The sequence below is a fragment of the Aurantimicrobium minutum genome (assembly GCF_002355535.1).
In the GTDB taxonomy this organism is placed as follows: Bacteria; Actinomycetota; Actinomycetes; order Actinomycetales; family Microbacteriaceae; genus Aurantimicrobium; species Aurantimicrobium minutum.
The window spans coordinates 402,493-459,813 of sequence record NZ_AP017457.1; the positions used below are offsets into that span (position 1 = coordinate 402,493).

The 57,321-nt window shown below is 53.4% G+C and carries 56 protein-coding genes and 2 tRNA genes (2 of these 58 cut by a window edge); 47 read left to right on the forward strand and 11 right to left on the reverse strand.

Annotation, left to right across the window (positions count from 1 at the left end; translation table 11 throughout):
• The 22 genes from AUMI_RS02005 to AUMI_RS02110 all read left to right on the forward strand — a co-directional run.
• Positions 1-439, forward strand: the end of a protein-coding gene (locus AUMI_RS02005) for a UDP-N-acetylmuramoyl-tripeptide--D-alanyl-D-alanine ligase (RefSeq protein WP_096380740.1). It extends 971 nt beyond the left edge of the window; the window shows 439 of its 1,410 coding nt (coding positions 972-1,410); its start codon lies beyond the left edge, outside the window; its stop codon occupies positions 437-439.
• A complete protein-coding gene (gene mraY / locus AUMI_RS02010; RefSeq protein WP_096380742.1) occupies positions 436-1,530 on the forward strand; it encodes a phospho-N-acetylmuramoyl-pentapeptide-transferase in 1,095 nt (364 codons plus the stop codon). Before AUMI_RS02005 ends, mraY begins: the two co-directional genes overlap by 4 nt.
• Before the next feature lie 11 nt (positions 1,531-1,541).
• Positions 1,542-3,041: a UDP-N-acetylmuramoyl-L-alanine--D-glutamate ligase gene (murD, locus tag AUMI_RS02015; RefSeq protein WP_096380745.1), complete on the forward strand. Its 1,500-nt coding sequence runs from the start codon at positions 1,542-1,544 to the stop codon at positions 3,039-3,041.
• Positions 3,019-4,275: an FtsW/RodA/SpoVE family cell cycle protein gene (locus AUMI_RS02020; protein ID WP_096380748.1), complete on the forward strand. Its 1,257-nt coding sequence runs from the start codon at positions 3,019-3,021 to the stop codon at positions 4,273-4,275. Before murD ends, AUMI_RS02020 begins: the two co-directional genes overlap by 23 nt.
• On the forward strand, positions 4,272-5,354 hold the full coding sequence (locus AUMI_RS02025; protein ID WP_096380750.1) for a UDP-N-acetylglucosamine--N-acetylmuramyl-(pentapeptide) pyrophosphoryl-undecaprenol N-acetylglucosamine transferase: 1,083 nt from the start codon (positions 4,272-4,274) through the stop codon (positions 5,352-5,354). Before AUMI_RS02020 ends, AUMI_RS02025 begins: the two co-directional genes overlap by 4 nt.
• Positions 5,355-5,420: 66 nt before the next feature.
• Positions 5,421-6,818, forward strand: coding sequence for a UDP-N-acetylmuramate--L-alanine ligase (gene murC, locus AUMI_RS02030; protein ID WP_096380752.1), 1,398 nt, complete (start codon positions 5,421-5,423; stop codon positions 6,816-6,818).
• A gap of 3 nt (positions 6,819-6,821) precedes the next feature.
• Positions 6,822-7,964 carry a cell division protein FtsQ/DivIB gene (locus tag AUMI_RS02035; protein WP_096380754.1) on the forward strand — a complete coding sequence of 381 codons (1,143 nt, stop codon included), beginning with the start codon at positions 6,822-6,824 and terminating at the stop codon, positions 7,962-7,964.
• Positions 7,965-8,105: 141 nt separating this feature from the next.
• Positions 8,106-9,290 (forward strand): cell division protein FtsZ, encoded by a 1,185-nt coding sequence (ftsZ, locus tag AUMI_RS02040; RefSeq protein WP_096380756.1) that lies wholly within the window; start codon positions 8,106-8,108, stop codon positions 9,288-9,290.
• A complete protein-coding gene (locus tag AUMI_RS02045; protein WP_096380758.1) occupies positions 9,290-10,000 on the forward strand; it encodes a YggS family pyridoxal phosphate-dependent enzyme in 711 nt (236 codons plus the stop codon). The genes ftsZ and AUMI_RS02045 overlap by 1 nt, the downstream gene beginning before the upstream one ends.
• A 39-nt stretch (positions 10,001-10,039) precedes the next feature.
• Positions 10,040-10,492 carry a cell division protein SepF gene (locus AUMI_RS02050; protein WP_096380761.1) on the forward strand — a complete coding sequence of 151 codons (453 nt, stop codon included), beginning with the start codon at positions 10,040-10,042 and terminating at the stop codon, positions 10,490-10,492.
• Positions 10,493-10,524: 32 nt separating this feature from the next.
• Entirely contained in the window at positions 10,525-10,827 is a 303-nt protein-coding gene (locus AUMI_RS02055) for a YggT family protein (protein WP_096380763.1), read from the forward strand.
• A 116-nt stretch (positions 10,828-10,943) separates the two neighbouring features.
• On the forward strand, positions 10,944-11,507 hold the full coding sequence (locus tag AUMI_RS02060) for a DivIVA domain-containing protein (RefSeq protein WP_096380765.1): 564 nt from the start codon (positions 10,944-10,946) through the stop codon (positions 11,505-11,507).
• 2 nt (positions 11,508-11,509) lie between these two features.
• Entirely contained in the window at positions 11,510-12,148 is a 639-nt protein-coding gene (gene lspA, locus AUMI_RS02065; RefSeq protein ID WP_231951802.1) for a signal peptidase II, read from the forward strand.
• Complete coding sequence (locus AUMI_RS02070; protein ID WP_096383399.1) at positions 12,138-13,058, forward strand: RluA family pseudouridine synthase; 921 nt, start codon at positions 12,138-12,140, stop codon at positions 13,056-13,058. The genes lspA and AUMI_RS02070 overlap by 11 nt, the downstream gene beginning before the upstream one ends.
• 109 nt (positions 13,059-13,167) lie before the next feature.
• A complete protein-coding gene (rapZ, locus tag AUMI_RS02075) occupies positions 13,168-14,046 on the forward strand; it encodes an RNase adapter RapZ (RefSeq protein WP_096380769.1) in 879 nt (292 codons plus the stop codon).
• Positions 14,047-14,095: 49 nt separating this feature from the next.
• Positions 14,096-15,070, forward strand: a complete 975-nt coding sequence (gene whiA, locus AUMI_RS02080) for a DNA-binding protein WhiA (protein ID WP_096380772.1) — start codon at positions 14,096-14,098, stop codon at positions 15,068-15,070.
• 95 nt (positions 15,071-15,165) lie between these two features.
• Positions 15,166-15,792, forward strand: a complete 627-nt coding sequence (locus AUMI_RS02085) for a superoxide dismutase (RefSeq protein ID WP_096380773.1) — start codon at positions 15,166-15,168, stop codon at positions 15,790-15,792.
• Between the two features lie 126 nt (positions 15,793-15,918).
• Positions 15,919-16,926, forward strand: a complete 1,008-nt coding sequence (gap, locus tag AUMI_RS02090; protein ID WP_096380776.1) for a type I glyceraldehyde-3-phosphate dehydrogenase — start codon at positions 15,919-15,921, stop codon at positions 16,924-16,926.
• Positions 16,927-16,941: 15 nt separating this feature from the next.
• Entirely contained in the window at positions 16,942-18,153 is a 1,212-nt protein-coding gene (locus AUMI_RS02095; RefSeq protein WP_096380779.1) for a phosphoglycerate kinase, read from the forward strand.
• On the forward strand, positions 18,147-18,932 hold the full coding sequence (tpiA, locus tag AUMI_RS02100) for a triose-phosphate isomerase (protein ID WP_096380781.1): 786 nt from the start codon (positions 18,147-18,149) through the stop codon (positions 18,930-18,932). Before AUMI_RS02095 ends, tpiA begins: the two co-directional genes overlap by 7 nt.
• A gap of 17 nt (positions 18,933-18,949) precedes the next feature.
• On the forward strand, positions 18,950-19,198 hold the full coding sequence (secG, locus tag AUMI_RS02105; protein WP_096380784.1) for a preprotein translocase subunit SecG: 249 nt from the start codon (positions 18,950-18,952) through the stop codon (positions 19,196-19,198).
• A 2-nt stretch (positions 19,199-19,200) separates the two neighbouring features.
• Entirely contained in the window at positions 19,201-19,569 is a 369-nt protein-coding gene (locus AUMI_RS02110) for an RNA polymerase-binding protein RbpA (RefSeq protein ID WP_096380787.1), read from the forward strand.
• 65 nt (positions 19,570-19,634) lie between these two features.
• On the opposite strand, the gene pgl is transcribed toward AUMI_RS02110, so the two are convergent.
• From pgl to tkt, 6 genes are all read right to left on the reverse strand, one after another.
• A complete protein-coding gene (pgl, locus tag AUMI_RS02115; RefSeq protein WP_096380789.1) occupies positions 19,635-20,375 on the reverse strand; it encodes a 6-phosphogluconolactonase in 741 nt (246 codons plus the stop codon).
• Complete coding sequence (locus AUMI_RS02120) at positions 20,372-21,313, reverse strand: glucose-6-phosphate dehydrogenase assembly protein OpcA (protein ID WP_096380792.1); 942 nt, start codon at positions 21,311-21,313, stop codon at positions 20,372-20,374. The genes pgl and AUMI_RS02120 overlap by 4 nt, the downstream gene beginning before the upstream one ends.
• Complete coding sequence (gene zwf / locus AUMI_RS02125; protein WP_096380793.1) at positions 21,310-22,851, reverse strand: glucose-6-phosphate dehydrogenase; 1,542 nt, start codon at positions 22,849-22,851, stop codon at positions 21,310-21,312. The genes AUMI_RS02120 and zwf overlap by 4 nt, the downstream gene beginning before the upstream one ends.
• Positions 22,852-22,861: 10 nt before the next feature.
• Positions 22,862-24,469, reverse strand: coding sequence for a glucose-6-phosphate isomerase (locus AUMI_RS02130; RefSeq protein WP_096380796.1), 1,608 nt, complete (start codon positions 24,467-24,469; stop codon positions 22,862-22,864).
• On the reverse strand, positions 24,470-25,576 hold the full coding sequence (tal, locus tag AUMI_RS02135) for a transaldolase (protein WP_096380798.1): 1,107 nt from the start codon (positions 25,574-25,576) through the stop codon (positions 24,470-24,472).
• A gap of 80 nt (positions 25,577-25,656) precedes the next feature.
• Positions 25,657-27,753: a transketolase gene (gene tkt, locus AUMI_RS02140; RefSeq protein ID WP_096380800.1), complete on the reverse strand. Its 2,097-nt coding sequence runs from the start codon at positions 27,751-27,753 to the stop codon at positions 25,657-25,659.
• Between the two features lie 198 nt (positions 27,754-27,951).
• Here tkt and AUMI_RS02145 point away from each other — a divergent pair, with 198 nt between their 5' ends.
• Positions 27,952-28,872, forward strand: a complete 921-nt coding sequence (locus AUMI_RS02145; protein WP_096380802.1) for a heme o synthase — start codon at positions 27,952-27,954, stop codon at positions 28,870-28,872.
• Here the strand turns inward: AUMI_RS02145 and AUMI_RS02150 are convergent.
• On the reverse strand, positions 28,869-29,771 hold the full coding sequence (locus AUMI_RS02150; RefSeq protein ID WP_096380804.1) for a COX15/CtaA family protein: 903 nt from the start codon (positions 29,769-29,771) through the stop codon (positions 28,869-28,871). The two genes, AUMI_RS02145 and AUMI_RS02150, sit on opposite strands and share 4 nt — an antisense overlap.
• 210 nt (positions 29,772-29,981) lie before the next feature.
• Here AUMI_RS02150 and sufB point away from each other — a divergent pair, with 210 nt between their 5' ends.
• From sufB to AUMI_RS02180, 6 genes are all read left to right on the forward strand, one after another.
• A complete protein-coding gene (gene sufB / locus AUMI_RS02155) occupies positions 29,982-31,400 on the forward strand; it encodes a Fe-S cluster assembly protein SufB (RefSeq protein ID WP_096380806.1) in 1,419 nt (472 codons plus the stop codon).
• Positions 31,401-31,402: 2 nt separating this feature from the next.
• Positions 31,403-32,515: a Fe-S cluster assembly protein SufD gene (gene sufD, locus AUMI_RS02160; RefSeq protein WP_096380808.1), complete on the forward strand. Its 1,113-nt coding sequence runs from the start codon at positions 31,403-31,405 to the stop codon at positions 32,513-32,515.
• 2 nt (positions 32,516-32,517) lie between these two features.
• The gene (locus AUMI_RS02165) at positions 32,518-32,844 is read left to right on the forward strand and encodes a non-heme iron oxygenase ferredoxin subunit (protein WP_096380810.1); all 327 of its coding nucleotides are present in this window, start codon (positions 32,518-32,520) and stop codon (positions 32,842-32,844) included.
• 3 nt (positions 32,845-32,847) lie between these two features.
• A complete protein-coding gene (gene sufC, locus AUMI_RS02170; RefSeq protein ID WP_096380813.1) occupies positions 32,848-33,603 on the forward strand; it encodes a Fe-S cluster assembly ATPase SufC in 756 nt (251 codons plus the stop codon).
• A gap of 2 nt (positions 33,604-33,605) precedes the next feature.
• Positions 33,606-33,935 carry a metal-sulfur cluster assembly factor gene (locus AUMI_RS02175; protein WP_096380815.1) on the forward strand — a complete coding sequence of 110 codons (330 nt, stop codon included), beginning with the start codon at positions 33,606-33,608 and terminating at the stop codon, positions 33,933-33,935.
• A 79-nt stretch (positions 33,936-34,014) separates the two neighbouring features.
• Positions 34,015-35,166, forward strand: coding sequence for a cystathionine gamma-synthase (locus AUMI_RS02180; protein ID WP_096380817.1), 1,152 nt, complete (start codon positions 34,015-34,017; stop codon positions 35,164-35,166).
• A 123-nt stretch (positions 35,167-35,289) separates the two neighbouring features.
• Here the strand turns inward: AUMI_RS02180 and AUMI_RS02185 are convergent, their stop codons facing one another.
• Positions 35,290-35,892 (reverse strand): biotin transporter BioY, encoded by a 603-nt coding sequence (locus AUMI_RS02185; protein WP_096380819.1) that lies wholly within the window; start codon positions 35,890-35,892, stop codon positions 35,290-35,292.
• A gap of 67 nt (positions 35,893-35,959) precedes the next feature.
• Here AUMI_RS02185 and AUMI_RS02190 point away from each other — a divergent pair, with 67 nt between their 5' ends.
• The 14 genes from AUMI_RS02190 to AUMI_RS02255 all read left to right on the forward strand — a co-directional run bounded on the left by AUMI_RS02190 (position 35,960) and on the right by AUMI_RS02255 (position 49,718).
• On the forward strand, positions 35,960-37,558 hold the full coding sequence (locus AUMI_RS02190) for an ABC-F family ATP-binding cassette domain-containing protein (protein ID WP_096380821.1): 1,599 nt from the start codon (positions 35,960-35,962) through the stop codon (positions 37,556-37,558).
• Between the two features lie 62 nt (positions 37,559-37,620).
• Positions 37,621-38,724 carry a collagen-like domain-containing protein gene (locus AUMI_RS02195; protein WP_096380823.1) on the forward strand — a complete coding sequence of 368 codons (1,104 nt, stop codon included), beginning with the start codon at positions 37,621-37,623 and terminating at the stop codon, positions 38,722-38,724.
• A gap of 70 nt (positions 38,725-38,794) precedes the next feature.
• Positions 38,795-39,502 (forward strand): trimeric intracellular cation channel family protein, encoded by a 708-nt coding sequence (locus AUMI_RS02200; RefSeq protein WP_342393814.1) that lies wholly within the window; start codon positions 38,795-38,797, stop codon positions 39,500-39,502.
• Entirely contained in the window at positions 39,502-40,224 is a 723-nt protein-coding gene (gene recO / locus AUMI_RS02205; protein WP_096380825.1) for a DNA repair protein RecO, read from the forward strand. Before AUMI_RS02200 ends, recO begins: the two co-directional genes overlap by 1 nt.
• Positions 40,221-41,024 (forward strand): isoprenyl transferase, encoded by an 804-nt coding sequence (locus AUMI_RS02210; RefSeq protein WP_096380826.1) that lies wholly within the window; start codon positions 40,221-40,223, stop codon positions 41,022-41,024. Before recO ends, AUMI_RS02210 begins: the two co-directional genes overlap by 4 nt.
• A 36-nt stretch (positions 41,025-41,060) precedes the next feature.
• Positions 41,061-42,242, forward strand: a complete 1,182-nt coding sequence (locus AUMI_RS02215) for a glycosyltransferase family protein (protein WP_096380829.1) — start codon at positions 41,061-41,063, stop codon at positions 42,240-42,242.
• Positions 42,239-42,883, forward strand: coding sequence for a DsbA family oxidoreductase (locus AUMI_RS02220; protein ID WP_096380830.1), 645 nt, complete (start codon positions 42,239-42,241; stop codon positions 42,881-42,883). The genes AUMI_RS02215 and AUMI_RS02220 overlap by 4 nt, the downstream gene beginning before the upstream one ends.
• A 59-nt stretch (positions 42,884-42,942) precedes the next feature.
• Positions 42,943-44,127: a tRNA dihydrouridine synthase DusB gene (gene dusB / locus AUMI_RS02225; RefSeq protein WP_096380833.1), complete on the forward strand. Its 1,185-nt coding sequence runs from the start codon at positions 42,943-42,945 to the stop codon at positions 44,125-44,127.
• Entirely contained in the window at positions 44,127-45,434 is a 1,308-nt protein-coding gene (locus AUMI_RS02230) for a deoxyguanosinetriphosphate triphosphohydrolase (protein ID WP_096380834.1), read from the forward strand. Before dusB ends, AUMI_RS02230 begins: the two co-directional genes overlap by 1 nt.
• On the forward strand, positions 45,434-47,353 hold the full coding sequence (gene dnaG, locus AUMI_RS02235) for a DNA primase (RefSeq protein WP_096380837.1): 1,920 nt from the start codon (positions 45,434-45,436) through the stop codon (positions 47,351-47,353). The genes AUMI_RS02230 and dnaG overlap by 1 nt, the downstream gene beginning before the upstream one ends.
• Before the next feature lie 3 nt (positions 47,354-47,356).
• Entirely contained in the window at positions 47,357-48,400 is a 1,044-nt protein-coding gene (locus AUMI_RS02240) for a D-isomer specific 2-hydroxyacid dehydrogenase family protein (RefSeq protein ID WP_096380839.1), read from the forward strand.
• A gap of 68 nt (positions 48,401-48,468) precedes the next feature.
• Positions 48,469-48,541: transfer RNA gene (locus tag AUMI_RS02245), tRNA-Asn, on the forward strand.
• Between the two features lie 86 nt (positions 48,542-48,627).
• Complete coding sequence (locus AUMI_RS02250; RefSeq protein ID WP_096380841.1) at positions 48,628-49,407, forward strand: AzlC family ABC transporter permease; 780 nt, start codon at positions 48,628-48,630, stop codon at positions 49,405-49,407.
• Positions 49,404-49,718 (forward strand): AzlD domain-containing protein, encoded by a 315-nt coding sequence (locus tag AUMI_RS02255; protein ID WP_096380843.1) that lies wholly within the window; start codon positions 49,404-49,406, stop codon positions 49,716-49,718. Before AUMI_RS02250 ends, AUMI_RS02255 begins: the two co-directional genes overlap by 4 nt.
• Here AUMI_RS02255 and def read toward each other — a convergent pair.
• Positions 49,715-50,278 (reverse strand): peptide deformylase, encoded by a 564-nt coding sequence (def, locus tag AUMI_RS02260; RefSeq protein WP_096380844.1) that lies wholly within the window; start codon positions 50,276-50,278, stop codon positions 49,715-49,717. The genes AUMI_RS02255 and def overlap by 4 nt on opposite strands.
• Positions 50,279-50,319: 41 nt before the next feature.
• Between def and AUMI_RS02265 the strand changes: the two genes are divergently transcribed.
• From AUMI_RS02265 to AUMI_RS02275, 3 genes are all read left to right on the forward strand, one after another.
• Positions 50,320-51,357, forward strand: a complete 1,038-nt coding sequence (locus AUMI_RS02265; protein WP_096380847.1) for a DMT family transporter — start codon at positions 50,320-50,322, stop codon at positions 51,355-51,357.
• Positions 51,358-51,364: 7 nt separating this feature from the next.
• A complete protein-coding gene (locus AUMI_RS02270; RefSeq protein ID WP_096380849.1) occupies positions 51,365-52,558 on the forward strand; it encodes a glycosyltransferase in 1,194 nt (397 codons plus the stop codon).
• Between the two features lie 21 nt (positions 52,559-52,579).
• Positions 52,580-52,653 (forward strand) — tRNA-Ile (locus AUMI_RS02275).
• A gap of 43 nt (positions 52,654-52,696) precedes the next feature.
• Here AUMI_RS02275 and katG read toward each other — a convergent pair.
• Together katG and AUMI_RS02285 are read right to left on the reverse strand one after the other, a co-directional pair.
• Entirely contained in the window at positions 52,697-54,874 is a 2,178-nt protein-coding gene (gene katG, locus AUMI_RS02280) for a catalase/peroxidase HPI (RefSeq protein WP_096380851.1), read from the reverse strand.
• Positions 54,875-54,970: 96 nt separating this feature from the next.
• Positions 54,971-57,037 (reverse strand): glycosyl hydrolase family 18 protein, encoded by a 2,067-nt coding sequence (locus tag AUMI_RS02285; protein ID WP_172418230.1) that lies wholly within the window; start codon positions 57,035-57,037, stop codon positions 54,971-54,973.
• Positions 57,038-57,232: 195 nt separating this feature from the next.
• Here AUMI_RS02285 and AUMI_RS02290 point away from each other — a divergent pair, with 195 nt between their 5' ends.
• Positions 57,233-57,321: the beginning of a TetR/AcrR family transcriptional regulator gene (locus AUMI_RS02290; protein ID WP_096380855.1), read on the forward strand. The gene runs 520 nt beyond the window's last position; the window shows 89 of its 609 coding nt (coding positions 1-89); its start codon is at positions 57,233-57,235; its stop codon lies beyond the right edge, outside the window.

The window sequence follows — 57,321 nt, forward strand, 5'->3', positions numbered from 1 at the left end:
ACGTTGGAGAATGCAAGTTCTAGGCAATGATGACGTTGTCATCATTAACGATGCCTATAACGCCAGCCCAGACTCCATGGCAGCAGCGATAAAGACCTTGCGACAGATCGCGACAGATGACAACCGCACCATTGCTGTGCTGGGTGAAATGGCAGAACTTGGCGAGTTTTCCGGCGAAGAGCAGGACAAACTTGCCCTGCTCATTGTTCGTTTAGGCATCGATCAACTCATCGTTGTCGGTGATGGGGCACGCCGACTTCATATTTCTGCCATCAACGAGGGTTCGTGGGATGGTGAGTCGAAGTTCTTCTCAACCCCTGATGAGGCCTACGATTACCTATCGAGCCTGCTTCGCGCAGGAGACATAGTTCTGGTGAAATCGTCTAACTCGGCGAAGCTCCGGTTCTTAGGAGATCGACTAGGAGAGGCCTACGCGTGAGTACCCTACTTCTAGCCGGCGCACTCTCTCTCATCTTCACCCTGCTCATGACGCCGGTGTTCATTCGGTTGTTTCGCAGAATTGGCTGGGGCCAGTTCATTAGCGATGGTGGCCCGGATGCACACCACGCCAAAAAGGGAACCCCCACGATGGGTGGCATTGTCGTCATCGTTGGTGTTCTTGTTTCGTACTTCATAGCAACACCTCTCACCGGTCACAGTGTTGAGCTACCCGCCATTTTGGTTCTGTTTCTCATGACAGGTTTGGGTCTTGTCGGTTTTATTGATGACTTCATCAAAACTCACAAGCGTCGCTCACTTGGTTTGAGCGGCTGGCCTAAAGTGGTGGGCCAAGTTATCGTTGCAGTCATTTTTGCCCTGCTTGCCATTAATTTCCCTGACGAAAATGGCATCACACCAGCATCCATGAGTATCTCTTTTATTCGCGATACCAATCTTGATTTTGCTGCGCTGGGTGCTGGCCTAGGTTTGTTTGCCTTCTTGGTCTGGATCATTTTGATCGTGACCAGCACATCTAATGCTGTGAACCTCACAGATGGTTTGGATGGATTAGCTACCGGAGCTTCCATCTTCACAATTGGTTCCTTCGTCATCATGAACTTCTGGCAGCAAAACCAGTCATGTTTCTCCTCGCGACTTGACCCTCAGGTCGCTTATAAGTGTTACGACGTCCGTGATCCTCTGGACTTGGCCATTGTCGCAGCGGCCATTGTTGGAGGGTTGATCGGATTCCTTTGGTGGAACACCTCTCCCGCACAAATCTTCCTCGGAGACACCGGGTCTATGGCACTGGGTGGCGCATTGGCCGCTTTGGCTATCCTCAGCCAAACCGAACTCCTTTTGGTTATCCTTGCTGGTCTTTTTGTCATTGACACAGGCTCAGTGATTGTCCAAAGGGGATACTTCAAGCTCACCAGGGGAAAGCGCATCTTCTTGATGTCGCCCATCCATCATCACTTTGAGCTCAAGGGCTGGCCTGAAGTTACCGTCGTCGTTCGGTTCTGGATTATTTCAGCTCTGTTTGTGATTACTGGGGTTGGTATGTTCTACCTCGAGTGGTTGACCCAATAAAGCCTTTTGTGATGTCTGAACAACGAGATCTTTCTCAGCTCACAAGCTGGCACGCCAACTGGGCTGGACTGCGCGTGGCTGTTTTGGGCTTGGGTGTGACTGGTTTTTCTGTTGCTGACACACTGTCTGAGCTGGGTGCTCATGTGGTGGTTAGTGCACAACAAGCTGATGAACTTCGCCTGAAAATGCTTGAAGTTATCGGCGGAACGTTTGTCCATGAGCCTGTCGATGGTGCTATTCCAAGTGAGCTCAGTGAGTTTGCTCCCGAGCTTATTGTGGTCTCGCCTGGGTATCATCCAGACCACCCAATTTTGCAGTGGGCCACTGCTCGAAACATCCCTATCTGGGGAGATATCGAATTAGCGTGGCGCGTCAGGGACAAAGTTGGCACTCCGGCACCATGGATTGCGGTTACCGGAACCAACGGAAAAACGACGACCGTCCAACTCACTGCCGCCATGCTGGCCACAGCCGGATATCGCGTTGCTCCCTGCGGCAATATTGGTGTTCCGGTTCTGGATGCCGTCCGGGACCCACAAGGTTTTGACGTCTTCGTTGTTGAGCTTTCCAGTTATCAACTTCACTGGTTGCAAAACGTCCACCCTTATGCCGCTGCAGTATTGAACATCGCTGACGATCATTTAGATTGGCATGGCTCGCTAGAAGCCTATGTTGCTGCTAAAGCTCGCATCTTTGAGGGAACACAGGTTGCCTGTGTTTATAACAAAGCAGACCGTCAGACCGAGCGCATGGTTGAAAACGCAGATGTTCAAGAGGGCGCTCGGGCTATCGGTTTCGATCTCGGAGCACCAGGCCGCAGTGATTTTGGCATCGTGGATGGAATTTTGTGCGACCGAGCATTCTTAGATGAACGACACAACACGGCATTAGAAATCACTACCGTCTCAGAGCTTGAAGAGCGTGGTTTGGGCTCGCCACACATTGTGGCCAACGTCTTAGCTGCCAGTGCCTTAGCAAGGTCTTTCGGCGTCCCTGTTGAAGCTATTTCAGAAGCTCTCAAGAACTTTCGTCTGGATGCTCACCGGATTGAAGTTGTTGCCGTCCAAGACGGCATTACCTGGATTGATGATTCCAAAGCAACTAATCCTCACGCGGCTTCGGCATCGCTGGCGGCAAATAACTCCATTGTCTGGATTGTTGGTGGATTGCTCAAAGGCGTCAATATAGATGAGCTTGTGGCTCAACATGCTGATCGCTTGCGCGGTGCGGTTGTTATTGGGGTTGACCGATCTGAGGTTATCTCAGCATTCGAGCGACACGCGCCCGGGGTGAGCGTTCGCGAGGTGGAGTCAGCGGACACTAGTGATGTCATGGTTACGGCTGTGACCTTAGCCGCAGAACTTGCACAATCGGGTGATGTTGTCCTTTTGGCTCCTGCTGCAGCTTCGATGGACCAATTTACGGATTATGCCGAACGGGGACGAATGTTCGCCGAGGCCGTGAAAGCAAACCTGGGAGGTGAGGCGGATGGCGAATCCGCCTCGCACTAACCCTCAAGGCCGAAGGCCTGCATCTGCTCCTGTTCGACCACGGCAGGCCCCGACGCAGTCTGCGCCTGCGGCCAAAGGCCTGTTGGCCACACGCTTCAACCTAGGTCAACAATTCAGAGCCGAGTCTCCGAACTTTTATTGGCTTGCCGGTGTGACACTGCTGACGGTTCTTATCGGTTTGATCATGGTGCTCTCGGCATCAGCGGTTGATTCGTTCTTGACCGACGGTGGGTTCTTCGTCAGCTTTTTCAAACAAGCTGGTTCAGCAATCATCGCCATACCTTTGATGCTGTTTGTGAGTAGATTCCCTCTGGAGATCTATCGCAAATGGGCCTTGTTAGCTCTTATTGCTTCTGGTGCTCTTCAACTACTTGTGTTCACGCCACTGGGTGTTGAATCTGGTGGTAACCGTAACTGGGTTGATATCGGTATTCAGGTTCAGCCCTCAGAATTCATCAAACTCACCGTTGCGATATGGCTGGGCGTCAATCTTCCAGAAATCATCAACCGAGTGGGACCCTACAGTTTCCGTATCTTCCTCTCGATTTTCCCGGTATATGGCGTTGCATTCTTTGTTTTGCTCGGCGGTGACTTGGGAACCACAATCATCATCTTCGCCATCATCATGGGGTGTATTGCCTTCTCGGGGGTGGCGGATCGGGTAATTGTCCTCCCAACAGTTGCGGTGTCTGCTGTGGTGGCGTTTTACGTTGTCACGAGCCCTAACCGAATGAACCGAATCATGTCCTTTCTGAGTGAGAACTGCACGGATTACACCAATGCCTGCTGGCAGCCCTTGCACGGTAAATGGGCTCTGGCTAACGGCGGAATTTTTGGCGTGGGCCTTGGCCAGTCCAAAGCAAAATGGTCGTGGCTACCTGCGGCAGATAATGACTACATTTTTGCCATCATCGGTGAAGAACTGGGGCTTATTGGTGCTTTGCTCATCATCGTGTTGTTTGTTGTGATGGCAGTGACATTCACACGCATTATTCGCAGTGCGAAAGACCCACTTGTTCGAATCACTACCGGCGGAATTATGATCTGGATTGTTGGCCAGGCATTCGTCAACATTGGTGTTGTTGTGGGACTGCTTCCGGTTCTGGGAGTACCGCTTCCTTTGCTCAGTTCGGGCGGTTCTGCTTTGGTCATGACGTTGCTTGCCATCGGTGTTGTCTTATCGTTTACCCGGGAAGAAAAGCCCATCAAGAAGCCACTGGGCCGCCGCCGATGACCACGTATCTTCTAGCTGGTGGCGGGACTGCAGGGCATGTCAACCCCATGCTCGCTATCGCTGATGCGCTCAGAGCTCGTGAGCCAGAGGCCATCATCATCTGTGTGGGGACGGCAGAGGGCCTAGAAGCACAGCTCGTTCCAGCTCGAGGATATGAACTTATTACGATTCCACGAATCCCTTTTCCACGTGCTCGTCATTTCCTCTCGAGTTCTCGGATATTTCTTGCCGGCTGGCCCAAAGCTGTTGCCACAGTCGTTGAGCTGATTGCCCAGCGCAAGGTTGATGTTGTTATTGGGGTGGGAGGCTATGCCGCCGCTCCTGCGTATGCTGCAGCGAAAAAGACTCACACCCCCTACGTCATTCATGAAGCAAATGCCAAGCCGGGTCTGGCCAACCGTTGGGGTGCCAGGTCCACTCGCTTTGTAGGCGTGACCTTTGAGGGAACTCCACTGCCTCATGCTGTGACGGTGGGGACTCCTTTGCGTAAGGAAATTGAGACGTTAGATATTCCAGCTCAGCGGCAGGCAGCACTCGCTTATTTTGGCTTAGAGCAACACCGTCCTGTGCTGGTTGTCACCAGTGGTTCACTGGGGGCGAGGTCTATCAACACTTCCATTGCCGCCTCTGCTCAGCAGCTCATTGATGCGGGCTATCAGGTGCTCCACATTGTTGGCCAAAACAAGCCTGAGGCTCTGCCACAGATTCCTAGTTATGTCGTTGTGGACTACTGCGATCGAATGGATCTTGCCCTAGCCGCAGCGCAACTTGTGGTTTCTCGGGCCGGTTCTGCAACTGTCTCTGAACTCTCTGCCTTGGGCATACCAGCGGTGTATGTGCCTTATCCCGTTGGCAATGGAGAGCAAAAGTTTAACGCCGCAGGTGTCGTTCGCGCAGGTGGGGGAATTCTCGTTGAGGATGAGAAATTCACTCCAGAGTGGATAACGCAGAACCTTGTGCCCTTGATGCGGGATGAAGCACGTTTAGAGCAGATGGCTGAGGCTTCTGCCCGCGTGGGTTTGCGAGACGGGACTGCACGCATGATCAATCTCATCGATGCCGCCCTGTCATCGGCTTAGGCCCAGCTTTCTGCGTTATAACGGTAGTCAGCGCGTTTTTCGCGTGTGTGATCGAAAGAGTGCCCCGTGATTAAGCCAGACTCCACTGTTGTCGCCCCAGAAGATTTGGGGACCGTGCACATGGTGGGCATCGGTGGTTCTGGGATGAGCGGCATTGCTCGTCTCTTTCTGGCTAACGGCATTATGGTAACTGGCTCTGATGTGAGGGATTCCTCAAATATTCAGGCACTGCGTGAACTAGGGGTTGAGGTCCACATTGGCCACGATGCAGCCAACCTCGGCGATGCACAAACTTTGGTTGTCACTGGCGCGTTGTGGCAAGACAACCCTGAGTATGTTCTGGCGCAAGAACGAGGCCTCACTATCCTGCACCGTTCGCAGGCGCTGGAATGGCTTACTCGCGGATCCAGATTGGTCTCCGTTGCGGGAGCCCACGGAAAAACCACGTCAACGGGAATGATTGTGACCGGTTTGCGTGAGTTAGGCGCAGACCCCAGTTTCGTCAATGGCGGAGTAGTTCAGTCTTATGGTTTGAGCTCTGCCTATGGTGAGGGGGAGCTTTTCGTCATTGAGGCAGACGAGTCGGATGGCTCCTTCTTGCTCTATGACACTGCTGTGGCATTGATTACCAATGTTGATGCAGATCACCTGGATCATTACGGATCTCTTGAAGCTTTTGATCAGGCGTTTGTTGACTTTGCTTCTGCAGCGCGTGAGCTGGTTGTCATCTCGAGCGATGACCCAGGAGCTGTTCGCGTGGGGAGCAAGATTTCAGGCCCTGATGTAATGACCTTCGGAGAGGCCGCTTCGGCCGATGTTCGACTGGCACACATTGATACCACCACCGGTGGCGTGACATTCACTGTTGAGTACTTGGGAACCAAATACACCACTCAGCTCAAGGTTCCAGGTCGCCATAATGCCATCAACGCGGCAGGTGCTTTTGCAACCCTCGTCGGTTTGGGTTTTGACCCTGCGTCTTCTCTGGCCGGAATCTCTGAATTTGGGGGCACCGAACGTCGTTTTGAGCTCCACGGTGTGCGCAGGGGAGTGAGCGTGTATGACGACTATGCTCACCACCACACGGAGGTGAATGCGGTTCTCACAGCTGCGCGAACTGTTGTCGGTGAAGGTCGTGTGATTGCGGTGCATCAACCGCACCTCTATAGCCGCACTCAACATTTTTGTGGAGAGTTTGCCCAGACCCTCGAAGCAGATGCTGACCTCACCGTGGTTCTTGATGTTTACGGGGCGCGTGAAGATCCAGTGCCGGGCGTCACGGGAGCTCTCGTTTCAGAAAAATTCTCAGACCAAAGCAAAGTTGCTTTTATCGCCGATTGGCAGGAAGCAGCTGATCACATTGCCCGCATCGCGCGACCTGGTGACTACGTCATCACGTTGGGGTGTGGTGATGTGTACCGCATCATTCCTCAGATTTTGGCTTCACTCGAAGCTACGAGCTAGCTCATGAAACGGCCACAAGGACCGCCAGGGACACCTCAGTCTCGGCCTCAGCACAGTTCACAAGCTGCACCGCAGCCAGTGAAGCCTCAACCGCCTACCCGTGCACAACAAGGTACTTCGGCACGACCTTCTCGCGCTGAACGCAAGCAGAACAAGGCCGATCTCAAAAAACAAAAAAAGTCTTCAGCTGCCTCGCAATCGCGCAGCGGCACACGAGCTCCTGCCCCAGCAGCTTCAGCGCCAACCGGCAGTCGCGTTCAGGGCACGCTCAGGCCCGTTGGTGCACCTCCGCGGCCGAAATCCAACTCTGCACAATCAGATACCTCCGCCTCACGCCCTACGAAAGCCGCACGCAAACTGACGGCCTCACAGCAAGAAGCGCTCGAGGCTAAGCGAAAGCTCAAGGAAGCTGTTAAGGCTCGCAAAGCTTTTGAACGTGACGAAGTTCGACGCTTTACTGCCCACCTACGTCGTCGACGGATTGTGTGGGCTTCCATCGCTGGTTCTTTCGTCGCCATCTTGATCTTTGTGGGCGTGGGGATGTTTACCCCCATCCTGGCGCTCCAAAATATTGTGGTGGAGGGGGCAACCAGGGTTCCTGCCGATCAAATCATTGCCTCGCTCCAGCCGGAGCTCAACAAGCCACTGCCTTTGGTAGATATGGGTGCCGTGCGCAAGGCGGTCGAGGCGCAACCCCTGGTCAAGAGCTACTCCACAGTTGCTGTGCCACCACACACCCTGGTGGTGAAAGTTGTTGAACGAGCCCCTGTTGGGTACCTGCCCTCGCCTAATGGTTTCATCATGGTCGACCCTGCGGGGGTGGTCATCGAGGAAACCCCTGAGCGCGTTCCTGGCTTGCCACTGTTCACGGTGGAAGGTGACTCCGCGCGATCCAAGGGTTTCGCCGCGGCTATCGATGTGATTAATTCTTTGCCAGCAGGATTAGCTGGCCAGCTTGACGAGGTCATTGCTAACACCACGGATGATGTCACACTCATTTTGACCGGGGGAGCCCGCGTCTTCTGGGGTGGTCCTGAAAACGCGGCGATGAAGAACCGAGTTCTCTCTCAGCTTTTGACGCTGAATCCAGTTGGCTCTGTCAGTGAGTATGACGTTTCCTCACCCAAGACAGCGGTTGTGCGTTAAAACTTTTCTCTTATCTGAGACTCTCTAGGCGTGTCGCACTAGGGAGTGGAGTGCTTCGACCTACTCTCAAATCAAGAAATGCATACTGAGCATAACTTTAAGGTTCGACTTGAACTTTAGGGTTCTAGCGGAGGCCATAACGTGTCAATGAATCAGAATTACCTCGCCGTCATCAAGGTGGTCGGCGTCGGTGGTGGCGGTGTCAACGCAGTAAACCGCATGATTGAGCTTGGCCTCAAGGGTGTTGAATTCATCGCTGTCAACACCGATGCTCAAGCCCTTCTCCTCAGCGAAGCTGACGTCAAACTCGACATTGGTCGAGAACTGACCCGTGGCCTCGGCGCAGGTGCTGACCCCGAAGTTGGCCGCAAAGCCGCCGAAGATCACGCCGAAGAAATTGAGGAAGCACTGGCCGGTGCTGACATGGTTTTCGTCACCGCAGGTGAGGGTGGTGGAACTGGAACAGGTGCTGCTCCAGTTGTCGCCAAGATTGCCAAGTCCATTGGTGCCCTGACCATTGGTGTTGTGACCAAGCCATTCGGTTTCGAAGGTAAGCGTCGCGCGGCTCAGGCAGACACCGGTGTTGCTGCTCTGCGCGCCGAGGTTGACACTCTCATTGTTGTTCCCAACGATCGCCTCCTCGAAATCAGCGACCGCAGCATCTCCGTACAAGAAGCTTTCGCCACAGCAGACCAGGTTTTGCTTGCTGGTGTCCAAGGAATTACAGACCTCATCACCACTCCAGGTCTCATCAACCTCGACTTCGCAGACGTGAAGTCGGTAATGCAGGGCGCTGGATCTGCCCTGATGGGAATCGGCTCCTCACGCGGTGCAGACCGCGCGATCAAGGCAGCCGAGCTGGCCGTAGCCTCACCCCTGCTTGAGGCCAGCATTGAAGGAGCGCGTGGTGTGCTTCTGTCCATTCAGGGTGGATCCAACCTTGGTCTCTTCGAGATCAATGACGCTGCTGCACTGGTCGGCGAAGCCGTACACCCTGAGGCGAACATCATCTTCGGTGCTGTCATTGACGACACCCTCGGTGACGAAGTTCGTGTCACGGTTATCGCCGCTGGTTTTGATGGTGGCGAACCCACCCACAAGCCAATGCCTCGTCGTGCATTCACCTCGACGGACACTGGATCAGTCCTCCCTGCAGGTGAAAGCATCTACGCAGAGACTCCGATTGTTTCCTCAACAACTGGTGTCTTTGCAGATGACGAACTCGCCGCAGTTATGACGACTCCTGCAACAACCAGTCACGTGAGCGTCACCCCTTCCTACGTCGATGAGGATGACGACCTCGACATCCCCGACTTCCTGAAGTAGTGGATACGACGCTTGGCGAACGTGTAGCGCTCGTCAACGAGGGCATTGCTGATGCTGCACGCGCAGCAGGGCGCAATATTTATGACATCACCACGATTGTGGTGACGAAGTTTCATCCTGCGCAGTTAGTGCGCGATCTCTATGACCTTGGTGTGCGCAACGTCGGAGAAAACAGGCACCAAGAAGCTGAAGCTAAAGCGGCTGAACTTGCACATTTGGATCTCACTTGGCACTTTATAGGCCAGCTTCAATCAAACAAAGCACGTGCTGTGCGCAAATATGCTCAGGTTCTCCATTCAGTTGATCGTCCAAGCTTGGTTAATGCTTTGGCGAACGCTGCAATGACTCCTGAAGGACTTCCAGAAAACAATGCCGTTGAGATTTTGGACTGCTTCGTTCAGCTCAACCTCACCCAAGACCCTGGCCGTGGGGGAGTTCAACCCGCAGATGTGGTTGAACTTGCTGAACTGGTTGCAGCTCAACCCAGCCTTAACCTATTGGGAGTAATGGCTGTTGCTCCATTGGACGAAGAACCTCGCGTTGCTTTTGCTCGGGTGAAAGCCGCCTCTGAACGCGTGCAAACGGTTATCCCGCAAGCCAACTTCATCTCAGCAGGGATGTCACATGACTATGCCGCGGCAATTGCCGAAGGTGCGACACACCTTCGCATAGGTTCGGCAATCACCGGGAACAGGCCTGTTGCCGGTTAATCTCAATTAGACGATTTTTTATTACCTGGAGGTAACTCAATGGCCAATCCACTCAAGAAGACCATGGTCTATCTCGGTCTCGCTGATGAGGAGACGACCTACGATGCACCTGCCTACGCTGCAGCACCTCAGGTAGCTCCTGTCTCCGCTGGTCGTGCACAGGTAACCCCCCTTCGCCGTAACACCGCAAAGAACCAGGCAGCTAGCGACATGAATGAAATTGTCACCGTACACCCCAAGCAGTACTCCGATGCCAAGGTCATCGCTGAAAACTTCCGTGAAGGTGTTCCTGTCATCATGAACCTCTCGCAGATGACTGAAACTGATGCTCGTCGTTTGATCGATTTTGCTTCAGGTCTTTCTCAGGGTCTTTACGGCAAGATTGAACGTGTTACCAGCAAGGTATTCCTGCTCTCACCCGCACACGTTGCCGTGTCAGGTGATGCAGCAGCAGAAACTGCTGAAGTAGACACCACTTTCTTCGGCGAATAAGCTCACGCCACCGGCGTGGCTGAGGAGTTGAGATGTCCGTTATTGGTCTCGTTGGATTAGTCCTGTATTACGCCCTCTTGGTGTTTGTTTTTGCCATGTGGGGACGATTGATTCTCGACTTCATTCGAGCCTTCAAGCCAGGATGGCGACCTCCCTCGTTCGTGCTGGTTCTCAGCGGCGTGATTTACACACTCACTGATCCCCCCATGAATCTGGTTCGCCGATGGGTAAAACCTGTGAGCTTTGGAGCGATTGCCCTTGATTTTGGATGGACAGTCGTCATGCTGGCGGCGATTGTTGCGATGTACATCGCCGAGTATCTGATGATTCTCTAGGAAAATCAGGTAATTTTTCTTTCTGATTCCATCGCTGTTAAGTATTTTGATAGCGTTAGTGAGTTATCACCTGAGATAACCATTTTTTGTAGCTCTCACTAAGAGGATGGCACCCCATGGCATTACTGCCAGAAGACGTAGTAAACAAGCGCTTTCAACAGACCAAGTTCCGTGAAGGATATGACCAGGACGAGGTTGACGATTTTCTTGATGAAATCGTCGTTGAATTGCGCCGCTTGGGTGCTGAGAACGAAGACCTACGTTCCAAGCTCGAGGCAGCAGAAGCTCGTCTCGAAGGCGGAGAATCCGCTGCGCCAGCAAAGCCGGTTGCAACCCCTGCCCCCGTTGTTGTCGATGACTCCAGCGCTACAGCAAGCGCTAATGACCTCTTGACCCTTGCTCGTCGTCTGCACGAAGAGCACGTGCGCGAGGGTGTGGAAAAGCGTGACGCACTCATTGCCGAGGGTCATGAGACTGCAACTCGCCTGGTTTCAGAAGCAGAAGCCACCGTCAAGTCGCAACTTTCTGCTCTCGAGGCAGACAAGTCCAAGCTCAAGGGTGAAATCGCAGAGCTTTCCAGCTTCGAAAAGGAATATCGCGAGAAGCTGCGCAGCTACATCTCCAACCAGCTGGTGGAGCTTGATGAGCTCAACACTGCTGGAACCACTCCCAAGAACTAATCGTGGCGGTTAAGCGGCCCGTGTGGGCTGTTCTGACCCTGCTGGGCGTCTGCGCCGTAGTTGTCTACCTTGCGGATCAACTGAGTAAGTTTTGGGTCAAAAACACCCTGCCTGAAGGCGTGAGCAACCCTGTTCTGGGAGATTTCCTTCAGTTTTACTTTGTGAGAAACCCCGGGGCGGCTTTCTCGATTGCGTCGGGCAGTACCTGGATTTTTTCCATCCTTGCCGCCATTGTCACGATTGTCATTATTGTGTTCGCGCGCAAAATTCGCTCTATTGCGTGGGCAGTCGTATTTGGTCTTTTATTGGGTGGCACTCTCGGCAACCTGACTGACCGGCTAACCCAACAAAATGCCGAAGGTGTGGTCGAATTCGGGCACGGCCTCGTTATCGACTTTATTTACACACCCTGGATGATGCCTGCGATTTATAACATCGCAGACATTGCCATCGTTTCCAGCATGTGTTTGCTCGTTATCCTCACTTTCTCTGGAATTCACATTGATGGAACTCGGGATGCTCGGAAAAAGAACACAAACGAGACACCCATAGGTTCAAACCCCACTGTCACATTGCAGGGTGGCCTAACTGGCCAGGGTGGCCTTGGCGACGGCGGAGCAGGTGGAGCTGGTGGAAACTAGGTCCACACCAGTTCCAAACGGGCTTGATGGTGTACGGGTCGATGCAGGTCTTGCCAGACTCTTTGGTTTCTCACGAACTCAAGCGGCAGAAATCGCAGAAGCTGGCGGAGTAGAGCAAAACGGCGTCACTCTGGGTAAATCGGACAAGCTTCGCGCAGAGGCCACTTTGACTGTCTCGTGGGAAGAAAAACGTGGACCTGAAATAGTCCCCATGATGGTTCCTGACTTCTCCATCGTCTATGACGATGACGACATTGTTGTCGTGGATAAGCCTGTCGGAGTTGCCGCACACCCCGCTGCTAGCTGGGATGGACCAACAGTCCTGGGCGCTCTTGCCGCCTCAGGTTTCACCATTTCCACCTCTGGGGCTGCTGAACGAGCAGGAATTGTCCATCGCCTCGATGTCGGTACTTCAGGTTTGATGGTTGTTGCTAAAAGTGAAAAGGCCTACAGCGCGCTCAAACATGCTTTTCATGACCGAGAAGTCAACAAGATCTATCACGCCGTTGTGCAGGGGCATCCAGACCCGTTGGCGGGAACCATCGATGCGCCAATCGGACGCCACCCCCGCTCCGACTGGAAGTTTGCGGTCACCAGTGATGGCAAACATGCAGTGACCCATTACACAACTTTGGAAGCGTTTCCTTTTGCCTCTCTCTTGGAAATCAAACTCGAAACCGGCCGAACCCATCAAATTAGAGTTCACATGGCAGCACAACGGCATCCGTGTGTGGGGGATGCGTTATATGGGGCAGATCCCACTCTCAGCTCACGTTTAGGGCTGAGTAGGCAATGGTTGCATGCCCACAAACTTGGCTTTACTCACCCCTCAACGGGGCAATACGTCGAGTTTGTTTCACCGTATCCCACAGATCTTCAGCATGCGCTTGACATACTGGCAGCAGGCTAACCTTCAACTTCTGCCCCAAGGTTTGAGGCTTCAAAGTTTCCCGGCGTGTCGCTTATGGCTAGTCTGGTACGACACGCCGTAACACGCCCCGTAAATCAAGGAAGTGATCATGCCTGAACTATCCCGCAATAAGCAGGAAGTTCTCATCGTCACCGGAATGTCTGGCGCAGGTCGTTCGACTGTGGCAAATGCCCTTGAAGACCTTGATTGGTACGTCGTCGATAACTTGCCCCCGCAGATGCTCCGCCCCCTGGTTGAACTCGCAGATAAAGCTGGTGAAAACCTTCCTAAGATTGCTGCCGTGGTGGATGTCCGCGGTCGTGATTTCTTCGAAAATCTGCAAGAAATCATTCAGTCCATGCCGGCAGCTACCGTTGTTCGAGTTTTATTCCTGGACGCTACCGATGCGTCTTTGGTCCGTCGTTTTGAGTCTGTGCGTCGGCCACACCCTCTGCAGGGTGATGGCACCATCATTGATGGCATCACAGCTGAGCGTTCCCGGATGACAGCATTGCGTGAGTTCAGCGACATCGTCATAGACACCAGCGATTTAAACATTCACCAGCTCTCCACCCTCATCACTGAACAGTTTGCTCAAGAAGAAACCGCCGGCGTTCGAGTGAATCTGATGAGTTTCGGGTTCAAATACGGAACCCCATCTGATGCTGATCTCATTGCGGATGGCAGATTCTTGCCTAATCCGTTCTGGATTCCTGAGCTACGGGGAAATACCGGCATGGATAAGGACGTCTCGGACTATGTCTTGAGTCAGCCTGGCGCACGCGAGTTCGTTGAAACCTATGCAGCGGCCTTAGCTCCTGTATTGGCGGGCTATCAGCGAGAGAACAAACGCCACGCCACGATCGCTATTGGCTGTACAGGTGGCAAGCACCGTTCGGTCGCGTTGACCGAAGAGCTCGCCAAGCATCTCGAGAAGCTTCCCGGGGTTGTTGTGCGGGTCAAACACCGAGACTTTGGCCGCGAATAGCGGCAATCACCATTACGCGATTTTGAGTAACACAAAGGAATTAGGGGACATGGGCTTAACTGAGAACGTCAAACAAGAACTCATCACTGTGGGCGCTGGGAAGACCAGTGTTCGCACTGCAGAATTGGCGACAATCCTGCGTTTTGCTGGGGGCTTGCACACCATCTCAGGACGAATCGCTGTCGAGGCTGAGTTGGATTCTCAAGAGCTAGCTACACGTGTTCGCAAGGATTTGGCTGAAATTTATGGTGTCCGCTCCGAGGGGCGCCTCACCCCTAGCTCTGGTGGAAAGAATGCACCCAGCTACCTTGTTCGCGTGCTTGATGGGGAAACACTTGCTCGTCAAACAGGTTTGCTCGATGCCCGTCGACGCCCCATTCGTGGTCTTCCAAACAAGCTCACCACAGGCAACTTGGAAGATCTTTCCGCGATTTGGCGTGGAGCTTTCCTTGCGGCCGGATCTCTCACCGACCCAGGTCGTTCCGCTGCACTAGAAATCGTCTGCCCTACGAATGAGTCCGCCATGGCCCTCGTGGGGGCGGCCAACCGTCTTCAGTTTGCTGCCAAAGCTCGTGAAGTCCGCGGAGTGCACCGTGTGGTCATTCGCGAAGATGAGGCAATCTCGTCTGTGCTCACCATCATGGGTGCGACCGAAACAGTCAAGAACTGGGAAGAGTTGCGTCAGCGTCGCGAGGTGCGTGCCACAGCAAACCGCCTCGTCAACTTTGATGACGCGAACCTGCGCCGCTCAGCGCAGGCAGCCGTTGCCGCCTGCGCTCGCGTGGAGCGTGCATTGGAGCTGCTTGGTGAGGATATCCCTGAACACCTCAAATATGCCGGTGAACTTCGCTTGAACTTCCGTGATGCAAGTTTGGATGAGCTAGGTCACCACGCAGACCCACCCATGACAAAGGATGCTGTTGCCGGACGTATTCGTCGACTATTGGCCATGGCTGACAAGCGAGCACAAGAGTTGGGCGTACCCGGAACTGAATCTGCTGTTCCTGAAGATATTGACGCCTAAATTCCCCGAAATAACTTTCCTCATCGGCAATAAAATAGTTGCCGAGACGGTTAACACTAGTAAAACCCCCACCTCACGTTCTAAGGAGAACACCTGTGGCTAACTACACACTGCCCGAACTGGATTACGACTATTCAGCTCTCGCACCACACATCAGTGCAACAATCATGGAGCTGCACCACAGCAAGCATCACAAAGCCTACGTTGACGGCGCAAACACTGCACTAGAAAAGCTTGCAGAAGCTCGTGAGAAGAACGACTTCGCCAACATCAACAAGCTCCAGAAGGACCTCGCATTCCACTTGGGTGGTCACACTAACCACTCCATTTTCTGGAAGAACCTCACCCCAGGTTCTGAAGAGCGCCCCACAGGCGAACTCGCTGCTGCTATTGATGAGTATTTTGGCTCATTCGATGCGTTCAAGGCGCAGTTCAACGCCGTAGCACTTGGCCTCCAGGGCTCAGGCTGGGCATTCTTGGCTTGGGATGCACTGGGCAAAAACCTCATCATTGAGCAGCTGTACGACCAGCAGGGCAACATCGCAGCTGGAACCATTCCTCTGCTGATGCTCGACATGTGGGAGCACGCCTTCTACCTGGATTACAAGAACGTGAAGGGCGACTACGTCACAGCGTTCTGGAACATCATCAACTGGGCAGATGTTTCGGCGCGTTTTGAAGCCGCACGCAAGGGCGCATCCAGCGTCCTGCTATTCTCTTAGTAGTTGACAACGGGCGTCCTCGAAGTATTTAGGGCGCCCGTTTCTACTAATTTTTCCTAGAAATACCCTCCCTCCACCCTCACCACCCTTGGAGCATCACGCTCCCTAACATCACTTGGAGACGAAGTGACTGTCAAAGTTGGAATCAACGGTTTCGGCCGTATCGGACGTAACTATTTCCGTGCTGCACTCGCACAGGGCGCAGACATCGAAATTGTTGCTGTCAACGACCTCACCGACACCAAGGTGCTTGCACACCTGCTGAAGTATGACTCGGTAACTGGTCGCCTGGACGCTGAAGTTTCTCACGACGCCGAGAACATCATCGTCAACGGCAAAAAGATCAAGGTTCTCGCAGAGCGCGACCCCGCAGACCTCGGCTGGGGCAAGCTGGGTGTTGACATCGTCATTGAATCCACTGGTCGCTTCACTGACCGCGCAAACGCGGAAAAGCACATTGCTGCTGGCGCCAAGAAGGTGCTCATCTCCGCACCTCCCACCGGCAATGACATCCCTACCTTTGTGATGGGTGTTAACAACGAGAAGTATGACGCGGCTAACGATCACGTCATTTCGAACGCATCCTGCACCACTAACTGTCTCGCACCTCTCGTGCAGGTATTTGACAAGGAGTTCGGCATCATCACCGGTCTGATGACAACTGTTCACGCGTACACCGCTGACCAGAACCTCCAGGATGGTCCACACTCTGACCTGCGCCGCGCACGCGCTGCAGCAATCAACATCGTTCCTTCCTCCACCGGTGCTGCAAAGACCATCGGTAAGGTTCTGCCCGAGCTCAACGGCAAGCTCGACGGTTTCGCACTTCGCGTACCCGTCCCAACCGGTTCGATCACTGACCTCACCATCCAGGTAGAGAAGCCAGTAACCGAAGATGAGGTCAAGGCTGCATTCAAGGCTGCTGCGGAAGGTCACCTCAAGGGCATACTGAAGTACACCGAGGACGAGATTGTCTCCAGCGATATCGTGACTGACCCTCACTCGTCGATCTTCGACGCTGGTCTGCTGCGTGTTCTGGGTAACCAGGTCAAGATTTCCAGCTGGTACGACAACGAGTGGGGTTACTCCAACCGTCTTGTTGACCTGACTGAGTACGTCGGCGCCAAGCTCTAAAGAAAGTAATTCAATATGGCACTTCGCACCCTCTCTTCACTAGGTTCGCTTGCTGGCAAGCGCGTTTTGGTCCGATGCGACCTCAACGTCCCACTGAAGGATGGCGTGATCACCGACGACGGTCGTATCCGTGCGTCGCTGCCAACATTGAACGCTCTACTCGATCAGGGCGCCCGTGTTGTGGTGATGAGCCACCTCGGGCGTCCTGACGGTTCACCCGAGGCTAAGTACAGCCTCGAACCTGCTGCAATTCGCCTGGGCGAATTGCTCGGCAAGCCCGTGGCTTTTGCCACCGACACCGTCGGGGACTCTGCAAAGGCCACAGTTTCTGCTCTGGCTGATGGCCAGATTGCTGTCCTGGAGAACCTGCGTTTCAACCCAGGGGAGACTTCCAAGGACGAAGCTGAGCGTGGCGCATTCGCTGCTCAGCTTGCCGAGCTCGGTGACGTGCTCGTCTCGGATGGATTCGGTGTAGTACACCGTAAGCAGGCCTCGGTCTATGACCTGGCCAAGCTGGTTCCCAGCGCAGCAGGTCTGCTCATCGAGACCGAACTCGATGTTCTGGACCGCCTGACTGAAAAGCCTGAGCGCCCCTACACAGTCGTTCTCGGCGGTTCTAAGGTTTCAGACAAACTCGGTGTCATTTCTCACCTACTTCCTCGCGTCGACACAATCCTCGTTGGCGGTGGCATGGTCTTCACCTTCCTCGCAGCACAGGGCTACAAGGTCGGTGCCAGCCTGCTCGAGGTTGACCAGCTGGACACTGTCCGCGGTTACATCGCAGATGCCCAAGCACGCGGTGTGAAAATTATTCTTCCCACCGATATTGTGATGGCCAGCAAGTTTGGTGCCGACGCAGAGCACGTTGTTGCTCCAGCAGATGCTCTCGAAGACACCTCCTTCGGTGCAACTGGTATGGGACTCGATATCGGGCCTGAGACCGGTAAAGCATTTGCCGAGCAGATCAAGGCTTCCAAGACAGTGTTCTGGAATGGCCCTGCAGGTGTATTTGAAATTCCCGCCTTCGCCGAAGGCACCCGCGCCATCGCTCAGGCACTGACCGAGGTTGACGGCCTCAGCGTTGTCGGTGGCGGTGACTCAGCAGCAGCTGTGCGCATTCTTGGTTTCGCAGATGACCAGTTCGGTCACATTTCAACCGGTGGTGGAGCTAGCCTCGAATTCCTCGAGGGTAAGCGTCTACCTGGCCTGGAGGTCCTCGGATGGTAAACACTCGTACCCCGCTCATCGCGGGTAACTGGAAGATGAACCTGGATCACCTCCAGGCGATTGCATTCGTTCAGAAGCTGGCATGGACTCTCAAGGACGCCGGACACAAGTACACCGACGTTGAGGTCTCGGTTTTCCCACCGTTCACCGACATTCGTTCGGTGCAGAACCTGGTTGAAGCAGACAAGCTCGACCTCGCATACGGTGCACAGGATGTCTCCATGCACGACTCCGGTGCCTACACCGGCGAGATCCCTGGGGGATTCCTCAAGGCGCTGGGCTGCTCCTACGTCATCATTGGCCACTCTGAGCGTCGCCAGTACCACGGTGAAACTGATGAGATCGTGGGCAACAAGGTCAAGGCTGCTCTCAAGCACGGTGTTGTTCCTGTCCTCTGTGTTGGTGAAACTGAAGCAGAACTCGAAGAGTTCGGCCCCTCTGCTGTTCCTGTCGCACAGCTGAAGAAGGCACTCGAGGGTGTTTCTCAGGATGCTGACATTGTGATTGCTTACGAGCCTGTCTGGGCCATCGGTACTGGCAAGGTTGCAACCGAAGAGCAGGCGGAAGCAGTCTGCGCAGCTATTCGTGTGGCACTCGGTGAAGTTCTCGGTGAAGCTGCAGCGCAGCGCACACGTATTCTTTACGGTGGTTCGGTCAAGGCCAACAACATTGCAGGTTTCATGCGTCAGCCCAACATTGATGGTGCACTCGTCGGTGGTGCAAGCCTTGATGTTGCTGAGTTCTCGAGCATTGCTCGATTCCAGAAGCACGTAATTTAGTCGGGTAGACTTTACACATGCTAATTCTCGAGATTGTTTTGCAGGTACTGCTTGCTATAACCAGCCTGCTCCTCACTCTGCTGATCCTTCTTCACAAGGGTCGCGGTGGAGGTGTCTCAGACATGTTTGGTGGCGGTATGAGCTCAACTCTCGGATCCTCCGGCGTTGCAGAACGCAACCTGAATCGTTTGACCATCATTTTGGGGCTGGTGTGGATTACGTGCATCGTCCTTCTCGGCCTCATTACTAAGTTCCAGGGAGCATAACTATGGCATCTGGCGGTAGTGCAATTCGTGGCTCGCGCGTCGGCGCGGGACCCATGGGCGAACAAGATCACGGTATTCATGCAGAACGTATTGCTATCTCATACTGGGATGCGCTCGGTAACGAGACTGTTCGTTACTTCGCAGCAAATCTTCCCGAGGAAGAAATTCCAGAGATTATTGATTGCCCACAGTCTGGTCTTCCAGCTGGTCGCGACAAGGAAAACCCACCCGAGCTGGCAAAGCTTGAGCCCTACAAGACTCACCTCGCTTATGTGAAGGAACGTCGCACTGAGGAAGAGGCAGAGCAGATTCTTGAAGACGCTCTCCACCAGCTTCGCGTTCGTCGCGGAACGGTGAAGCCCACCAAGTAGTTTCAGATAAAGAACCCCCACTCACATGAGTGGGGGTTCTTTGCATTAATTGAGAACGATTAGGACTATTCCTCTTCGTCAATCAATCGAGAAGCTGCAGCTTCATCAGTGAAGAACACGGTCTCCTCTGTGCCCTCAACGGCGCTCACGGGCGCTTCTGAGGCGCTTTCAGAGGTAAACGCGGCATAGATGGCATCTGCTTTATCAGCACCGGAGGCGACAACCCAGACGTTTTTCGAGTTGTTCAGCGCTGGAAGCGTCAAGCTAATTCGTTCTGCCGGAGGTTTAGGGGAATTGCGCACTGCGATGACAGCGCGGTCATCGACCTCGATACCTTCAAGTCCGGGGAACAAGCTCGCGATGTGAGCATCGGGCCCTACACCTAAGAACGTGATGTCAAACTCAGGAAGCTCAGGCCAGAACTGTGCAAGCTCGTCGTCATAGGCGTCCACTGCTTCATCCAGCGTTAACCCTGCATCAGAAGCAGGCATACGGTGAACATTCTCCGCTGGGATGGGCAAGCGGTGAATCAGAGCAGCTGTTGCTTGGCCCTCGTTGCGGTCGGGGTGGCCTGCAGGGACAAAACGTTCATCCCCCCACCACAGGTGGATTCGTTTCCAATCCAATTTGTGGGTGGGATCAATGTTTTCTAGCAGAGCAATACCGACGGTTCCACCGGTGAGGACGACGTGGACGTTCTCTTGTTGCTGAAGAAGATCTTTAACTGTTTCTTCGAAGATTTCGTCGATGTTGTCTATGAGTTCTTGCTTATCGGCATATGCCTCAAGCGTGGTTTCTTCACTCACGTGGTCACCATTTTGATTTGGGGGAGACCTTCAGTCACAACACGTCCGTAAACCTCATCGGGGTCCAAACGGCGCAGTTCTTCAGCCAAGCAGTCACGCAGGCTACGCAATGGCATAGAGATGTCATGATTGGGCTGATCTGGTTGTTTCAGGCGAGCAGTTGTGGGCTCAACGCGGGTGAGTTCGATGTCACCAGATTTGCGCACCAGGCGAACGCCGTGAATTCCGCGCCAGTTCAATCCAGTGTGAGTGAGGTCACAGGTGACCGGAACTTGAAGTAGGAGTTGCAGCCAGGCTGCAAGCATTTTTGCTGCAGGGAAATCTGGCGTGGACGTGACATGAGCCTCAATGATGGGCTCATACGGTGGCTGGTCCAGCACCGCGGCAAGTTGAGTGCGCCACAGAGTTAGTCGAGTCCAGGCAAAGTCTGCATCACCGGGTGAATAGGTTCTGGACAAATCATTGAGAGCCTGCAGCGGTTCTGATTGAGCGGCAGAGTCGGTGATGCGACACTGTGCAATCTTGCCTAGCGCCGATTCAGAGACTTTCTCTGGTGCTGTTCCAGGCCACCAAGCCACAACAGGAGTGTCAGGGAGGAGAAGACCAGTTACCAAACCTTGTTGGTCAGAACCTACCTTGCCGTATGCGCGGAGCACGATAACTTCGCTGGCACCGGCGTCGCCACCAACGCGAACTTCTGCATCCAAGCGATTCGAAATGGAATGTTCCGGTTCGATTACTGAGAGCACAATGACACGCATGGGGTGCTCACGGGATGCTTCGTTAGCGGCGGCAATGGCAACTTCTTCTTCACCGAGAGTGGTAGAAATCAGGAGAGTGAGAACACGGCCAAGAGCAACCGCACCGCCTTCTTCACGAAGGTTCACGAGTTCTTTGGCAACCTTTGCCGTTGTTGTGTCAGGAAGTTCGAGGATCATGGACGTCTCCAAACACGGCCGTCACGGGCCATCAGTTCATCTGCGGAAGCAGGCCCCCACGTTCCAGGTGCATACTGCTCAGGTTGGCCTTGGGTTGCCCAGAATTCTTCAATGGGGTCAAGAATCTTCCAACTCAATTCCACCTCTTCGTGACGGGGGAATAGTGGCGGTTCTCCCAACAGCACATCCAAAATGAGGCGCTCATATGCTTCAGGACTTGCCTCCGTGAAGGCGTGACCGTAACCAAAGTCCATAGTTACGTCACGGACTTGCATGCCCGCACCTGGGACTTTAGAGCCAAAGCGAATAGTGACACCCTCATCAGGTTGCACTCGAATCACCAAAGCGTTCTGGCCGAGAGCAGAGGTTTGGTGGTCGGCAAACAAGTATTGGGGGGCACGCTTGAACACGACAGCGATTTCTGTCACACGACGACCCAGGCGCTTTCCTGCACGCAGGTAGAAGGGGACACCTGCCCAGCGTCGAGTTCCGATATCGAGCCTCATCGCCGCATAGGTTTCGGTCACGGATTTGGGGTTCATTCCCTCTTCATCGAGGAAGCCGACAACCTCTTCACCACCCTGCCAGCCGCTGGCATACTGACCGCGCGCGGTTGAATGCGCAAGGTTTTCGGGCAAGCGAACAGCAGCAAGAACTTTCTCTTTCTCAGCCCGTAAGTCTTCTGCATTGAAGGAGATAGGTTCTTCCATGGCGGTCAGGGCAAGCAACTGCAAGAGGTGGTTTTGAATGACGTCGCGAGCGGCACCAATACCGTCGTAATAGCCAGCACGACCACCCACGCCAATATCTTCAGCCATGGTGATTTGGACGTGATCGACGTGCTCTGCATTCCACAGTGGCTCAAACAGTTGGTTTGCAAAGCGCAAAGCCAGAATGTTTTGAACTGTTTCCTTACCGAGGTAGTGGTCGATGCGGAAAATAGAATCCGCGGGGAAGACCGATTCCACGACATCATTGAGTTCACGAGCTGTCTTCAGGTCTGAACCAAACGGCTTTTCAATCACGACGCGACGCCACTGGCCCTCAACCTCATCTGCAAGCCCTGCGCGCTTGAGCTGAGAAACAACCTCAGGGAAGGAACGAGGTGGGACGGAGAGATAGAACGCATGGTTTCCCATGGTCCCGCGCTTCTCATCGAGCTCTGCGATGGTTTTTTTTAGACGTTCAAAAGCCTTGTCATCGTTGAATTCACCTTGAACAAAGCGAATACCCTTTGCCAGCTGCTGCCACACGTCTTCACGGAATTCCGTGCGCGCATATTGCTTGACAGAGTCGTGCACTACCTGTGCAAAGTCCTGATCGACCCAGTCGCGACGAGCAAAACCCACCAAAGCAAAACCGGGAGGCAATAATCCTCGGTTTGCGAGGTCATAGACCGCAGGCATGAGCTTCTTGCGCGCTAAGTCCCCAGTAACGCCGAACAGAACAAGACCACAAGGGCCAGCAATGCGGTTGAGTCGGCGGTCTTCGGCAACGCGAAGTGGGTTGTGATCGGCCGTGATGTCAACAGGTGACATGGTTTCCTCTTTAGTTGAAGGCTGCGAACAGGTGTTCGAGTTCAGTGGCGGGGTTCGTCAGTGTGAGAGTGAGTACGGGACGACCATGTTCTGCCAGAACCGCTGCATCACCTGCTGCCTGTGCAGCAATCAATTCTCCAAAGGTAAAGGGGCGCTCAGGAATGACGACATCTCGTGCAGGCTTCTGCAGAATTTGAATGAACACACCAACAGCGGGACCACCCTTGTGGAACTGCCCGGTGGAGTGCAGGAAGCGAGGCCCCCAACCAAAGGTGACAGGACGACCTGCGCGTGCGGCAACTAGATCACGTACACCGTGAACTTCGGGGAAGTTCACGCGGTCAATGTAGGCCTGAATGGAAACATAACCATCACTGGGCAATTGCTTGAGTACAGCGGTAATTGCTTCACGAACAGTTTTAGCATCTCCTAGATCGCCGTGTGCGCGAACCTCGATGCCCTTTTCTGTGAACAGAGGGGCGGTGGGGGCTGGACGGTTATCCAAGAGGGCTCGTGCAGCAACCTTTGCTGACTCCACATCAGGCTGGTCAAAGGGGTTAATGCCCAACAAGCGACCTGCAACAGCGGTTGCATATTCGAAAACAAGGAACATGGCGCCTAAAGTTCCCGAGACCAGGATTTCACCCTCGTGACGGTCGTGCTTGAGCAGGTGGAATTCGTGTGCGTCATCAACTAAACGAAGCACCTGAACATCCTCATAGCCAGCGCTGAGTTCAGGAGAAACAACATCAAGAACAACGGGAAGAATTCCAGTTCCTTCCTTGCCTGTTGATTCAGCGATGAGCTGCTCGGCCCAGTCGGGGAAGCCAACAAGGTGAGTCCCGTCCGTGACCAGAGCAAGTTTGTTTTTCAGGGGAGAAGTTCCCGCAATAGCTGCACCTAAGATCAAACCTGGGTTCTCAGGCTGGTCCACAGCAAGGTCGATGGAGATAGCCTCAGCTTCGTTGAGTAGTTCAGCAATATCCACTCCAGCGAGACCGGAAGGAACAAGACCAAATGCAGTCAGTGCGGAGAATCGTCCACCCACGTTGGGGTCAGCGTTGAAGACACGGTATCCCGCCTCCCGAGCAGACTTATCCAGCGGTGAACCTGGGTCGGTCACAACAATGATGCGCTCGAGTGGGTCAATGCCCACAGCAGCAAAAGCTGCTTCGTAAATTCGCTTCTGGCTATCTGTTTCAACGGTTCCACCAGACTTGCTGGAAATAACCACTGCAGTGGTGTGAAGACGATCAGTAATTGCTGCTTGAATCTGGCCTGGTTCGGTTGAATCCAAAACGGTCAGCTCTGCCTGCATCGTGGCCGTAATGACTTCAGGAGCGAGAGAGGAGCCGCCCATGCCACCCAGGACAATGTGGTTGACACCTTTTTCGCGCAATTCATCGCGTAATGCTTCAATCTCTGCAACGAGAGGGCGAGAGATTGCAACGGATTCCGTCCATCCCAAGCGAATCGCAGATTCAGCTTCAGCTGCAGCACCCCAGAGTGCGGGGTCTTGAGCGGTGATACTCGAAGCAACCATGTCTGAAACGAGCTGAGGGACGTGCTTTTCAACAGCGGCTTCCGCTGCTCCGGATACTTTGATGCGAAAAGACATTTATGCTCCTGCTAGTGCGGTGTTGACTGTCTCGAGGAGTTCGCCCCAGGAGATGATGAATTTTGAAACGCCTTCAGATTCGAGGACATTGGTGACATCCTCGAAGTCAATGCCGACTGTAGCTAGTGCGGCAAAAACAGCCTTCGCATCCGCGTAGTTGGGAGTGATGGTGTCACCGGTGACCACGCCATGGTCGTAGGTGGCATCCAGAGTCTTTTCAGGCATGGTGTTCACGATGCCGGCAGCAACCAGTTCGGTGACATACAAAGTGTCAGGAAGTGCAGGATCCTTCACACCGGTGGAGGCCCAGAGTGGACGCTGAGCATTCGCACCGTCGGCGAGCAGTGAAACTGCCTGAGGAGTATTGAACTGTGCTTCGTAGAGTTCATAAGCCAGGCGAGCATTTGCCAAACCTGCTTTGGACTTGAGTGCAAGGGCTTCTGGAGTGCCAATGGAGTTCAGGCGGTTGTCCACCTCTGTGTCCACGCGGGAAACAAAGAAGGACGCGACAGAGTGAATCTTGGAGAGATCGTGTCCGTTAGCTTTCGCTTTCTCCAGACCGGCAAGGTAGGCCTTGATAACTGCTTCGTAGCGTTCCAGGGAGAAGATCAAAGTTACGTTCACCGAGATACCTGCGCCAATCACGTCAGTGATGGCTTCCAGGCCTGCAAGGGTTGCTGGAATTTTAATCAACGCGTTGGGCTTGTTGACCTTAGCCCACAGACGCTTTGCTTCGTCAACAGTGCCTGGAGCATCGTGAGCAAGTGTGGGAGATACTTCGATAGAAACACGACCATCAACACCGTTGGTTGCATCAAATACCCCCCGGAAGATGTCACAGGCATCTGCAACGTCATCGGTTGTGATCTCAAAGACCGCAGCTTCAGCATCTGCCCCCGCTGAAGCTAGCTGCTTGACTTGAGCTGCATAGCTTTCACCATTAGTGAGGGCGCCAGCAAAAATCGTGGGGTTAGTGGTCACACCCACAACATTCTTTTCAGCAATAAGTGCCTGGAGGTTGCCTGAGGTGATGCGCTCGCGAGAGAGATCATCGAGCCAAATGCTGACGCCGGCTGCGGACAGTTGTGCGGTGGGGGAGTTCGACATGAACCTGGATTCTCCTTGATGGGTGGTCAAATATGAAGTTGTAATAGGGGCCAGAAACGTCGTTCCTGACCCCGTGTGGTTTATTTCTGGGCTGCGAGAGTTTCTTTCGCAGCCTGGACAGCGGCTTCGGTTGTGATGCCGAACTTGGTGAACAAGGTCTTGTAATCTGCGGACGCTCCGAAGTGTTCGATCGAGACGCTACGACCTGTGGAGCCAACAATTTTGTCCCAGGTCAGCGACAGGCCAGCTTCGATGGAGACACGAGCCTTTACCGCTGACGGAAGAACGCTCTCCTGGTAGGCCGCAGTCTGTTCGTAGAACCACTCAAGGCAAGGCACAGACACCACGCGAGCATGGATGCCTTCACTGGCGAGCTGTTCGCGTGCTGCAACAGCGAGCTGAACTTCAGAACCGGTTGCGATGAAGATCACATCTGGCTTGCCGTTTGCTGCGTCAACGAGAATGTATGCGCCCTTCGCGGTTTCACGTGCGTGAGCGAAGGTATCGCCGGTAGCAACGCCCTCTCCGCGGGTGAACACTGGAATGTTCTGACGAGTCAGAGCAATACCTGCAGGCCCGTTGCGACGCTCCAAGATCGTCTTCCAGGCGTAGGCGACTTCGTTCGCATCTGCTGGACGAACCACATCCAACTCAGGAATAGCGCGCAGGGTTGCGAGCTGTTCAATGGGCTGGTGTGTGGGGCCGTCTTCGCCTAGAGCTACGGAGTCGTGAGTCCACACGAAGATGGAAGGCACCTTCATCAGTGCTGCCAGACGCACAGCAGGGCGCATGTAGTCGCTGAAGATGAGGAATGTTCCACCGTAGGCGCGGGTCTTACCGTGCAGGGCGATACCGTTCAGGATTGCGCCCATGGCGTGCTCGCGAATACCGAAGTGAAGGACGCGGCCGTAGTTGTCACCCGTCCACTCATGGGTTGACCACTGTGCTGGAACGAAGGATTTTGCGCCTTCGAGGGTGGTGTTGTTGGACTCGGCGAGATCAGCAGATCCACCCCAGAGCTCAGGGATGACTGGTCCCAGCGCGTTGAGCACCTTGCCGGAAGCAGCACGAGTCGAAACCTCGGTGCCACCTTCAAAGACAGGAAGAGCCGCTTCAACACCATCAGGAAGCTGGCCTGCTTCGAGGCGGTCGAGAAGCTTCTTGTTTTCTGGGTTTGCTGCAGCCCACTCGTCAAAGCTCTTCTGCCATTCAGCACGCTCTGCAGCACCCTTGGCCACAGCCTTGCGGGTGTGCTCGATAACTTCGTCGGCTATCTGGAAGCTCTGTTCGGGGTCGAAACCGAGAACTTCTTTGAGGCCCTTGAGCTCATCTGCGCCCAGTGCAGAACCGTGGATCTTTCCAGTGTTCTGCTTCTTAGGGCTTGGCCAACCAATGATGGTCTTGAGAATGATCAATGAAGGCTTGTCTGTGACTGCCTTGGCTGCCTGGATGGCGTCATTGAGGGCAGCGACGTCTTCAACGTAAACACCGGTTTTCTTCCAGTCCACAGTCTGGACGTGCCAGTCATAGGACTCGTAACGCTTAGCTACGTCCTCGGTGAATGCAATGGTGGTGTCGTCTTCAATCGAGATCTGATTGGAGTCATAGATCGCGATGAGGTTACCTAGCTGTTGGTGACCGGCAAGCGAGGACGCTTCAGCGGTGACACCTTCTTGCAGGTCGCCGTCGCCAGCAATGACATAGACGAAGTGGTCAAAGGGGCTAGTTCCTGGTGCAGCGTTGGGGTCAAATAGACCACGTTCGAAGCGAGAAGCGTAAGCAAAGCCAACAGCAGAAGCGAGGCCTTGTCCTAGTGGACCGGTGGTGATTTCAACACCCTTAGTGTGACCGTATTCAGGGTGGCCAGGGGTTAGTGAACCCCAGGTACGCAAAGCCTTGAGGTCGTCGAGTTCAAGACCGTATCCGTTCAAGTAGAGCTGAACGTACTGAGTGAGAGAAGAGTGTCCCACGGAAAGAATGAAGCGGTCGCGGCCAATCCACTGGTCATCAAGTGGGTCACGACGCATGACCTTGTTCCACAGGAGGTATGCGGCCGGTGCGAGGCTCATGGCGGTTCCGGGGTGACCGTTACCCACCTTCTCGACTGCGTCAGCGGCCAGAACACGCGCGGTGTCAACTGCCTTGTTATCTAAATCGGACCAGTCGAGCTGCGCCATATCTATATCGGCCTTCCATATTCCGTGAGGGAGGTGGGGGAGAAAATTACGATGGCCGGAAAAATAGGCCACACACGCCGAATAACGGCTCCTCTAAGTATAGGCACTGCTGGGCTTACGCCCTCGGGGAACGTGCCAAATGACACAGCGTTACCTCCCGTAGACTTGGACACCAAGGCCCAACTTCTCTGAGGACTCATGAACGCTTCCGAATCTGGCACCACTGCTGTGTCCACGGTCGGCTTTAAGCGCACAGTTGCTGCCTATGTTTCACTGACAAAACCTCGTGTGATGGAACTGCTGTTGGCAGTGACCATTCCCACTATGTTTTTGGCCCAAGAAGGCGTTCCCAACCTGTGGCTGGTACTCGCAGTCCTGATTGGTGGAATGATGAGTGCCGGTTCGGCAGGGTCGTTCAATTGCTACATCGACCGCGATATCGATCGTCTGATGAACCGCACCAAAGGGCGCCCACTCGTCACAGGTGAAATCACGGACCGACAAGCCCTAATTTTTTCGTGGGCTCTCGCAGTTATTTCCACACTGTGGTTCTTGCTCTTTACTAACTTGCTCGCAGCATCGCTATCTGTCTCCGCAATTGCGTTCTATGTCATCGTCTATAGCCTCGTGCTCAAGCGCCGCACTCCACAAAACATTGTCTGGGGTGGTGCAGCTGGTGGATTTCCGGTACTGATTGGCTGGGCAGCAGTGACGGGCTCACTGTCCTGGGCTCCGGTGATTTTGTTCCTCATCATTTTCTTGTGGACACCACCGCACTATTGGCCACTGTCTTGGCGATACCGCGAGGACTACAAAAACGCCAATGTTCCTATGCTCACAGTGGTCCGTGGCCGAGTTACAGTGGGTCTCCAAATCGTGCTCTACGCTTGGGCCACCGTTGCTGCCACGCTTTTACTTGTGCTGGTAGCAGACATGGGCTGGACCTATACCGCTGTTGCTCTCGTGGCGGGTGCATGGTTCATCGTGGAGAGCCACTTGCTTTATTCACGAGCATTGCGTCAGATAGACCCCAAGCCAATGCGCTTGTTCCACTTCTCGAATGGCTACCTGTCGGTGATATTCCTGGCAGTAGCTATCGATGCACTGCTGCCGTTCTAGGCAACCTTTCGTAGCTTCAAGAGCGCATACGTTGTCGCGGCGCTGACCAAGCAAGCCAAGAGCATGTGGATTCCCACCAACAGCGGCGGTAGACCTGTTCGAGACTGAATAATTCCTACAGTGATCTGCACCCCATTGAGGATGATCAGCAGAATCAAGGAATGACGCAGAGCGAATAAACGAGCCCGAGACACCATTACGATCGCCAGCAGTGTCAGGGCAACTGCTGTGTATGCAGGGTAAGAGTGCAAATGCTGCAGGATTTCTCCGTCCAGCCCGTTCCTGCGGGCGTCTGCATCACCTGCGTGCGGGCCAGATCCTGTCGTCAAAATGCCAAAGATGATCGTGATCATTTGGAAAACTGCAACCAGCCACACCACCAGAGGAATCTTTGAGCTCGATGGTTCAACGACCCAGGTGCGAGGGGCATTACCGTGATAAACGCGGTAAACCAACATTGTTGATAGAGCCACCATCACGATGGATACAACAAAGTGCAGCCCTACAACATAGGGGTCGAGTTGGGTGAGAACAGAAATGCCGCCAATGATTGCCTGGGCAGGAATCCCCAAACCGATCACGAGCGCAAGCCAGAAGAGATCGCGGCGATTCTTACGCATCCGAAAAATCAGAGCGAAAGTAATAACGGCAATAATCACCAAGGCAAATGTGAGCAGGCGATTACCGAACTCAATAACTCCGTGAATACCCATTTCTGGAGTGGAGACAAAAGAATCTTCCGTGCACCTTGGCCACGTAGGGCACCCCAAGCCACTTGCGGTCAACCGAACAGCGCCACCGGTGACCACAATGAGTGTTTGTGCAACAAAAGTTGCCCATGCCGCAATACGAACCTTGCGGTCAACGGAAGTGGGGAACCAATTCACGAATTTACTCACGAGGGAATATACCTACTCTTTTTGATGTTGTTCGCTGAAGAAGAACGCATTTACCCTGTCTAATCCAACGAACTAAGGCTAGGCTAAGTTCGTTAGTTGAAATCGTGCGAAAGCCGATAACTCGAGGGCGAGAACAAGCGAGATTGACGCGATGTTTTGCGCCAATGTTTCTGTTCTCTTCCTAAGTCTAGATTCGTCAGAAAGAGAGCCATGTCAGACATCCTGATCGACCGGCCCGAACTTGAGGGCATTGGCCAGTACGAATTCGGTTGGCACGATAAGGACGCTGCCGGTGCCAGCGCTCGCCGAGGCATCAATGAGGACGTTGTCAAAGACATCTCCGGCCTCAAGAACGAGCCAGAGTGGATGCTCAAGACCCGTCTGAAGGCTTACGAAATGTTCGGCCGTAAGCCTATGCCTAACTGGGGCGCTGACCTGTCTGAAATTCACTTCGACAACATCAAGTATTTTGTCCGGTCAACGGAACGTCAGGCTCAGACCTGGGAGGATCTCCCCGACGAAATCAAGGACACCTACGAGAAGCTCGGTATTCCTGAGGCTGAACGTCAGCGTTTGGTTGCCGGTGTAGCAGCACAGTATGAATCTGAAGTGGTCTACCACCAAATCAACGAAGAGCTCGAGCGCCAGGGTGTCATCTTTATGGACACCGATACTGCTCTAAAAGAGCACCCTGAATTCTTCGAAGAATACTTCGGAACGGTCATTCCTGCCGGAGATAACAAATTTGCTGCGCTGAACACTGCTGTGTGGTCAGGTGGTTCTTTCGTTTACGTTCCACCGGGTGTTCACGTGGAGATTCCACTTCAGGCTTACTTCCGTATCAACACGGAGAACATGGGTCAGTTCGAGCGCACGCTCATCATTGCTGATGAAGGAAGCTACGTTCACTACATCGAAGGATGTACTGCACCCATCTACAAGAGTGACTCACTGCACTCCGCAGTTGTGGAGATTGTGGTCAAGAAGAACGCTCGCGTTCGCTACACCACCATTCAGAACTGGTCCAACAACGTGTACAACCTGGTAACCAAGCGTGCCATTGCGCACGAGGGTGCAACCATGGAGTGGATTGACGGCAACATCGGCTCCAAGGTCACCATGAAGTACCCCTCGGTCTACCTCGTGGGTGAGGGTGCTAAGGGTGAGACCCTTTCTGTTGCTTTTGCTGGCCCCGGACAGCACCAAGATGCCGGCGCCAAGATGATTCACATGGCTCCCAACACCCAGAGCTCCATCGTCTCGAAATCAATTGCTCGCGGCGGGGGACGTGCTGGCTACCGTGGTGAAATTCGCATGGACGCTAACGCACACAACTCGGCCAACACCGTTCGTTGTGATGCTCTCCTCGTGGACACCATTTCACGTTCTGACACCTACCCTGCAATTGATATCCGTGTAGATGATGTACAGCTAGGCCACGAAGCAACCGTCTCTAAAGTTAGTGAAGACCAGCTCTTCTACCTGATGAGTCGCGGTATGGCTGAGGACGAGGCAATGGCCATGATCGTTCGTGGATTCATCGAGCCCATCTCTCGTGAACTTCCCATGGAATACGCCCTGGAACTGAACAAGCTGATTGAACTCGGCATGGAAGGCTCGGTGGGCTAGTAATGACCATCCCTGTACAAATCCGTTCCGCGCGCCCAAAATCGACCAACCCAGAGGATTTTGAAACGGTCACCGGACGTGAATTGGATTGGAAATTCTCTCCTGTAGCTAAGCTGCAGGAGCTCATTTCAGGCCCACTCGACGGTTCACGTTTTCCTCATAGTGCTCCAGAGGTTGCTGGTATCGAGGTCTCTTGGATTGCTTCCAGCGATGCTCGTGTGGGAGCTGCTGGTATGCCCGAGGACAAGGCTTCTGCCAACGCCTGGAAGGCTGCCGAAGAAGTTCTGCTCATCTCGGCCACCTCAGAAGAACACAGTGAAATCACCATTACACGTGATGGCCTGGGAACAACACCTCGTGCAGCCCACATCCTGATCACTACAGCTCCTCATGCACAGGCAACCGTCATCCTGCAAAACTCAGGTGATGCTCGTCTAGTTGAAAACCTGGAAGTAGTGCTCGGTGCTGGTTCTCGTCTGAACCTCGTCTCCGTTCAGGAGTGGAACGATGACGCCTTGCACTTGGGTAGCCACTTTGCCTCTATTGGCAAAGATGCAGAGCTCAAGCACACACTTGTCTCCCTCAGCGGTGATGTCATTCGAGTCAATCCTTCCGCAATCTTGGCGGATTCTGGCTCTTCCGTTGTCCTCAACGGTGTCTACTTCGCTGATGCCGGACAGCACATTGAGCAGCAGGTTTATGTCAACCATGATGCGCCTCAGTCCAAGAGCCGTGTCAACTACAAGGGTGCGCTCCAGGGTAAGGGTGCTCGCACCGTGTGGATTGGTGACGTGCTCATTGGTAACAAGGCTGTAGGAACTGACTCTTACGAGCAAAACCGCAACTTGGTTCTGACCGAAGGGACCCGTGCGGATTCGATCCCTAACCTCGAAATCGAAACCGGCGACATTGCTGGCGCCGGTCACGCTTCTGCTACTGGACGTTTCGACGACGAACAGCTTTTCTACCTCCAAGCTCGTGGAATTAGCGAAGCAGATGCCCGCCGCCTGGTGGTTCGTGGATTCTTGAACGAAATAGTTCAACAGCTCGAGGTCCCTGCTTTGGAAGAACGCATTGAGGAATACCTCAATAACAAGCTGGAGGCTGGTGTTTAGCGATGGCTGCTGAGAAAGTTTGTGCCGTATCTGATCTTGTCCAAGATCAGGCAAAGCGCGTTGTCGCCGGGGGAATCCCAATTGCACTGGTCTTGGATTCTGCTGGAGATATTCACGCTATAGGTGATACCTGCACTCACGGAGACATTTCCTTGGCTGAAGGCTTCGTCGAGGACAACACGTTGGAATGTTGGGCTCACGGCTCCAAGTTTGAACTCACCACCGGCAAGCCTCTTACGTTGCCTGCCTACGAACCTGTCCCAGTTTTTGTCGTTGAAGTTATCGACGGCGAAGTATTTATTGACCCCACCGTTACGAAAGAGATCTAAGTCATGTCAACTCTGAAGATCACCGACCTGCACGTCAGCGTGGAGACCGAACAGGGCACCAAGCAGATTTTGCGCGGCGTCAACTTAGAGATCAATTCTGGTGAAACCCACGCCATCATGGGTCCAAACGGTTCGGGCAAATCCACTCTTGCCTACACAATTGCTGGACACCCTAAGTACACCGTGGACAGTGGATCGATCACCCTCGACGGTGAAGACGTTCTCGAGATGAGCGTTGATGAGCGTGCAAAGGCGGGTCTCTTCCTGGCAATGCAATACCCCGTCGAGATTCCAGGCGTCACCGTCACCAACTTCCTACGTACGGCAAAAACCGCTATTGATGGTGAAACACCTGCTCTGCGCACCTGGATTAAGGACGTCCGTGAAGCTATGGCAAACCTTCGCATGGATGCAAGTTTCTCTGAGCGCAACGTCAACGAAGGATTCTCTGGAGGAGAAAAGAAGCGCCACGAAATTCTTCAGCTTGAACTCCTTAAGCCAAAGTTTGCTGTGTTGGATGAGACAGACTCAGGTCTTGACGTTGACGCATTGAAGATCGTTTCTGAAGGAGTAAACCGCGCCAAGGAAAACAACAACCTCGGTGTTCTCCTCATTACGCACTACACCCGCATTCTTCGCTACATCAAGCCACAGTTTGTCCACGTTTTTGTCAACGGTAAGGTTGCCGAAGAAGGTGGCCCTGAGCTGGCAGAACGCCTCGAGAACGAGGGCTACGACCGCTACCTCGAGATTGCGTAACAATGTCCTCTGAACTCTCCGATGAGCGCTATAACCAATGCATTGACGCGCTCAAAGAGGTCATGGACCCTGAACTGGGTATCAACATCGTTGACCTGGGCTTGATTTATGATCTCAAGTGGGATGACGAAAACGATGCACTAATCATTCACATGACTCTCACCAGTGCAGGATGCCCTCTGACTGATGTCATTGAAGAGCAAACGGCTGAAGCACTCGATGGTGTTGTTGAGGCGTTTCGCATCAACTGGGTGTGGATGCCACCATGGGGTCCAGAGAAGATTACTGATGATGGTCGCGACATGATGCGCGCATTGGGTTTCTCTATCTAGACTTCCCTGCTCTATTGCGTCGTAACATTTCTGGGAAGAAATTTTCCACAAGTAATAAAGCCGGCGTAGCCTAAGAAACATGGCACAGGGTTTTAACACCAGATCGATTCACGCAGGACAAACTTCCGACCCCACCACTGGGGCAGTTGTTCCTCCGATTTATTTGTCTTCCACCTTTGAACAGGACGTTCCTGGAACTCCTCTGAACGGTTTTGAATATTCACGCTGTGATAACCCCACGCGCACAGCGCTGCAGCACAATCTTGCCTCGCTGGAAGGCGGATTGCTTGCCTATTCCTTTGCCAGCGGAATGGCAGCAGAAGATGCCTTCTTCAGATCAGTTCTCAAGCCTGGAGACCACATTGTCTTAGGCAATGATGCTTACGGTGGTTCCTATCGTACGATTGCGCAGGTGTATGGGCCTCTCGGCATTGGCCATTCAACTATCGATTTTGCTGACCTTGCCAAGGTTGAAGAGCTCATTGCGTCCACGAAACCCAAAGTTGTGCGGATTGAGACGCCCACTAACCCACTGATGAGCATCGTTGATATTGAGGCTGTTGCCGCAATTTCTCATCGTCATGGTGCACTTGTACTTGTCGATAACACGTTTGCCACTCCAGCTCTGCAGCGTCCATTTGAACTCGGTGCTGATGTCGTGTTGCATTCGACCACCAAGTATCTCGGCGGCCACAGCGATGTTGTTGGTGGCGCCATCGTTCTCAAAGATGCAGATCTTGCTGAGAAAGTAGCCCAGATTCAAAACTGGATGGGAGCTATCTCATCACCTTTTGACGCCTATCTGACAATACGTGGCATCAAAACCCTCGGCATCCGCATGGAGCGCCACTCAGAGAATGCACTCGCCTTGGCTCAACGGTTTGAAGGCCATGCTGCTGTTGAACGCATTCTCTATCCAGGTTTGACCTCTCACCCAGGGCACGAGATAGCGGCTCGGCAAATGTCTGCATTTGGCGGCATGATGTCGATCCAGCTTGCCGGGGGTGAAGCAGCCGCCACAACACTGCTCACTAGGACCAAACTCTTCACTCTTGCTCCATCACTCGGAGGAGTGGAATCTCTGATTGAACACCCTGGGCTGATGACACATCACTCCGTTGAAGGAACTGCACTCGAGGTCCCAGCGAACCTCGTTCGCATCAGTGTAGGCATCGAAGACATCGATGATCTCATCGAAGACCTTGCGCAAGCATTAGATTCTCTGCTGTAATCATCTGGCGTACCCGCGCACAGGCTTACAGGTTGATGTGTTCGTCGCACCCCTGCGACATTTCACCTGTATTTAAAAGCGAAGGCCCCCGACAATGTCGGGGGCCTTCGTTGTGTAAATCGATTACTTGGCGCGGTTGACGAGCTTCCAAGCGAACGGAAGAAGTCCACCAGCGATCAAAGCCTTGAGGATGTCTCCAGGAATGAAGGGGTAGAGACCTGCCTGCAACGTTGCGGAAAGGTCGTTGGGGTATCCCAGCTGACCGAGGGCAACTGAAAGCCAGGGGAGACCAACTGCGTAGATCACAACCGTTCCGGCCAGGAATGCACCGATGGTGCCAAGAACCTTGCGATCCCATTCGCGCTGTGCCAACCAGCCAACGAGCGCAGCAGCAAGGACAAAGCCGATCATGTAACCGCCGGTGGGGCCAAGAACCTTAGCCAGGCCTGCGCCACCCTCTGCGAAGACAGGAAGACCTGCAACGCCGAGGCCGATGTAGAGAAGCATGGAAAGTGCGCCACGTAATGAGCCGAGAGTTGCGCCGACGAACAACACAGCAAAAGTCTGTCCGGTGATGGGAACAGGCCACATCGGGATAACAATCTGTGCGGCACCAGCAGTCAGTGCGGCTCCTGCAGCAATGAAAGCGATGTCGGTTGCGATGCTGCGCGCACCAAGGCGGTCAGCGAGAACAGGGCGTGAAGCAGCAAGAGTGATGTTCGACATAGAAATATACTAGGGGAGTAGAAGCCACTTGGCTTAGATAGAAGTAACAAAGAATCGGGAAAAGCCTGTGCTCAACGTCCAAGACCTTGAGCTGCGCGTAGGTGCCCGAGTGCTCATGTCGGAAGTTTCCTTCCGCGTCTCCAATGGAGACAAGATTGGTTTAGTCGGCCGTAACGGTGCTGGTAAAACCACTTTGACGAAAACACTCGCTGGCGACTTGCAACCAGCTGAGGGAACCATCGAGATTTCAGGTGAGATTGGTTATCTCCCTCAGGACCCTCGCTCCGGCGATCCTGAAGAGCTAGCCCGAACCCGTATTCTCAATGCCCGCGGTTTGGGCTCTTTGGTCCAGGGCATGGCTGAGAACAGTCTCCTGATGGGCGACTCCAACGAAAAAGTTGCCGCGGACGCTATGCGCAAATACGGCGAATTAGCTGACCGTTTTGATGCCTTGGGTGGCTATGCGGCTGAGGCTGAGGCCGCTTCGATTGCCTCCAACCTGCAATTGCCTGACCGCATTCTCGATCAACCTCTCAAGACTCTGTCGGGTGGTCAACGCAGACGCATTGAACTGGCACGAATTTTGTTCTCCGGTGCAGACACGATGCTCTTGGATGAGCCCACCAACCACTTGGATGCTGATTCAGTCGTCTGGCTTCGAGAATTTCTCAAGGGATATCAGGGTGGACTCATAATCATCAGCCACGATGTGGAGCTGGTGGGCGAAACAGTCAATCGAGTGTTCTATCTCGATGCCAATCGCCAGGTCATCGACATTTACAACATGAACTGGAAGAACTACCAAAAGCAGCGTGAGCAAGACGAGCAACGCCGTAAGCGAGAGCGTGCCAACGCAGAACAAAAAGCTTCTACATTGCAAGCACAAGCAGCAAAGATGGGTGCGCGAGCCTCGGGAGCAGTAGCGGCGAAGCAAATGGCTCGTCGAGCTGAAACCCTCCTCGCAGGATTGGATGAGGTTCGTCAAAGCGACAAGGTTGCTAAATTACGTTTCCCCGACCCAGCGCCATGTGGCAAGACCCCACTTATGGCGGAAGACCTTTCGAGGTCCTATGGATCCTTAGAAATCTTCACCGCAGTGGATCTAGCAATTGACCGCGGATCTCGTGTGGTGATCCTCGGTTTCAACGGTGCAGGAAAAACTACACTGCTACGCATCCTGGCCGGGGTGGATAAACCTGACACCGGGCACGTCATTGAAGGTCATGGGCTCAAGGTCGGCTACTACGCCCAGGAGCACGAAACTCTCCGTGTTCAAGACTCAGTCCTGCAAAACATGGTTTCTGCCGCTTCTCACATGACTGAAACCGAATGCCGGAAGGTGCTGGGTTCCTTCCTGTTCACTGGCGATGATGTTCTCAAACCAGCCGGTGTTCTCTCCGGTGGAGAGAAGACTCGCTTGGCTCTGGCCATGCTTGTTGTCTCCAGTGCAAATGTTTTGCTCTTGGATGAGCCCACCAACAACCTGGACCCCGTCTCTCGTGAAGAAATCTTGGGAGCATTAGCCACCTATAAAGGCTCTGTCGTGTTGGTTTCTCACGACCCTGGTGCCGTTGAAGCCTTGAATCCAGAACGTGTGTTGATCCTCCCAGACGGCATCGAAGACCACTGGAACAAGGAATACGCAGACCTCGTGGAGCTGGCCTAAATCCATTTACTCGTGAACTTTTGGTCCATCAGGAGTATCGTGGCCACAGTTCGGGGGTTTTCATGAAACAGAAAAGAACACGGTTAGTACTCATCACGAGTGCACTGCTTTCTGCTGTGTTGTTGACATCCTGCAATAGCCAAACCCCAGAGGTTTCCCCCACATCTACTGATTCGTGTGAACGAGCCGTCACCGCAGGCCTAAGTGCCTATGAATTGTGGATTACCCAGGGGAACACAGGATCACTCCAAGACTTCTTCGACTCACTTGTTGGAGAAAAAGGTGAAGATGGCTATGTCGGGGCAGATGGTGTCAATGGCGAACCAGGAGCTCCGGGAAAGCCCGGAGCAAGTGCCTACCAACTGTGGCTTGATGCCGGTAATTCTGGAACTCCAGAAGATTTTTTGAATTCCATTGCCGGTGCTGATGGCCTCGATGGGCTCAATGGCCTCAGCGCCTATCAACTGTGGTTATCCCTAGGGAACTCGGGAACTACTCAAGACTTCCTTGATTCTTTAGTCGGGGCAACCGGACAGCAAGGAATTCCTGGGGTGTGTACCGCAGGAGATGTGGGTCCACAAGGGCCTGCCGGCCCAGTAGGACCATCAGGTTCGCCTGGTCCCACTGGAGCAACTGGCCCACAAGGTATTCAAGGAATACAGGGTATTCAGGGACCTATTGGCGTAAGCCCAGTGCTGTACTACGGATCTTTCTACGACACGACAGATCAGGCTAATAACCCTGTCAACACGGTGCGCGCAATGCGGTTGAACAACGTCACCCCTGGAGTGGACGGAGTTATCGGAGATGGTGTTTCAGTCGTGAATGGTTCACGCATCACGATTGCTCACACAGGGGTATACAACCTTCAATTTTCTGCACAGCTATACAACGGCTCTGGCGCTGCGACTGTTGATATTTGGTTGGCAAAAAATGGACAACCAGTTGCCCAGACAAATACTCAGGAGTACATCCCTGCCAATAACAGAGTTGTTGCCGCGTGGAACTTTGTTGTGGATGCAACTGCAGGGGATTACTACGAATTCATGTGGTACGCCGGTTCGGATGTCAACACTGTCATTAATTCTGTTGGACCTCGAACAGTTGGTTCCTACACAATCCCAGCCATTCCTGGTTTGATCGTCACCGTTACTCAAGCCCGCTAGAACTGAACTTTCTAGGGATCTTTCGAAGGGCCTGAAGACAGTTTGAATACTTCAGGCGTAGCCTGTAGTTGTGTTGATAGCTGAGCCCCTAGATGTGCCCGGATGGGTGAATGCGCTCGCTATTGGCGTTGGTAGCCTTCAGGGCGCAATCTATGCCTCTGGTTTTCGCGATCGCAGGCTCGACCTCTTCGGTATTGCCGTTATTGGTATCGCTACTGGGCTGGGTGGTGGATTCCTTCGAGATATCCTGCTCAACCGTTTGCCTATCGCACTCACTGAGAACTGGTACATCATTGTTGCTGTCGGTGCGGCGCTGTTGGGGATGTTGCTCGCACGACTGATCCGTCGAGTTGACTGGCTCATTACGGCGTTGGATGCCTTGGCACTTGGTTTGTTTGGCGCATTGGGCACCACAGCTGCACTCGTGTCGGGACTGCCTTTCGTGCCAGCCCTGTTTGTAGGCGTCATTACCGCTGTCGGTGGTGGTTTCATCCGAGACCTGCTTCTAAACATGCCCATTTCTGTCATGCACGTGGGCTCGCTCTATGCCATTGCCGCAGCGGCGGGATCGATTGCTTTGCTCTTGTGTAACGAAGCAAACATCGGTTTAGAAGTGAGTGTTCCACTGAGTGTTGCCGTGACGACAATTCTGAGATTGCTCGCGGTGCGCTTTGGTTGGTCTTTGCCTGAACAGCGCATGTTGAAGTCTTTGCGCAACCCGAAGCTTGTTCGCCCCACCGACTTAACCGGCCCTATCGAAACTCCGCGAGATCTCTAATGCCGGTTTACCGCGACGAGGGCGTGGTGTTGCGCACACACAAACTCGGCGAAGCTGATCGAATAGTGACGCTGCTGACAAAAACGCATGGCAAAGTTCGTGCAGTGGCTAAAGGTGTTCGGAGAACTTCCTCCAAATTTGGTGCCCGCCTGGAGCCTTTTATGGTGGCGGATATCCAGTTTTATCAAGGTCGAAGCCTAGATACTATTCAGCAGGCTGAAACATTAGCCTCCTACGGAGCAGATATCGTGGATGATTATGCTCGCTTTACGGCGGCCAATGTCATGGTCGAAACAGCGGACAAAGTTACTGAGCTTGAAAGCTCCTCACAGCAATATCTCTTGCTCATTGGGGCTTTGCGTTCCTTGTCTCGTCAAGAACACCCCACTGAATTGACCCTTGATTCGTATTTGTTGCGGGCACTGAGCATGGCAGGGTGGGCTCCCAGTTTCGATGGCTGTGCCAAGTGTGCTGCTGAAGGCCCTCATGAAAGTTTCATCGTTCAACTCGGTGGCATGGTTTGCACGCAGTGTGCACCTCCCGGGTCTGCACACATCGTGCCGCAGGTAGTTCTTCTCCTCGATGCTCTCGTGCGTGGCGAGTGGGACGTCGCCGAGGCAGTACCTGTTGAATACTGGAGTAAAGCCAGCGCCCTCGTTTCTGCCTATACCCAGTGGCACTTGGAGCGGACACTTCGATCTTTGGAGCATGTAGCACGATGAGTAAGCCATACACGCACAAAGACGCAGTCGAGTACAGGCCCGTGGATTGGACGGGTATCTATCCTCCTGCGTTCCCGGCGGGGTCCGTCCCGAATCACGTTGCCATTGTGATGGACGGCAATGGTCGCTGGGCAAATCAGCAAGGTCTGACCCGTGTTGAGGGACACAAGGCAGGAGAAGCAGCTCTTCTCGATGTTGTCGCTGGCGCTATCCAAGCAGGGGTGAAGCATCTGAGTGTTTATGCTTTCAGCACAGAAAACTGGAAGAGATCACCAGAAGAAGTGCGCTTTCTCATGGGCTTCAACCGTGATGTTCTGCACCGTCGTCGCGACCAACTCAATGAGTGGGATGTGCGAGTGCGATGGGCTGGGCGTAAACCGAAGTTGTGGCCCTCCGTCATTGAGGAACTTCAGTTTGCTGAAGAACTGACCAAGAAAAACAAAACCCTCACCTTGACCATGTGCGTGAATTACGGTGGTCGAACCGAAATCGCTGATGCGGTGCGTAAAATCTCGGAAGATGTAGCAGCTGGAAAAATCAATCCCTCCAAGGTGACAGAGAAATTCATAGCGAAAAATCTCTACATTCCCGATATGCCAGATGTGGACCTTTTTGTGCGATCCAGCGGGGAACAGCGCACCTCAAACTTCTTACTGTGGCAATCTGCATACGCCGAGATGGTGTTCTTGAACCAGTTATGGCCGGCTTTCTCTCGAACGGATTTGTGGGACGCTATAGAGCAATACATCGGCCGTGATCGACGCTTTGGTGGAGCAGTTGATAAGCCCAGCGCGAAATAGGGCACATTTTCAGTAATCAGCGCCTAAAGTCGAGGCATGAGCCGTCCGATTCGCGTGGTTTTTTTCGTCTTCTACTTTGAAGCATGGGATGCTCTCGATGCTGTGTATCGGGGGATGCTGTCAGATCCTCGCTTTGACCCCATCGTGGTCACAATTCCTCGCAAACTCACCGGATATGACAAGTTCCGCGATGAGAAGAAAATGAGTGCCTACCTTGATGCTCAAGGTATTGTTCACGAACGTTTCAGATTCAAGAAGAGTAAAGAAGGACTTGCCAGGCTCAAGGAGTTAGCTCCTGACTACGTGTTCTTGAACTACCCCTGGCAGCGTAATTACAAGAAGTACTACCAGATTGAACACCTCGTTGAGTTTACGAAGGTCTGTTATGTACCATATTTCTCTACTTCGTTGGTGCAAGAGCCAGGTGAAGCTGGTGTCGCTCCTCATCAATACATTCAGCCCACGCATCAACTCTCACACATGGTGTTCCTGCAGGATGCTGACACCAAAGCTGCTTTTGATAGGGAAGGCCGTCAGAATGCCTTCCTGACTGGAACCCCCAAGATCGATGCCCTTCTCGCTGCGAAAGAAACGGTTGAGCCTGTGTGGCCAATTAATCGTGAGCTACAACCAGCTCAGCAGCCCTTTAGACTGCTGTGGGCTCCACACCATAGTTATGACCATGGATGGCTAAACTTCGGTCACTTCAGTGACGAATTCGAACCTATGCTCGAGTTCGCAAAAACTCACCCAGAAATGGATATTGTTTTCAGGCCTCACCCATTCCTTTTCGGAACGCTCACAGACCGCGACATCATGACTCAGGAAGAGTTAGATCAGTGGCGCTCGAAGTGGGACGCTTTGCCCAACACGTTTACTGATTTAGGTGCACCGATTACAAGCATTCTGCTTGCCTCGGATGCCATGGTCACTGATGGAGTGTCTTTCATTGGGGAATACCCTCTAGTGACGGGAAAACCAGCTATTTTCTGGGAGAAACCCGAGCACTGGGAGTTTTCACCATTGGGCAAGATTGCTGAAGCTACCACTGTGAAAGTCCACAACATGGAACAGGTAGAACTCGCTATTGCTCAGGCACAAGATGGAACCCTGCCCGATCGCTCTGAGCAGATAGCTGCTTTGGTTCACGCCGTGCGCCCTCAACCAGCAACAGCTGCACAAACCATCATTGAACTCGTTGCAAAGGATTTTTCATGACCGACCCCATCAAGGTTGATATTTGGTCTGATGTCCAATGTCCCTGGTGTTACATCGGGAAACGTAAGTTTGAAGCAGGCGCCAAGTTATACGGAAAGCCAGTTGAGGTGGAGTACCACTCCTTCGAGTTAGCACCAGATACACCGGTGGATTACGAGGGTGATCCTGTTCAGTATCTAAGTGAGCGCAAGGGTATTCCGGTTGAGCAAGTGCACCAAATGCTTGAGCGAGTTACCGGAATAGCCGAAAGTGTCGGACTTCACTACAACTATGACGCTGTCCACCAAACCAACACCATCAAAGCTCACGAGGTGTTGCATTACGCCAAAGCACACGGCAAGCAACAGGAAATGAAAGAACGCCTCCTCAAGGCATATTTCATCGATGGTGAGCACGTGGGTAAGAGCGAAAACTTAGCCAAACTAGCTGGCGAGATTGGCTTAGACGAACAGGATGTGTTGCGCAGTTTAGAAACTGAAGAATATCTTCCTTCGGTTAAAGCAGATATGGCGCAAGCTCGGGAATATGGCATCACTGGTGTGCCTTTTTATGTCATTGATGGCAAATATGGAATCTCTGGTGCACAGGATGCAGCAACATTTGCTTCTGCACTGAATGAAGCTGCAGAAAACAGAGCCTAAGTCTTTCAATTGAGCTACTGTCCCTGTGTGCAACATGGGATACTTGTTTCACAGGAGAAATGACGATGACGAGTGTGAAGACAGGTGCCCGGGCGGGCAATTTGAACATTGGGCCTATTCAGGCCGTAGTTCCTGTCGTGCTCGCACCCATGGCTGGCATTACCAACATGGCCTACCGTCGACTGTGCCGAGAGCAGGGCTCTGGAATTTTTGTCTCCGAGATGATCACTTCACGGGCCCTCGTAGAGCGTACGCCTGGATCAATGCACTTGATCCAAACCCACCCCAGTGAAGAAATTCGTTCCATCCAGTTGTATGGAGTGGCGCCAAAAACGGTCCGTGAAGCCGTCACCATGCTTGTGGCTGAAGACCGTGCAGACCACATTGATCTCAATTTTGGTTGTCCAGTCCCGAAAGTCACCCGTAAGGGTGGCGGTTCGGCATTGCCCTGGAAAAAAGACTTATTCCGAGAAATTGTCGAAGAAGCAGTTAAGGCTGCTGGTGAAATTCCACTAACTATCAAGATGCGTAAAGGCATCGATGCTGACCACCTCACGTTCATAGAAGCAGGTAAAGCAGCCGAGGGGGCTGGGGTTGCCGCCATTGCTTTGCACGGGAGAACAGCCTCCGAGTTTTATTCAGGGCATGCTGACTGGAATGCGATTGGCGAACTCAAGCAAGCGGTGACAAGTGTTCCCGTTCTGGGGAACGGAGATATTTGGTCTGCCGAAGACGCTGTTCGCATGATGGATGAAACCGGCTGTGATGGAGTTGTTGTTGGACGTGGCTGCCTTGGGCGTCCTTGGCTTTTCGCTGAATTGGACGCTGCGTTCCGCGAGCGTGCGGGACTCCAAGAACCTGGCAACAGAATTGAACCCACACTGGGTTATGTTGCAACCACTTTGCGCCGTCACCTTGAGCTCTTAATTGAGTTCTTTGATTCAGAAGAGCATGCCTGCCGCGACATCCGCAAACACATGGCCTGGTATTTCAAGGGATACCCGGTTGGGGGAGATGTACGCTCTCAATTGGCTCAAGTTACCAGCTTGCAACACCTCGATGATCTGCTCGGCCAGCTTGATTGGTCCACGCCCTACCCGGGAGCGGATGCTGAAGGTCAACGCGGCCGTCAGGGGACTCCGAAGCGACCTTCTTTGCCAGATAGATGGTTGGAGTCTCAGGAACTCAGCGACGCTGAAAAAGCAGTTGTCGCACATGCTGAAATCGATGCGAGTGGTGGCTAATGTCTGACCACCATGTTGAAACGGCAACCATACCGACCGTGACGGCCGGTTATTCAGAGTTTGATGCTGAACGAATGCTGGAGGAAACCCACTCCTCTCGTCGTTCCGATTTTGCTCGAGATCGTGCGCGTTTGCTGCACTCCAGCGCACTGCGAAGACTTTCAGCTAAGACTCAAGTGCTCAGTCCCACGGCAGGATTAGATTTTGCGAGAAACCGCCTCACTCACTCTCTGGAGGTTGCACAGGTTGGTCGGGAAATTGCTGGCCGTCTTCGACTTGATCCCGACGTTGTCGATACTGCGAGTTTGGCTCACGACATAGGTCACCCACCCTTTGGGCACAACGGTGAAAAAGCGTTGAACTCGTGGAGTTCAGACATTGGGGGCTTTGAGGGAAATGCACAAACTCTGCGGCTGCTGACCCGTCTGGAGCCGAAAGTTTTTGGAACTGATGGACGCAGTTTTGGGCTCAACCTCACCCGCGCAAGTCTGGATGCCAGTACAAAGTACCCGTGGCCTGAACAACAGGCGGTCATTGACCCCACCGGTCGGGCAAAGTTTGGTTTCTATGCCGATGATTTTGATGTCTTTGCGTGGATGCGCGCAGATGCACCGGATAAACAACGCTGCATAGAGGCTCAGGTCATGGACCTTAGCGATGACATAGCCTATTCCGTGCACGACTTTGAGGATGCCATCTTCAACGGATATGTGGATGCGGGAGAGCTGGGTGCTCGCGTCAACCATGATGAACTGGTCGATTCCATGTTTGAGTGGATTGGGGGCGAGTTCTCTCACGATGAGCTCATCGCTGCCTTTGATCGACTCGATAACTTGGATGTGTGGGTGGACACCTGGGATGGTTCACGTATTGCCCAGGCCAAACTGAAAAACCTCACGAGCCAGCTCATTGGACGATTTGCGCATGCAGCTGTTCATGCCACCCGTGAGGCGTATCCTCAGCAGAGCTTGGTGCGTTTTGGTGGAAACGTCATTGTTCCCGATGTGGTGCGTGCAGAGATTGCTGTGCTTAAGGGAATCGTTGCCGCTTTCGTGATGACCACTAATTCACGCCAGCCTGTCTACACCCAACAGCGCGAAGTGCTCACAGATTTGTGCAACACCCTTTATGAGCGTGGGCCAGAATCGATGGACCGTCACTTCGCCGACGACTGGAACGGCACAACGGATGAGGCAGTGCGCCGCCGCATTGTGGTTGACCAGGTTGCGAGCTTGACTGATCAATCAGCTTTCGCTTGGCACAACCGTCTGTGTGGGGGAAACAACTCCGTGACGGTGGTGTCCTAATGGCTGGCCGTATTCGTCAAGCAGATGTCGAAGAACTCAAGCAACGTGTCAACATTGCTGATGTCATCGGTGACTATGTGAGCTTGAAATCCGCTGGTGTGGGTTCCATGAAAGGTCTGTGTCCTTTCCATGATGAACGCTCACCCAGCTTTCATGTGCGCCCCACGGTGGGATACTTTCACTGCTTTGGATGCGGTGAATCAGGTGATGTCTACACATTCGTGCAGAAAATGGACCACCTCAGCTTCACGGAATCCATTGAACGCTTGGCTCAGCGCATCAACTTTGAACTTCACTATGAAGAGGGTTCAGGTAAGTCTCAAGAGACAGGCAACCGAACACGCATCTTGGCAGCCAATACCGCGGCTGCAGAGTTTTATGTTGCTCAGTTGGCCACACCTGGTGCTGCTGCAGGGCGAAAGTTTTTGGGTGAGCGCGGTTTCGATAAAGCTGCCGCGGAACGTTTTGGTATTGGCTTCGCTCCCAAAGCATGGAACGAGCTTCGTGATCACCTCAAGACCAAAGGCTTCACGGAAGAAGAAATGTTGCAAGCGGGGTTGCTCTCGCAAGGAGACAAGGGTGTTTATGACCGCTTTCGCGGTCGAGTGATCTGGCCTATTCGCGATGTCACCGGTCAAACGATTGGTTTTGGCGCGCGCAAACTCTTTGACGATGACCAGGGCCCAAAGTATTTGAATACTCCAGATACCCCTGTCTATCACAAGCAACAGGTGCTTTACGGGCTTGATCTCGCCAAGCGCGATGTCTCTAAGTCGCGCCGTGTTGTCGTGGTGGAAGGTTACACCGACGTGATGGCTGCGCACCTTTCTGGGGTGACCACTGCAGTAGCCACCTGTGGAACGAGTTTCGGCGTGGAACACATTAAACTCATTCGCCGCATCATGGGAGATGATTCAGGTCTGGGTGAAGTGATTTTCACCTTCGACCCCGACGCTGCAGGGCAGAAAGCTGCCATGCGCGCTTTTGCTGAAGAACAACGATTTGCTGCACAAACCTTTGTAGCGGTTGCCCCAGATGGCCTCGACCCCTGCGATCTGCGTCTTGCTCAAGGAGAGCAGGCCGTTCGGGATTTGATGGATTCGAAAATCCCCATGTTCGAGTTTGTAATGAGGCAAATGCTTAGCAACTATAACCTCGACACTGTCGAGGGTCGTGTTGCTGCACTGCGTGAGGCAGCGCCCGTGGTGGCAGATATCAGGGACTCTGCGCTTCGTCCGGGTTACACACGAGAACTTGCACGCTTGACCGGTGTTGACGTGTCAGAGGCGCAGGTTGCTGTCTCTAACGCCGTTAAAGCCTCACGATCAAAAGGTATGCAGACAACCTCAGAGGGCGCACGCACAGGTTATGCCGGAACTCCCACAGCCAGACCTGTTCCAGCTGGTTCTGAGCAACCAGAAGCTTCTGCAGAGAGTGTCCCCGAAGGCCCCCGCGTCTTTGAGCTGAAGAATGATCCGTCAACGCGTCTTGAACGTGAAGCATTGATGGCTCTGATTCAATTCCCCGAATTGGTCGGCAGTGACCTAGCTGCGGATGCAGTCCAATCGGCCATTCTTGACCCCAACTTGGCCACCGTTCGAGACGCAATCGGGGCAAACATCAACGAGCTGGGTGGGGAGACTTGGCTGGATAGGATTCAGAACGATCTTCCTCAGCACTTTAAGCCATTGGTAACTCAGCTTGCTGTGGCGCCACTTCCGCAAAAAAATGAGGACCAAACCCAGACTTATTGTCGTGGTGTGGTTGTCTCCCTCATTGAACGTGACCTGGTTCGTCGCAAATCTGAACTAGTCGGGCGTTTGCAGCGAACTAGCGTTGACCAGGGTGAAATCAGTCGCGAGATTCAACGTGAACTTTTGGAATTAGAAACCAAACGTCGCCAACTGCGTGAGGACTAGTCGATGAAAATTCGTCAGAAAGACTGCGTGTGTGAAATTCCTCAGCATGCTGCTGTCCTCGGTGATGAACGTGCGTCAAATGCAGCTCCACGTGTTGAGTCTGGACCGATTGCTGTGCTTCCTGAATCTCACGATGATTCAACCCGTGGTGGCAGTGAAGTCTTTCGCTCTGCAGTCAGTGACGCCGGGGGAGTTATTACTGAACTGAATGAGAACACTCGGGGTTTGATTTGGCTCTCCTATAAGAAATCTGCCGAGCTGGGAGAAGTTCTTGCTTCTAACCCACAATTGACCTGGGTCCAACTGCCGTGGGCAGGTGTAGATGCTTATGCGGATGTATTAGCGGCCTCTGCCAGACCGGGACTTGTTTTCACGAGTGCAAAGGGTTCCTATGCGCAGCCAGTCGCAGAACACGCACTCGGCATGACCTTGGCCTTGATGCGTCTGTTCCCGCGTAGAGCGCGGGCTCAAAGTTGGGATGCTGTCCCCAAAGGTATCTCGCTCTATCGGAAGAACGTCACCATTATTGGTGCCGGTGGCATCGCCCGTGAACTCATTCGCCTTTTGCAGCCTTTTGATGTTCGGATCACCATAGTTCGTCGTTCTGCAGGCCAAGTTCCAGGTGCATTCAGCACGGTGACGACAGACCGGCTGAAGAAAGTTCTCCCTGAATCTGACGTTGTCATTATTGCCGCTGCACTCACACCCGACACCACACATCTCATAGGAGCGCAAGAGTTGGCGCTGATGAAACCTAGCGCAGTGCTCATCAATATCGCGCGAGGCCCTTTAGTCGACTCGGCAGCTCTGGTAGAAGCGCTGAACCAGGAGCGTATTCTCGGTGCTGCCATGGATGTAACCGAGCCCGAACCCCTGCCAGATGGGCATCCTTTGTGGAGTGCGCGTAACGTGTTGATTACCCCGCATATGGCCGACACTCCAGATATGACGGCACCCTTATTAGCTGATCGAATCTCTACGAACGTTGCCGCTTTCCTTTCTGGAGAGCCATTCGTGGGAGTTGTTGATACTGAGGCTGGTTACTAAATTCTGCATCTCTGGGGCGGTTTTTTGCCTTCTTAGATTTGGGGTAATATAAATACGCCTCACAGCAATCCCCGATAGCTCAATTGGCAGAGCAACGCACTGTTAATGCGTAGGTTCATGGTTCGAGTCCATGTCGGGGAGCTAAGCCCCTGGTCCTCCACGACCAGGGGCTTTTTACTTCTCACAGACCGCATAAGCTGTGGGTGTTGGCAAAAACTGGAGGCACTGTGGCATTTACTGTCGCTGAAAAGCGTGCCTTGAGAACTGGTATTTCTGTCGGCATCGCGGTAGCTACCTATGGAGTCTCTTTTGGGGCGTTGAGCGTCGCGGCGGGCTTAGACATTTGGCAAACCTGTTTCTTGAGTCTTGTTCTGTTTTCTGGTGGGTCACAGTTTGCTGTGATTGGCATTCTTGCAACCGGAGGAGCGAGTTCAGGAATTCCTGCGGTCGCTTCCAGCACTTTCCTTGCCTTACGCAACGGCATTTACTCCATGAGGGTCGCTCCCATTGTGGGAGAGGTGCCACTGTGGAAACGTCTGGCTGCTGCTCAAATCACTATTGATGAATCAACTGCTGTGGCGATAGCTCAAGAGGAGAAAAGCGCGCAGCGTGTGGGATTTTGGGCAACCGGTATAGCTATTTATATCGGCTGGAATCTGGCCACTTTTGCCGGTGCACTTTTAGGTAATTTAGTTGGCGATGTCAGCCGTTTTGGACTCGACGCAGTTGCGGCGGCTGCCTTTGTGGGCTTGTTGTGGCCCCGATTGCAGCAGCTCCAGGCTGCCGCTGTAGCAATGATCTCAGCCGTTTTGGCAGCATTCCTCATCCCGTTGACCCCACCGGGGGTACCGGTACTAGCTGCTGCAGTGGTTGCTGTGGTTTTTGGCTTGACAAACTGGATACATCGAGAAACAGCTGCAGATGCCCAGACAACTCAGCCTGATGACTTGCCAGAACCAGGGGATACGCCTGGCTATCACCCAGATCATGGTCAGGTGAAGCCATGACACTGTGGACAACAGTTATCGCCGCATCAGTACTTTCTTTTGCAGTGAAATACATCGGCTACATCATTCCGCAACGGCTTTTGGAGAAGCCCACTTTCACCAGAATTACAAACCTGTTGACTGTGGCCATGCTGGCAGCACTTGTTGCCGTTCAAACCTTGGGTGCAGGACAAGCAGTCGTGTTCGATGCTCGAGTTCCTGCGGTCATCCTGGCGGCAATCTTGTTTAGTTTCCGGGTGCCCTTCATCATTGTGGTTGCAATTGCCGGAGTGGTGGCTGTCGTGCTGCGTAATCTGGGCTGGATGGCTTAGCCTTCGAGATTATCTACTCCGGGCATCCACGATTTACCAGGTTTACCCCACCCTCGTTTGCGTTCAATTTTGCTCGCTTGCTTATTGAATTCATAGTCCAAACGGTCCACGTATAAATACCCCAATAAGTGGTCGTATTCGTGTTGCATAATCCGCGCAAACCAGCCCTCGCACTCGATTTCAAAAGGAACGCCTGAGAGGTCCCTGGCACGAAGTAGCGCCTTGTCTGCTCGTACTAAAGGGAAACGTTCTCCGGGGAAGGAGAGACAGCCCTCGTCGTCGGCATCAGTCGTGTCGCGGATCTCTACAGGGGAAATGAAGAGCTCGGGGTTGATGGCTACGCCACGACGTGGGGTGCCATCATCCTCTGGGTAGTCATAGACAAACACCTGGAGGCTCACACCCACCTGTGGTGCTGCCAGACCAACTCCAGGGGCAGCATCCATTGTCTCGAACATGTCGGAAACCAGAGTTTCTAGTTCGCTATCAAACACGGTGACTGCTTCAGCAGGTTTGTGCAGCGCAGGATCACCAGAAATCACAATAGGGAGTACGGTCATGCCTTCAGCTTATTTGCAAGAGTCCACGCTAGCGTGGAGGTATGCAGCTCAACGACCTCACTGACCTTGCACAGGTATCGTTTGAGCCGGCTCAACTCATCGGTATTCCTTTCGCCCTCGTGGGTGCCATCCTCATGTCTGTGGGTGCGCAGTTGCAGCACCGGGGCGTCAATAAAGTCGGCGATGGTGAGGACGCAAAGTCTGCGCTCAATCTCAAGCAGCTCGTTGCCCTATTTAAGCGACCCTCGTGGCTTACTGGCACAGTTTTCTTGAGCGCTGCCATTATTTTTCAGCTCATTTCGCTGGGCTTCTCGCCGCTGATTGTGGTTCAACCTATTGGCGCAGTTGCACTTGTAATCACGGCGGTGCTCAACGCCCGCGTGACGAAAACAAAACTGAATACACAATCGATTGTTGCAATTGCACTCTCGGTCGGCGGTATCGGTATTTTCGTTTCCATCGCAGCCTTTACAGCAATCAATGCGCCAATGACCTCGGCCGATTTGGCCGAAATCCTGGTCATATTGATTATTGTCCTCGCTATCTTCGGTGTGCTGTTCCTGATTTACCGCAAGCACCTTTCAGCGTTGTATTACATCGTAGGAGCCGGTGTGCTCTACGGTTTCGTGGCAACCCTTGCCAAGGTTGTCATTACAAGTGTGATTCACGGCGCAACAGACTGGCTGACATGGGCATGCTTGGCTGCCCTGCTTGCAGCGACAGTACTAGGTGCCCTGTTTGTGCAAAATGCTTATCAAACAGGTCCACCCGATTTGGTCATTGCTGGGCTTACAGTGATTGATCCGATTGTTGCTGTTGCCATCGGTATTTTGATTCTCGATGAAGCCTCACAGGCACCTGGTTGGGCCATTGTCAGCTACGTCCTGGCAGGCGTTCTCGCCATCATTGGTGTCTTCCTTCTAGCGAAATATCACCCGGACGCACACGATCCTGTTTCAGCAGCGAGTAAAGAGGCAAAAGCGGGATTCCAGAGCGCAAAAGCGGAGTCTAAAGCGAAGGTCAATGCGGCGGCACACGGCGCTAAAGAAGCTATCAAGAAGGCTAAGTCCGTAGACTAAAGGCACTATGCCGAAACCATTACGCATCCTCATTGGATGTGACACATTCGGCCCAAACGTTAATGGCGCTGCAAAGTTTGCGGAGCGGTTGGCTGCAGGCTTGGTCGAACGCGGTCACGACGTTCGAGTGATGGCTCCGGCGGCTGGACGAAAGTCTGGTACGTGGGTTGAAACCCATGAAGGCCAACCCATGACGATGTATCGCATCAAGAGCTGGCGCTGGTACCCGCACGACTGGCTTCGCTACATGCTTCCTTGGCGTGTACGTCACAACAGCGCGCGAATCTTGGACAGTTTCAAACCAGATGTCGTGCACTTCCAATCCCACCTCATCGTTGGCGGCGGATTGACGAAAGAAGCTCAGCTTCGAGGAATCCGCATTATTGGAACAAACCACTTCATGCCTGAAAACATGATGCAGTTCACGCTTTTGCCTAAGTCCACCCAGAAGAGCGTTATTCGTTTGGTCTGGAAGGCTGCATACAGGACCTTTAGCCGCGCTGAGGCTGTCACGACACCCACACGCCGAGCTGCCAACTTCCTCGAGGAGTACACGCACCTCACAGATGTCCACGCCATTTCGTGCGGAATTAACGCCCACCACTACACCCCCAACTTTGACACCAAGGGGGAGAACCGCATTTTGTTCGTCGGTCGCATCACTGGTGAGAAGAAGCTCGATGTTCTGCTCAAAGCTTTCACCAAACTGCCACCGGAGCTCAATGCAACCCTGGAATTCGTTGGCGGGGGAGATCTGCTTCAGCAGATGAAGCAGCAGGTAAAAAACATGGGCTTAGACGACAAAGTGTTCTTCGCTGGATATGTCAGTGATGACGAACTGAAAGCAGCCCTCACCAGAGCAAAAGTTTTTGCCATGCCTTCGATTGCTGAGCTGCAGTCCATCGCAACTATGGAAGCAATGGCCACCGCTCTACCCATCGTTGGTGCGGACGCAATGGCCCTGCCGCACCTTGTTCACGACGGTGAAAACGGTTACCTGTTCGAGCCCAACAATGTTGAAGATTTACGTGACAAGCTCGTGAAAGTTCTCACCGCAGATGACGATGAGCTGCTTCGTATGAAGAACAACTCGCTCAAGTTCATTCGCGGTCACGACATCACTCGCACGCTGGACACTTTCGAAGCTCTGTATCGTGGCGAAGAAGTTGTAGATCCAGACCCAGAGCTCACAGACGACTAAACTTCTACTATCGGCTCACAAGGGGCGGTAGCTCAGCCGGTTAGAGCAGCGGACTCATAATCCGTCGGTCACGGGTTCAAGTCCCGTCCGCCCTACAAAAAAGGGACCCCGTGATGGGGTCCCTTTCTTGATTGATTCTTACGCTAGATCAAAACGATCATTCTCCATGACCTTGACCCAGGCGGCAACGAAGTCGTTGACGAACTTGGTCTTGGCATCATCGCTGGCGTAAACCTCTGCAAGAGCACGCAGAATCGAGTTCGAACCGAACACGAGATCTGCACGGCTTCCGGTCCACTTTGCAGCGCCGGTGGCGTTGTCGCGAGCATCGAAAAGCGCAGTATCACCAGGCTGTGGGTGCCAGGTGTTACCAAGTTCCAGCAGATTCACGAAGAAGTCATTCGTGAGTACACCAGGAGTCTTGGTGAATACACCTACGGTTGAACCACCGGTGTTGGCTCCAAGCACTCGTAAACCTCCCACCAGAACAGTCATTTCTGGAGCGGTGAGGTTGAGCTGGTTAGCGCGGTCAACCAACAAACGCTCAGCGACAGCGCTGTGGCCCTTGCTTGCGTAGTTGCGGAAACCATCAGCTACCGGCTCCAAAACAGCGAAGGAGTTGACGTCTGTTTGCTCCTGAGTTGCGTCAGTGCGACCAGGGTGGAAAGGTACTGTGACGTTTACGCCAGCATCTGCTGCCGCTTTTTCAACTGCTGCAGAACCTGCCAGAACGATGAGGTCCGCAAGTGAGATCTTCTTGCCTGCTGCGGCAAGATCACTCTGTAGGGATTCCAGCTTCGCCAGGATAGGAGCGAGTGCTTGTGGGTCATTTGCGGCCCAGTTGCGCTGTGGCTCCAGGCGAATACGGGCACCGTTGGCACCGCCTCGCTTGTCGCTGTTGCGGTAGCTGGACGCAGAAGCCCATGCGACGAATACCAGCTGAGAAACACTCAGACCGGAAGCAAGCACCTGCTTTTTGATTTCTGCAACATCTGCATCAGAAACCAGAGGGTGATCAACCGCAGGAACTGGGTCCTGCCAGATGAGCTGCTCTGCAGGAACCTCGGGTCCGAGATAACGGGAGATGGGTCCCATATCACGGTGGGTGAGCTTGAACCATGCACGTGCAAAAGCATCCGCAAAGGCATCAGGGTTCTCCAAGAAGTGACGCGAGATCTTCTCGTATGCAGGGTCAGTACGTAGTGCCAAGTCAGTGGTGAACATGACTGGGGCGTGTGTCTTTCCTGCAATGTGTGCATCAGGAACCAGTGAGGCAGCTGACTCGTCAGAAGGAACCCACTGGATTGCGCCAGCAGGGCTCTTGGTCATAACCCACTCGTATCCAAAGAGGGTTTCGAAGTATCCGTTGTCCCACTTGGTGGGGTTGGGAGTCCATGCACCTTCGAGGCCGGAGGAAATGGTGTCCGCGCCATTACCTGTTCCATAGCTGTTCTTCCAGCCAAGTCCCTGCTCTTCGATCGGAGCACCCTCTGGTTCGGGGCCAACGTACTTATCTGCATCAGCAGCTCCGTGAGCCTTACCGAAGGTGTGACCGCCGGCAATCAGGGCAACAGTTTCTTCGTCATCCATAGCCATGCGGGCAAATGTTTCACGAATGTCTCGTGCGGAAGCCAGGATGTCGGGGTTGCCGTCTGGGCCCTCAGGGTTGACGTAGATCAGACCCATCTGAACAGCAGCGAGAGGGTTCTCTAGGTCTCGGTCGCCGCTGTAACGCTTGTTTGCGAGCCATTCTGCTTCAGGGCCCCAGTAGGTGTCATCTGCTTCCCAAACGTCAGCACGTCCACCGCCGAAACCAAAGGTCTTCAGGCCCATGTCTTCGATGGCACAGTTACCGGCAAGAATCATGAGGTCGGCCCAGCTGAGCTTCTTGCCGTACTTCTTCTTTACTGGCCACAGCAAGCGTCGTGCCTTGTCCAGGTTGACGTTATCTGGCCAGCTGTTCAATGGAGCAAAACGCTGGAGGCCCTGGCCTGCACCACCGCGACCGTCGCTGATGCGGTAGGTGCCTGCACTGTGCCACGCCATACGGATAAAGAAAGGACCGTAGTGACCATAGTCGGCTGGCCACCAGTCTTGTGACGAGGTCATCAGCTCGTAAATGTCTTTCTTGACTGCTGCCAAATCCAAGCTCTTGAACTCTGTGGCGTAGTCAAAGTCTGGGTCCATAGGGTCAGACTTGGGGGAGTTGTGGGTCAGTGAATCCAAGTTCAGCTGGTTAGGCCACCAATCATTGTTTGAGGTTCCAGATGAGCTGGAAGTTCCACCCAGGTAGGGGCATTTGCTTTCGTCAGACATGTGTCCTCCATATTGTTCGAAGCCTAATAATTACTCTACCTAAAGCACTGTGGGAGAAGTCTGAATACTTCTCCCACAGTGACCGATAGGTGGTAATTATTTAAGGTTTGTTCCTAGGGCATCGATGAGTTCTTCATCTCTGTCACCACTGAGTTCCCACACCATCGCGCCGCCAAGACCTTTGGCTTTGATGTAGTCCACTTTGATCTTGATGGACTGGGGGTCGTCATAGCTGATCCATAACTTTCGTACAGGGTCGTAGAGGTAAGGAACCTGAGCCTCTGCATCCCAGTAGCGGGTCATGGTGGGGAGGTAGTTGTTTTTGATATCGGTGTAATCAAAGACGCCCTTTTCCCACGTGCCAACTGAGGCATTAGTCGCAGGTTGGTAGAGCCCGTTCTGTGTTGAGCCGACGTTTTCCCAGCCGCGGCCATACAGTGGCAAACCAAGCACGAGTTTTTGTGCGGGGAATCCAGCATTGAGATAGGCGTCAACCGCGTCGGACACACTAAATCCTGTTGCAGTGTCTTTACTGCCTACCTTCATCGGTGCGTTGTGCCCAGTAATGGGATCCCAGCCACCGTGGTAGTCATAAGACATCAGGTTCATCCAGTCGACGATTCCACCAATGTTCTTGGCTTCCAGGTTGGGAATGGTGGTGGGGCCAGCAGGCGCTGCAATCGTGAGTGGGTGGTGTTCACCATCACGTGCACTCTGAGCTGCTAGTTCCTTCTGGAATTCAGCTAGTAAGGCAGTGTAGTTGGCCTTATCTGCTGGCGTTCCAGCGTAGAGACCACCAGAGACGGGATATTCCCAGTCAATATCTATGCCATCAAAGCCGTAGGTATTCATGAAGTCCACACAGGAAGAAACAAAGGCCTGACGTGACGCTTCTGTGGCAGCGGCAGCTGAGAAGTTCTTGCTCCAGGTCCAGCCGCCAATAGAAATCATGGTTTCCAAGTTGGGGTTAGCTTCCTTGAGTTTGGTGAGTTGGTTGAAGTTTCCACGCTTGGCGCCCTGGTCCCAACTATCACCAGCAAATGCCTTGTCAGTATCTGCATAGGAGTCTCCGACCACACATTTACCGTCGGCAATATTGGCAAAGGCAAAGTTGATGTGGGTGATCTTTTCAGCAGGAATGTCTGCGACTTGATAGTTGCGGGCATACGTTGCCCACGAGGGGTAGTAAGCCACAATTTTCTTATCCCCGGTGTATGCATCAGGGCTAGGAACGTATGGGTTTACTGGGGGAGCAGTGGGATCAACGGTGGGGGCGGGATCCACCGTCGGGGTGGGTGTAGGTGTGGTGGTCTCCGTAGGAGTGGGTTGTGGCGTCACACCCGAACCATTGAGTTCACAGGTTCCCACCGCAGTGGCACAGCTCGTGGGCATGACAAAGTTGCCATTATCAGTAAATCCCAGAGTGGCAGAGGCTCCCGGTGCAAGGGTGCCGTTCCAAGAGAGGTTAGTGGCCGTAAGAACACCACCAGCAAGGAAAGAGCTTGCGTTCCACATTGAGACGCTCGTACCCTTCCATGGAACAGAGACCGACCACTTGTTGAGCGTGGTAGTCCCCGTGTTCGTGACGACCATGTCTACATTGCGGCCAGTACCCCAGTCGCTGGTGACCTTGAGGGAGACCTTAAGCGCGCTCGCAGAAGATGCCGGGGTGGTGGGGGTGGGTTCCGGCGTCACAGTGGGGTCAACGGTTGGGGTGGTGGGTGTTGGATCTGGAGTAACCGTCGAGGAGCCATCGTTTACCGCGCATGTTGCGCCAGAGACTACACAGGTTGTGGGAGTGAGCGCGCCGCCTTTTGAGGAGCCGATGAAGCCGAAGGTTACCGAAGCTCCGGGTGCAAGAGCTAAATTCCAACTCGGACCCGAGAAGCGGTATCCGCCTGTTGTGCTGGTCGCAGTGGCATCCCACGTGGAATTGATGCTGTTGGCATAAGGGATGGTCACTGACCAGGGATTGATGCTTTTTGTCGAGGTGTTCTTCACGGTGACAGTGCCCTGGTAGCCAGAGCCCCAGTCCTGAGTAATCTTCCAATCCACATTCACGTCTGTAGCAGCTGCTTGTGCTGGCATGGCAAAACCAGTAAACGCTGCTGTGGATGTGGCTAGTGCTGCTATCGCAGCGGTTGTCGCTCGTTTGTTCTTCATGTGAGTATCTCTTCTATTCGTTTGCGTAATATCCTCAACGGGTTGCTTATGGCGTCCTGTTGAGCTCTGTTCTTTCAGCAAAGTGACTGAATCTGGGAGAGCTCTGCAAAAATAGACCAAAAGTCTAAATCTGTGGATAAGTTTTTCAATATTTGCCCGAAGATGTGAGTTGTTTGTGACTTGTAGCATTGAGAGATGCCTGAACTCGCCTCAACCAAGGACAGATTGCTTGCCGCGGCGGTAGAAGTTATCGATAACTCAGGCATCAAGGAACTGAGAATTCG

What these genes read in the sequence shown, in the direction of transcription:
- AUMI_RS02180 (WP_096380817.1), top strand. Translation starts at nt 34,015, where the DNA reads ATGGCACAGGGTTTTAACACCAGATCGATTCACGCAGGACAAACTTCC.
- AUMI_RS02035 (WP_096380754.1), top strand. Translation starts at nt 6,822, where the DNA reads ATGAAACGGCCACAAGGACCGCCAGGGACACCTCAGTCTCGGCCTCAG.
- AUMI_RS02120 (WP_096380792.1), bottom strand. Translation starts at nt 21,313, where the DNA reads ATGATCCTCGAACTTCCTGACACAACAACGGCAAAGGTTGCCAAAGAA.
- AUMI_RS02095 (WP_096380779.1), top strand. Translation starts at nt 16,942, where the DNA reads ATGGCACTTCGCACCCTCTCTTCACTAGGTTCGCTTGCTGGCAAGCGC.
- recO (WP_096380825.1), top strand. Translation starts at nt 39,502, where the DNA reads ATGCCGGTTTACCGCGACGAGGGCGTGGTGTTGCGCACACACAAACTC.
- sufC (WP_096380813.1), top strand. Translation starts at nt 32,848, where the DNA reads ATGTCAACTCTGAAGATCACCGACCTGCACGTCAGCGTGGAGACCGAA.
- AUMI_RS02240 (WP_096380839.1), top strand. Translation starts at nt 47,357, where the DNA reads ATGAAAATTCGTCAGAAAGACTGCGTGTGTGAAATTCCTCAGCATGCT.
- AUMI_RS02050 (WP_096380761.1), top strand. Translation starts at nt 10,040, where the DNA reads ATGGCCAATCCACTCAAGAAGACCATGGTCTATCTCGGTCTCGCTGAT.
- def (WP_096380844.1), bottom strand. Translation starts at nt 50,278, where the DNA reads ATGACCGTACTCCCTATTGTGATTTCTGGTGATCCTGCGCTGCACAAA.
- AUMI_RS02265 (WP_096380847.1), top strand. Translation starts at nt 50,320, where the DNA reads ATGCAGCTCAACGACCTCACTGACCTTGCACAGGTATCGTTTGAGCCG.
- sufD (WP_096380808.1), top strand. Translation starts at nt 31,403, where the DNA reads ATGACCATCCCTGTACAAATCCGTTCCGCGCGCCCAAAATCGACCAAC.
- AUMI_RS02175 (WP_096380815.1), top strand. Translation starts at nt 33,606, where the DNA reads ATGTCCTCTGAACTCTCCGATGAGCGCTATAACCAATGCATTGACGCG.
- AUMI_RS02215 (WP_096380829.1), top strand. Translation starts at nt 41,061, where the DNA reads ATGAGCCGTCCGATTCGCGTGGTTTTTTTCGTCTTCTACTTTGAAGCA.
- AUMI_RS02165 (WP_096380810.1), top strand. Translation starts at nt 32,518, where the DNA reads ATGGCTGCTGAGAAAGTTTGTGCCGTATCTGATCTTGTCCAAGATCAG.
- AUMI_RS02230 (WP_096380834.1), top strand. Translation starts at nt 44,127, where the DNA reads ATGTCTGACCACCATGTTGAAACGGCAACCATACCGACCGTGACGGCC.
- dnaG (WP_096380837.1), top strand. Translation starts at nt 45,434, where the DNA reads ATGGCTGGCCGTATTCGTCAAGCAGATGTCGAAGAACTCAAGCAACGT.
- AUMI_RS02195 (WP_096380823.1), top strand. Translation starts at nt 37,621, where the DNA reads ATGAAACAGAAAAGAACACGGTTAGTACTCATCACGAGTGCACTGCTT.
- secG (WP_096380784.1), top strand. Translation starts at nt 18,950, where the DNA reads ATGCTAATTCTCGAGATTGTTTTGCAGGTACTGCTTGCTATAACCAGC.
- AUMI_RS02270 (WP_096380849.1), top strand. Translation starts at nt 51,365, where the DNA reads ATGCCGAAACCATTACGCATCCTCATTGGATGTGACACATTCGGCCCA.
- AUMI_RS02130 (WP_096380796.1), bottom strand. Translation starts at nt 24,469, where the DNA reads ATGTCTTTTCGCATCAAAGTATCCGGAGCAGCGGAAGCCGCTGTTGAA.
- AUMI_RS02145 (WP_096380802.1), top strand. Translation starts at nt 27,952, where the DNA reads ATGAACGCTTCCGAATCTGGCACCACTGCTGTGTCCACGGTCGGCTTT.
- katG (WP_096380851.1), bottom strand. Translation starts at nt 54,874, where the DNA reads ATGTCTGACGAAAGCAAATGCCCCTACCTGGGTGGAACTTCCAGCTCA.
- AUMI_RS02025 (WP_096380750.1), top strand. Translation starts at nt 4,272, where the DNA reads ATGACCACGTATCTTCTAGCTGGTGGCGGGACTGCAGGGCATGTCAAC.
- dusB (WP_096380833.1), top strand. Translation starts at nt 42,943, where the DNA reads ATGACGATGACGAGTGTGAAGACAGGTGCCCGGGCGGGCAATTTGAAC.
- tal (WP_096380798.1), bottom strand. Translation starts at nt 25,576, where the DNA reads ATGTCGAACTCCCCCACCGCACAACTGTCCGCAGCCGGCGTCAGCATT.
- rapZ (WP_096380769.1), top strand. Translation starts at nt 13,168, where the DNA reads ATGCCTGAACTATCCCGCAATAAGCAGGAAGTTCTCATCGTCACCGGA.
- AUMI_RS02185 (WP_096380819.1), bottom strand. Translation starts at nt 35,892, where the DNA reads ATGTCGAACATCACTCTTGCTGCTTCACGCCCTGTTCTCGCTGACCGC.
- AUMI_RS02255 (WP_096380843.1), top strand. Translation starts at nt 49,404, where the DNA reads ATGACACTGTGGACAACAGTTATCGCCGCATCAGTACTTTCTTTTGCA.
- tkt (WP_096380800.1), bottom strand. Translation starts at nt 27,753, where the DNA reads ATGGCGCAGCTCGACTGGTCCGATTTAGATAACAAGGCAGTTGACACC.
- AUMI_RS02210 (WP_096380826.1), top strand. Translation starts at nt 40,221, where the DNA reads ATGAGTAAGCCATACACGCACAAAGACGCAGTCGAGTACAGGCCCGTG.
- zwf (WP_096380793.1), bottom strand. Translation starts at nt 22,851, where the DNA reads ATGTCACCTGTTGACATCACGGCCGATCACAACCCACTTCGCGTTGCC.
- AUMI_RS02060 (WP_096380765.1), top strand. Translation starts at nt 10,944, where the DNA reads ATGGCATTACTGCCAGAAGACGTAGTAAACAAGCGCTTTCAACAGACC.
- whiA (WP_096380772.1), top strand. Translation starts at nt 14,096, where the DNA reads ATGGGCTTAACTGAGAACGTCAAACAAGAACTCATCACTGTGGGCGCT.
- AUMI_RS02220 (WP_096380830.1), top strand. Translation starts at nt 42,239, where the DNA reads ATGACCGACCCCATCAAGGTTGATATTTGGTCTGATGTCCAATGTCCC.
- AUMI_RS02285 (WP_172418230.1), bottom strand. Translation starts at nt 57,037, where the DNA reads ATGAAGAACAAACGAGCGACAACCGCTGCGATAGCAGCACTAGCCACA.
- tpiA (WP_096380781.1), top strand. Translation starts at nt 18,147, where the DNA reads ATGGTAAACACTCGTACCCCGCTCATCGCGGGTAACTGGAAGATGAAC.
- AUMI_RS02055 (WP_096380763.1), top strand. Translation starts at nt 10,525, where the DNA reads ATGTCCGTTATTGGTCTCGTTGGATTAGTCCTGTATTACGCCCTCTTG.
- murD (WP_096380745.1), top strand. Translation starts at nt 1,542, where the DNA reads ATGTCTGAACAACGAGATCTTTCTCAGCTCACAAGCTGGCACGCCAAC.
- sufB (WP_096380806.1), top strand. Translation starts at nt 29,982, where the DNA reads ATGTCAGACATCCTGATCGACCGGCCCGAACTTGAGGGCATTGGCCAG.
- AUMI_RS02110 (WP_096380787.1), top strand. Translation starts at nt 19,201, where the DNA reads ATGGCATCTGGCGGTAGTGCAATTCGTGGCTCGCGCGTCGGCGCGGGA.
- AUMI_RS02020 (WP_096380748.1), top strand. Translation starts at nt 3,019, where the DNA reads ATGGCGAATCCGCCTCGCACTAACCCTCAAGGCCGAAGGCCTGCATCT.